The 57,436-nt window shown below is 40.4% G+C and carries 50 protein-coding genes; 38 read left to right on the forward strand and 12 right to left on the reverse strand.

Annotation, left to right across the window (positions count from 1 at the left end; all coding sequences use genetic code 11):
• The first annotated feature begins 182 nt into the window (after window positions 1-182).
• The 9 genes from ABMY41_RS11790 to ABMY41_RS11830 all read left to right on the forward strand — a co-directional run bounded on the left by ABMY41_RS11790 (window position 183) and on the right by ABMY41_RS11830 (window position 6,575).
• A complete protein-coding gene (locus tag ABMY41_RS11790) occupies window positions 183-641 on the forward strand; it encodes a hypothetical protein (protein ID WP_349274722.1) in 459 nt (152 codons plus the stop codon).
• 64 nt (window positions 642-705) lie between these two features.
• Complete coding sequence (locus ABMY41_RS11795) at window positions 706-873, forward strand: hypothetical protein (RefSeq protein WP_188729789.1); 168 nt, start codon at window positions 706-708, stop codon at window positions 871-873.
• A gap of 29 nt (window positions 874-902) precedes the next feature.
• On the forward strand, window positions 903-1,277 hold the full coding sequence (locus tag ABMY41_RS11800) for a hypothetical protein (protein WP_349274724.1): 375 nt from the start codon (window positions 903-905) through the stop codon (window positions 1,275-1,277).
• A gap of 112 nt (window positions 1,278-1,389) precedes the next feature.
• On the forward strand, window positions 1,390-2,118 hold the full coding sequence (locus ABMY41_RS11805) for a DUF1963 domain-containing protein (protein ID WP_349274726.1): 729 nt from the start codon (window positions 1,390-1,392) through the stop codon (window positions 2,116-2,118).
• Between the two features lie 721 nt (window positions 2,119-2,839).
• Entirely contained in the window at window positions 2,840-3,304 is a 465-nt protein-coding gene (locus ABMY41_RS11810) for a hypothetical protein (RefSeq protein ID WP_349274728.1), read from the forward strand.
• A 104-nt stretch (window positions 3,305-3,408) separates the two neighbouring features.
• Window positions 3,409-3,885 carry a DUF4265 domain-containing protein gene (locus ABMY41_RS11815; protein WP_209328356.1) on the forward strand — a complete coding sequence of 159 codons (477 nt, stop codon included), beginning with the start codon at window positions 3,409-3,411 and terminating at the stop codon, window positions 3,883-3,885.
• Window positions 3,886-3,985: 100 nt separating this feature from the next.
• Window positions 3,986-4,534, forward strand: a complete 549-nt coding sequence (locus ABMY41_RS11820; protein ID WP_349274730.1) for a hypothetical protein — start codon at window positions 3,986-3,988, stop codon at window positions 4,532-4,534.
• Window positions 4,535-4,655: 121 nt separating this feature from the next.
• Window positions 4,656-5,201, forward strand: coding sequence for a hypothetical protein (locus tag ABMY41_RS11825; protein WP_349274732.1), 546 nt, complete (start codon window positions 4,656-4,658; stop codon window positions 5,199-5,201).
• Window positions 5,202-5,672: 471 nt separating this feature from the next.
• On the forward strand, window positions 5,673-6,575 hold the full coding sequence (locus ABMY41_RS11830) for an alpha/beta fold hydrolase (RefSeq protein WP_058584258.1): 903 nt from the start codon (window positions 5,673-5,675) through the stop codon (window positions 6,573-6,575).
• On the opposite strand, the gene ABMY41_RS11835 is transcribed toward ABMY41_RS11830, so the two are convergent.
• The 3 genes from ABMY41_RS11835 to ABMY41_RS11845 all read right to left on the reverse strand — a co-directional run bounded on the left by ABMY41_RS11835 (window position 6,508) and on the right by ABMY41_RS11845 (window position 11,177).
• Window positions 6,508-7,992, reverse strand: a complete 1,485-nt coding sequence (locus tag ABMY41_RS11835) for a sulfotransferase (protein ID WP_349274733.1) — start codon at window positions 7,990-7,992, stop codon at window positions 6,508-6,510. The genes ABMY41_RS11830 and ABMY41_RS11835 overlap by 68 nt on opposite strands.
• 122 nt (window positions 7,993-8,114) lie before the next feature.
• Window positions 8,115-10,727, reverse strand: coding sequence for a TonB-dependent receptor (locus ABMY41_RS11840; RefSeq protein ID WP_349274734.1), 2,613 nt, complete (start codon window positions 10,725-10,727; stop codon window positions 8,115-8,117).
• A gap of 297 nt (window positions 10,728-11,024) precedes the next feature.
• A complete protein-coding gene (locus ABMY41_RS11845; protein WP_188731467.1) occupies window positions 11,025-11,177 on the reverse strand; it encodes an oxidoreductase-like domain-containing protein in 153 nt (50 codons plus the stop codon).
• A 106-nt stretch (window positions 11,178-11,283) separates the two neighbouring features.
• On the opposite strand from ABMY41_RS11845, the gene ABMY41_RS11850 reads away from it, so the two are divergent.
• Window positions 11,284-11,694, forward strand: a complete 411-nt coding sequence (locus tag ABMY41_RS11850; RefSeq protein WP_349274737.1) for a hypothetical protein — start codon at window positions 11,284-11,286, stop codon at window positions 11,692-11,694.
• A gap of 88 nt (window positions 11,695-11,782) precedes the next feature.
• Window positions 11,783-13,144, forward strand: coding sequence for a leucyl aminopeptidase family protein (locus tag ABMY41_RS11855; RefSeq protein ID WP_289096286.1), 1,362 nt, complete (start codon window positions 11,783-11,785; stop codon window positions 13,142-13,144).
• Window position 13,145: 1 nt separating this feature from the next.
• Here ABMY41_RS11855 and ABMY41_RS11860 read toward each other — a convergent pair whose 3' ends face one another.
• Together ABMY41_RS11860 and ABMY41_RS11865 are read right to left on the reverse strand one after the other, a co-directional pair.
• Window positions 13,146-13,532, reverse strand: coding sequence for a VOC family protein (locus tag ABMY41_RS11860; protein ID WP_287244911.1), 387 nt, complete (start codon window positions 13,530-13,532; stop codon window positions 13,146-13,148).
• Window positions 13,533-13,603: 71 nt separating this feature from the next.
• Entirely contained in the window at window positions 13,604-14,677 is a 1,074-nt protein-coding gene (locus ABMY41_RS11865; protein ID WP_175080106.1) for a ketoacyl-ACP synthase III, read from the reverse strand.
• Window positions 14,678-14,828: 151 nt separating this feature from the next.
• Here ABMY41_RS11865 and ABMY41_RS11870 point away from each other — a divergent pair, with 151 nt between their 5' ends.
• From ABMY41_RS11870 to ABMY41_RS11930, 13 genes are all read left to right on the forward strand, one after another.
• On the forward strand, window positions 14,829-16,139 hold the full coding sequence (locus tag ABMY41_RS11870; RefSeq protein ID WP_349274740.1) for an amidohydrolase family protein: 1,311 nt from the start codon (window positions 14,829-14,831) through the stop codon (window positions 16,137-16,139).
• Window positions 16,140-16,147: 8 nt separating this feature from the next.
• Entirely contained in the window at window positions 16,148-16,552 is a 405-nt protein-coding gene (locus tag ABMY41_RS11875; protein WP_054563972.1) for a DUF4440 domain-containing protein, read from the forward strand.
• Window positions 16,553-16,568: 16 nt separating this feature from the next.
• Complete coding sequence (locus tag ABMY41_RS11880) at window positions 16,569-17,780, forward strand: ATP-binding protein (RefSeq protein WP_289096282.1); 1,212 nt, start codon at window positions 16,569-16,571, stop codon at window positions 17,778-17,780.
• Entirely contained in the window at window positions 17,777-18,310 is a 534-nt protein-coding gene (locus ABMY41_RS11885; RefSeq protein WP_250660625.1) for a response regulator transcription factor, read from the forward strand. The genes ABMY41_RS11880 and ABMY41_RS11885 overlap by 4 nt, the downstream gene beginning before the upstream one ends.
• Before the next feature lie 152 nt (window positions 18,311-18,462).
• Window positions 18,463-18,867 (forward strand): DUF1761 domain-containing protein, encoded by a 405-nt coding sequence (locus ABMY41_RS11890; protein WP_175080102.1) that lies wholly within the window; start codon window positions 18,463-18,465, stop codon window positions 18,865-18,867.
• Window positions 18,868-18,906: 39 nt separating this feature from the next.
• The gene (locus tag ABMY41_RS11895; protein ID WP_054563976.1) at window positions 18,907-19,158 is read left to right on the forward strand and encodes a hypothetical protein; all 252 of its coding nucleotides are present in this window, start codon (window positions 18,907-18,909) and stop codon (window positions 19,156-19,158) included.
• A 148-nt stretch (window positions 19,159-19,306) separates the two neighbouring features.
• On the forward strand, window positions 19,307-19,576 hold the full coding sequence (locus ABMY41_RS11900; RefSeq protein WP_349274743.1) for a hypothetical protein: 270 nt from the start codon (window positions 19,307-19,309) through the stop codon (window positions 19,574-19,576).
• A gap of 183 nt (window positions 19,577-19,759) precedes the next feature.
• Entirely contained in the window at window positions 19,760-21,742 is a 1,983-nt protein-coding gene (locus tag ABMY41_RS11905) for a TonB-dependent receptor (protein WP_349274745.1), read from the forward strand.
• A gap of 23 nt (window positions 21,743-21,765) precedes the next feature.
• Window positions 21,766-23,505, forward strand: a complete 1,740-nt coding sequence (locus ABMY41_RS11910) for an ATP-binding protein (RefSeq protein WP_252949617.1) — start codon at window positions 21,766-21,768, stop codon at window positions 23,503-23,505.
• Entirely contained in the window at window positions 23,502-24,872 is a 1,371-nt protein-coding gene (locus ABMY41_RS11915) for a sigma-54 dependent transcriptional regulator (protein WP_130167551.1), read from the forward strand. The genes ABMY41_RS11910 and ABMY41_RS11915 overlap by 4 nt, the downstream gene beginning before the upstream one ends.
• Window positions 24,873-25,085: 213 nt before the next feature.
• On the forward strand, window positions 25,086-26,045 hold the full coding sequence (locus ABMY41_RS11920) for a porin (RefSeq protein WP_289096274.1): 960 nt from the start codon (window positions 25,086-25,088) through the stop codon (window positions 26,043-26,045).
• A 57-nt stretch (window positions 26,046-26,102) separates the two neighbouring features.
• Window positions 26,103-27,533, forward strand: coding sequence for an SLC13 family permease (locus ABMY41_RS11925; RefSeq protein ID WP_251604343.1), 1,431 nt, complete (start codon window positions 26,103-26,105; stop codon window positions 27,531-27,533).
• A gap of 191 nt (window positions 27,534-27,724) precedes the next feature.
• The gene (locus ABMY41_RS11930; protein WP_349274785.1) at window positions 27,725-29,077 is read left to right on the forward strand and encodes a coniferyl aldehyde dehydrogenase; all 1,353 of its coding nucleotides are present in this window, start codon (window positions 27,725-27,727) and stop codon (window positions 29,075-29,077) included.
• Between the two features lie 21 nt (window positions 29,078-29,098).
• Here ABMY41_RS11930 and ABMY41_RS11935 read toward each other — a convergent pair whose 3' ends face one another.
• Window positions 29,099-29,821 carry a tetratricopeptide repeat protein gene (locus ABMY41_RS11935; protein ID WP_289096272.1) on the reverse strand — a complete coding sequence of 241 codons (723 nt, stop codon included), beginning with the start codon at window positions 29,819-29,821 and terminating at the stop codon, window positions 29,099-29,101.
• A gap of 546 nt (window positions 29,822-30,367) precedes the next feature.
• Between ABMY41_RS11935 and ABMY41_RS11940 the strand changes: the two genes are divergently transcribed.
• Together ABMY41_RS11940 and ABMY41_RS11945 are read left to right on the forward strand one after the other, a co-directional pair.
• On the forward strand, window positions 30,368-31,216 hold the full coding sequence (locus ABMY41_RS11940) for a DUF6279 family lipoprotein (protein ID WP_349274749.1): 849 nt from the start codon (window positions 30,368-30,370) through the stop codon (window positions 31,214-31,216).
• A 223-nt stretch (window positions 31,217-31,439) separates the two neighbouring features.
• Window positions 31,440-32,471: a GGDEF domain-containing protein gene (locus ABMY41_RS11945; RefSeq protein WP_349274751.1), complete on the forward strand. Its 1,032-nt coding sequence runs from the start codon at window positions 31,440-31,442 to the stop codon at window positions 32,469-32,471.
• 21 nt (window positions 32,472-32,492) lie between these two features.
• On the opposite strand, the gene ABMY41_RS11950 is transcribed toward ABMY41_RS11945, so the two are convergent.
• Window positions 32,493-33,437: a LysR substrate-binding domain-containing protein gene (locus ABMY41_RS11950; protein WP_349274753.1), complete on the reverse strand. Its 945-nt coding sequence runs from the start codon at window positions 33,435-33,437 to the stop codon at window positions 32,493-32,495.
• Between the two features lie 118 nt (window positions 33,438-33,555).
• On the opposite strand from ABMY41_RS11950, the gene ABMY41_RS11955 reads away from it, so the two are divergent.
• From ABMY41_RS11955 to ABMY41_RS12000, 10 genes are all read left to right on the forward strand, one after another.
• A complete protein-coding gene (locus tag ABMY41_RS11955; RefSeq protein ID WP_287244950.1) occupies window positions 33,556-34,722 on the forward strand; it encodes an efflux RND transporter periplasmic adaptor subunit in 1,167 nt (388 codons plus the stop codon).
• Window positions 34,723-34,728: 6 nt separating this feature from the next.
• The gene (locus ABMY41_RS11960; protein ID WP_349274755.1) at window positions 34,729-37,875 is read left to right on the forward strand and encodes a multidrug efflux RND transporter permease subunit; all 3,147 of its coding nucleotides are present in this window, start codon (window positions 34,729-34,731) and stop codon (window positions 37,873-37,875) included.
• Complete coding sequence (locus ABMY41_RS11965; RefSeq protein WP_349274757.1) at window positions 37,868-39,274, forward strand: TolC family protein; 1,407 nt, start codon at window positions 37,868-37,870, stop codon at window positions 39,272-39,274. The genes ABMY41_RS11960 and ABMY41_RS11965 overlap by 8 nt, the downstream gene beginning before the upstream one ends.
• A 13-nt stretch (window positions 39,275-39,287) precedes the next feature.
• Entirely contained in the window at window positions 39,288-40,310 is a 1,023-nt protein-coding gene (locus tag ABMY41_RS11970; protein ID WP_349274759.1) for a zinc-binding dehydrogenase, read from the forward strand.
• Window positions 40,311-40,312: 2 nt separating this feature from the next.
• Window positions 40,313-40,711, forward strand: coding sequence for a DCC1-like thiol-disulfide oxidoreductase family protein (locus tag ABMY41_RS11975; RefSeq protein ID WP_349274761.1), 399 nt, complete (start codon window positions 40,313-40,315; stop codon window positions 40,709-40,711).
• Between the two features lie 136 nt (window positions 40,712-40,847).
• Complete coding sequence (locus tag ABMY41_RS11980; protein WP_349274763.1) at window positions 40,848-41,399, forward strand: lysoplasmalogenase; 552 nt, start codon at window positions 40,848-40,850, stop codon at window positions 41,397-41,399.
• A gap of 338 nt (window positions 41,400-41,737) precedes the next feature.
• Window positions 41,738-44,788: a S8 family serine peptidase gene (locus tag ABMY41_RS11985; RefSeq protein ID WP_349274765.1), complete on the forward strand. Its 3,051-nt coding sequence runs from the start codon at window positions 41,738-41,740 to the stop codon at window positions 44,786-44,788.
• A gap of 48 nt (window positions 44,789-44,836) precedes the next feature.
• On the forward strand, window positions 44,837-45,169 hold the full coding sequence (locus tag ABMY41_RS11990; RefSeq protein ID WP_349274767.1) for a hypothetical protein: 333 nt from the start codon (window positions 44,837-44,839) through the stop codon (window positions 45,167-45,169).
• Between the two features lie 70 nt (window positions 45,170-45,239).
• Window positions 45,240-45,518, forward strand: a complete 279-nt coding sequence (gene ppiC / locus ABMY41_RS11995; RefSeq protein WP_055021968.1) for a peptidylprolyl isomerase PpiC — start codon at window positions 45,240-45,242, stop codon at window positions 45,516-45,518.
• A 332-nt stretch (window positions 45,519-45,850) separates the two neighbouring features.
• Complete coding sequence (locus ABMY41_RS12000; protein ID WP_349274769.1) at window positions 45,851-46,612, forward strand: hypothetical protein; 762 nt, start codon at window positions 45,851-45,853, stop codon at window positions 46,610-46,612.
• Between the two features lie 75 nt (window positions 46,613-46,687).
• Here the strand turns inward: ABMY41_RS12000 and ABMY41_RS12005 are convergent, their stop codons facing one another.
• Both ABMY41_RS12005 and ABMY41_RS12010 read right to left on the reverse strand, forming a co-directional pair.
• Window positions 46,688-48,094 (reverse strand): TIGR00366 family protein, encoded by a 1,407-nt coding sequence (locus tag ABMY41_RS12005; RefSeq protein WP_349274771.1) that lies wholly within the window; start codon window positions 48,092-48,094, stop codon window positions 46,688-46,690.
• Between the two features lie 152 nt (window positions 48,095-48,246).
• Complete coding sequence (locus tag ABMY41_RS12010; protein ID WP_349274773.1) at window positions 48,247-49,467, reverse strand: Xaa-Pro peptidase family protein; 1,221 nt, start codon at window positions 49,465-49,467, stop codon at window positions 48,247-48,249.
• Window positions 49,468-49,596: 129 nt separating this feature from the next.
• Between ABMY41_RS12010 and ABMY41_RS12015 the strand changes: the two genes are divergently transcribed.
• Window positions 49,597-50,676 carry a Xaa-Pro peptidase family protein gene (locus tag ABMY41_RS12015; protein WP_349274775.1) on the forward strand — a complete coding sequence of 360 codons (1,080 nt, stop codon included), beginning with the start codon at window positions 49,597-49,599 and terminating at the stop codon, window positions 50,674-50,676.
• Between the two features lie 14 nt (window positions 50,677-50,690).
• Here ABMY41_RS12015 and ABMY41_RS12020 read toward each other — a convergent pair whose 3' ends face one another.
• Together ABMY41_RS12020 and ABMY41_RS12025 are read right to left on the reverse strand one after the other, a co-directional pair.
• The gene (locus ABMY41_RS12020) at window positions 50,691-51,299 is read right to left on the reverse strand and encodes a flavin reductase (protein ID WP_349274777.1); all 609 of its coding nucleotides are present in this window, start codon (window positions 51,297-51,299) and stop codon (window positions 50,691-50,693) included.
• Between the two features lie 10 nt (window positions 51,300-51,309).
• Complete coding sequence (locus ABMY41_RS12025) at window positions 51,310-52,056, reverse strand: SDR family NAD(P)-dependent oxidoreductase (protein ID WP_349274779.1); 747 nt, start codon at window positions 52,054-52,056, stop codon at window positions 51,310-51,312.
• Window positions 52,057-52,479: 423 nt separating this feature from the next.
• Here ABMY41_RS12025 and ppc point away from each other — a divergent pair, with 423 nt between their 5' ends.
• On the forward strand, window positions 52,480-55,125 hold the full coding sequence (ppc, locus tag ABMY41_RS12030; protein ID WP_349274780.1) for a phosphoenolpyruvate carboxylase: 2,646 nt from the start codon (window positions 52,480-52,482) through the stop codon (window positions 55,123-55,125).
• Here the strand turns inward: ppc and ABMY41_RS12035 are convergent.
• On the reverse strand, window positions 55,122-57,161 hold the full coding sequence (locus ABMY41_RS12035) for an ATP-binding protein (protein WP_349274782.1): 2,040 nt from the start codon (window positions 57,159-57,161) through the stop codon (window positions 55,122-55,124). The genes ppc and ABMY41_RS12035 overlap by 4 nt on opposite strands.
• Window positions 57,162-57,436 lie beyond the last annotated feature (275 nt).

Below are 57,436 nucleotides of genomic sequence, written 5' to 3' on the forward strand. Positions count from 1 at the left end.
GCTAAGCTAAATGCGCGTGATTACAATCGCCAACTGGTTGAAGCGATGATCAAAGTGAAGGCGCTAAATAAGATCAACACCCTTGGTCTGCCTAAATATCAGTAAGTTAAGTGAGTTTATTAGAGAGCTGCATTTGATCAACAAGGCCTAAGTGATTCAATCAAGGAAAAATAATAAAAATCATGGTTAAAAAGATACTTAAAGGAATTGGTATAACATTTTTAGTGTTAATTAGCTTATTTGTACTTTTAGCAATTTGGACTGCGAATAAATCCTCTGCTTACAAAGAAACTGCAATTCCTTACCTAAATTCAGCAATTACAGATATCTCTCAATGGGACCCTCAGACTCTCAAAAACTATATGACCCCATCATCAATTGAAAATGCCACAGATGAAGATATTTCTAAAATCATGCGTGCATTCTCAAAGTTGGGCGAATTAAAAGAACTAGGTGAATTTGAATTTATAAATGTTAGCTCTAAAGCTGTCACTGGAGGTGGTTCTGGTACTTATGTTACTTATTTAATTCCAGCTACATACACTAATGGAGACGCAAAAATAACCGTCACGTTAAAAGAAGAAGGTGAGTCATTCTCTATTTATAACTTCAATTTAAATTCGATGGCGCTTATTGATTAAGTTTTATCAAAAATAGCAAGCGCAACGGTTTGTATTTAAATAGTTTATTTTCAAAGGAATGTTTATGTCTAAAATTAAAAAAATAGTGATAGCTGTAGTAATTGTGCTAAGCCTTGGCGCAATTGCTAAACAATACAATGAGCACAATCACACAGAGATGGCAATTAAAGAGTGTGGCAATAAAGACAACGTCGCCAAAGTCGACTCTAAAGGTTTTGAGTGTAAAGACTAATTGAAAAATACACTGTTAGGTGAGCAAAGGTGAAGCTGTCATCGCTATCCAAATTATTAAATGAGTACATATCTCCAGAAGTGTTTCTAGGAGAGTTTATAATTGAATTTTCAGATTATGAAAATAAATTGGATATCAAAGGTTCTTCTATTACTCTCGATGTCATTGAAGATGAAGAGATTGCTATATCTTTTACTGATATAAAAAAGCTTTGTGAATTGTTCATTCAAGATAAACTAAATAAAAATCACTTATGCTTTATTGCGGATGCTCTTCAACTATGTGATTTAGTTGATTTTGAAGAGGAAGGAATTTTTGACTACGTAGCTGAATTAACAGATCCAGAAATTAATGGTGTTTTTACAAAACAACGAGCTATTGAAATAGTCGAAAAGTTCACCTAACAAGGCAATTATAAGTGGGACGTCTAAAGCTTGGCTGGTGGTCCTTTGTTGCTGATTTTAGCAAAGCTTAATACGCCCCATATTGCGTCGTTAGCCAATAGAAGGGAGTGAAATGAGTAAAGAAAAATTGGATGGTCTATTAAAATCTTTGGTTACAAAGGCACTAAAACTAGAACCTCAAAGTGATGACGCAGCTTTGGTTGCTTCCTGCCACTCCAAGTTTGGTGGGCCGCCTTACGCGGAGGTAGGAGATACTTGGCCCTCGTGCCCAACTTGTAAGAAAGAGCTGACTTTTATTAACCAAATTCACAATGAAATAGAACAGCAGCTCTTCGTTTTCTATTATTGCAATGAGTGTTTTCCGTGTGGCTTCGGTGATGAAGAAAAGGGACAATGGATAGTAAAGCTATACAATGAGCCTTCAAGGAGTAAAATTGTAGAAATAAATCGGATTTCGAATGACGAGTTTGCACCAACGCCTTGTATGGTAATAACCTCTACAGTTGAAGTTCTCCCTGATTGGGAAGGTATTGCTTCTGCCTCCGAGGAGGTAAGTGAGCTATGTTGCAAGATCAATGATTCTCCATGGGAAGAGTATGAAGAGGCTGTAGAGAGAGCTGGGTGCTTAAATGATTATGCGACGCTTTTAGGTGGTTATCCTCGTTTTGTTCAAAGTGAAGCCGGGCCTGCTTGCCCTGAATGCAATTCAGAAATGATATTTTACGCCCAGGTTGATTCCGAAGATGAAGCTAATATCATGTGGGGAGACGTTGGGCTGGTTTATTTCTTTCGTTGTCCAGTGCATAAAAACCAATTTCAACTCGAGTTACAGTGCCACTAATGGTTAACAAGCGCATATTGTCGGACTGCTTTTCCACTGCGCTCCAAATCAGCCGAAAATATGGGCGTTGGTATGACTCCCACAGTCAAGTTAAACGCACTGATCCTTGCCTAACTTTTTAAGCCATAATTTCTTCAGCTCGAATTAGAGCGAGTTAATACATAGGATGAAGCAAGTAATGTCGTCGGTTTTCATGCTGATATTCGTTGGTTATTACTATTTCTAGTAACAGAGCAGACCTTACTTAGTTCGTCGTGGCACCTGTCTTCAGTCTATGTTCGTGGTTCAATGCTGCGTTAGCTGCATTGCCATCCTAACGCCCTCGGTGGTTGTGCCACACCCGATGCTTGACCCAATGCATTAACTCTACGAATTACAGTTGTTAGCACACAACAGCCCTTCGTCTCAACTCGCCTTTGCCCCAAAGTGAGTTAAAGTAAATACTCTAAAGACGGCTTTGAGCGAAAGCGGGCATTTTTCTTTTAAAAATAACCTGTGTTTATATACATGCTTAATCAAATTGCTCGCATAGTCAAGAAAACGACCCAATCGCACTTTTTATCCTGAGGTAAAAGCGAGAACTCCTAAATTTTAATAACACTGGCAATTAGTTAACAAGTTTGTTAAAAATAATCTAATAAGAAAAGCGAGCGATGCTATAGAAGAAAAACGCGCGATTCGCTCGCTATAAACATGTTAGCATTCACTCAAGGAGAGAGTTGTGGAATATGCAGAAGAATACTCAAAACCTGAAAAGTACAAGAGAATCATTTTAGCGTTGTTGCTAGGGGTACTAAGCTTAATAATTAATGAGAAGTGGTATTTACCCTTTATCAGTTGGTATGCAGATACAGTTTATTGTCACACACCTTTTGGTTACTCTGGAATATCCGTTATGTGGTATTCTTTATTTGTCGGAATTCCAATTGTTTGCGCACTTATAATTGGTCCATTTACCTTTCCAGTGGGTTATAAAGGGCTTATAGATGAGCAATTTCCACCTAAAGGATATAAAGTGTTTGCCCCGACAAAAATTGTAAGAGGGTGGAAAAGTAAGTTTAAGTCTATTTTCCTTATGTCTGTGCCTATTTTTCTTATACTAGTCTCAGTTTGGGGGTATTTTCAGGTCAATAAAATGCCTCAAGATGTACCTAAAGATTTCGATTATAGTGTATGTGAAAGCTAACAAGGCGTTGAAAAAGTCGGACACTGTAATGCTTGCTCGGTTCCGCTCCGCTTCACATTTTAGCAAGCATTACTCAGCCGTTTAACGCGGCGTTAGGCATCTAAATGAGAAACGAAGGATTAGTTAAAGTTCACGTATCTTTACCCAATCACTGGATGATTGGTGGCGAGTCTATGTGGGCAGAACCGCTAGGGAATAATATTTATCGGCTTGAAAACGTTCCATTCTTTTCGTACTCGTTAAACTTCAAGGATGAAGTAAAAGCTTTTGAGGACGATAACGGCATATTGGAAATTGAAAATGTCATAGCAAGAAGCGGTAACCGCACTCTCAGAATAATTTTTGACAAATCAATTGATAGAGATAAACAAGATTTTTATATTGAAAAAATTCGCGATTTGGATTGTTCATTGGAAAGATGGGATGAAACATACTTAACTGTAAATGTTCGTAAATCTGCTTGCTATTTAGATGTAATCAAAAAGTTTGATATCTGGGATGCGGAAGAAATTTTTGCTTATGAAACATGTGACGAGCAAATTCCAGGATCCTTCGATGCTGAGCCGGATGACGATGCCTAACAAACTGTTTAAAGTGGACAAAATTACGTTGGCTTGGTTTCGCTCCGCTTCACAATTTAGCCAACATAATTTTGCCCATTAACAGGGCGTTAGAAAGCCTATGAAGAATTTGAGTTACCTTTTAGCTTTGTTGTTTTTATTTGGTTGTGGGAAGAAGGAGCCGGATCATGTTTGGGATTGGGGGTATTTACCTTCGTCAGAAATATCGAACTCTAAACGGGAGCAATGTGCTCACGAGTATTACCAGTCTTTTCCAATTTCGACAGATAGTGGAGAAAGCCTTAGGATTGGACAAAGCTCAATTTCTGGCCGTTCTCATAAACACTATATTGGTTCTGGCTGTATGGTTGCTAAGGTAAGCACAAGAGTCTATTTGGATGCTGATAAACAAGCTAATAACTTTTACTCGGTTTCTGTTTCAATGCCAACTTTAGATGATAGATGCAGGAGTAATTCTGACATACCAGCATGTAAGGAAAGCTCAGTTAGTCACACAGTCTTATTTTCTAGAGATATTTTAGCTAGTGAGATTGGTGACTATTTTAAAAGTAAGACTATGAATCAAATCGTAAGTTATGACGAATATAGCCGTGTTGTAACTTTTCAACTTAGAAATAAAAGTCTTGAGTATAGAATCCAGGCTTTCTAACAAAGCAAATTAAAAGTGCGGACAAAAAACAGTTGGCTTTGTTCGTACCTCACAAACTTTAGCCAACTATTTTTAGCCGTTTATTTGCGGCGTTATGCGGCAATCTAAGTAGGATAATTTGATGAATTTTGTTGAGTTTCAAAAAAATATGCGAGGGGCTTACGTGGGAGGTGCAACTGGTGTTTTAGCATCGGGCATTGTTTGGATCTTAGCTGGAGCAATTGGAACTTACTCTTCTTCTTTAACAGCTATGCTCGCTCTGTTCTTCGGTGGTATGTTTATATTTCCTCTTTCTATACTTTTTTCAAAACTGCTTTCTGCGTCAGGAAAACACGACTCTAAAAACAAACTAGGACCTCTAGCCTTAGAAACTCTTCCAACCCTTTTTGGTGGGCTGCTAGTGGCCTTTTATGTGGCTCAATTCAAACTGGAATTATTTTTCCCAATCATGTTGTTAGCAATTGGCGCTCGCTATTTTTCCTTCCAAACATTGTATGGCCTTAAAGAATACTGGATATTGGGTGCTGCATTGATATTTGCTGGCATCTCATGCACCGTACTAAGTTTGCCTTTTATATCAGGCGCTTTTATTGGTGGGGCTTTGGAATTAATATTTGCGTTAATTATATTCAGAAAAACACGAGCGGTTGTTTCGGCAGCCGCATAACAAAACGCTTAAAAGGGACAATTACACAATGCCGCTTCGCGATTATCGCATTGCGTAATTGCCCCTTAGCTTAAAGTTACTGATTAAATACTCTAAACACTTTTGTCCAGATAAAGTCAAAGTCATGCTCAACGTCTGCTCGCACTCAATGATGGCCTAATGACCGCAAATGGCAAAAGGCCGTCTCTCCAGAATATGTTAATTACGTAGCATTAAAATCATCAAACAAACTTTTTTAGCACCATTTCATAGCTTTTCATTAGTGCTCATTTAGCCAAAGGCTTATGTATCTCGAACTTCTAACTTCAATGAATAATGGCTCTGCATTGGTGTTACTATTTAATCAAAATCTCATCGTGCCTGAGATTCTCATTTTGAGTGGCAATCGCCACAGGCAAAACTTGCTTTGCTGAATAGACTGGCGTAACTTAACACTGGTACGATGAGTTTATAAAAATAAAAAGGTCAAACGTGACGATTAAACAAGAATCGGTGTTTATTAAACTTGCCGAAAGCCAAACCTTACATTTACGCCGTATCAGTAAGACTGATGCGAAAGGCCCTGCGGTGTTTTTTATGCATGGTGCCGTTGAAAATGGCAAAATCTTTTACACCCACAGCAATAAAGGTTTAGCGCCATTTTTAGCTGAGCATGGCTATGTTTGCTATGTGGCAGATTTACGAGGTCGTGGTGAGAGTAAACCTGCGATTTCAAAGCATGCAAAGTATGGTCAAACCGAGGCTATTTTAGAAGATATCCCCGCATTTCTAGATAAAATTAAGCAGCTTGAAGGCGAGCCTGCGCGTTATTGGGTAGCGCACTCATGGGGTGGGGTGTTAATGAACAGTGTGTTTGCCCGTTTTCCTGAGTTGATTGATGATGTTAAAGCCTGCGGCTATTTTGGTTCTAAACGGTCTTTATATAACCATCACCCAAGCAAGTATATTCAAGGTAATTTGATTTGGTATGGTTTGGCGCCATTAGTTGCCCGTAAGCATGGTTTTGTGCCGGCTAAAAAACTGAAATGGGGCAGTGATGATGAAACCCGTAAGTCACATTATCAAAGCATGCAATGGGCTAAGCGTAAACCTTGGGTCGATACTGACGATGGCTTTGATTACGCCAACGCATTAGCTGATAAGGCGCTGCCGCCCATTATGCATGTTGCAGGTGTTAAAGATAAAGCGCTATGCCAGCCGATTGATATTGAAAAGTTTATGGAAGAGTCAGGCATCGGTAAGCAAACGATGACCATTTATGGCCGTAAGTTTGGCCATAAGGTCGATTATGATCACATAAATATGCTTACTCACCCACAGGCGCGTTTTGATCAGTTTGTTGACTTGTTGAACTGGTTTGAGACTCACGCATAAGCGTGTGCATTGCGCTCTCGTAGCGTTTGTATTTCTCTAATGCTTTATCACTTAACGGCTGTCTTACAGCCGTTTTGCTGAGCGTTGCCACCGGTTTTTTTGACTTATAAAAATCTAAAAACTGTGTGCTGTATTCAATGTTTAAGAACTTACACAGGGCTGTTAGTGTTTGTTCGCTGTCACTTATAAGTGCCTCATAGCTTAAATCAAAAACCGCCTCTGGCATCACGTTTTGCCAATGCTCCATTAACTGCTGATACAAATCAAAATACTGTTTAAACTCTGGGAGTGAACAAAAATAAGGTTCGTTTTCAGCAAAATAGTTGCTAAAAACTGACCAAGCCATTGCATTATACTCGCGCTGCATATTAATGAACTTGGCGTTAGGAAAGAGTAAGTAAATCAATCCAAGTGACTGATAGTTAGCTGGTAGCTTATTGATCATAAAGGGGCGCACAACTGGCGCTTGCTTTATTCGTTCAATATAAATATTGCGGGCATTGTTAATTAGCCCTTGGTTCAGCTCTGCTAAGCAATCTGGGTAGGGGAGCTGTGTTTGTTGTTCAAGGTATGCAACAACCTGATTGCTGATACTGGCATCTTCGCCAAGGCTGGCAAAATCATCATGGCTTGCCAGCATTTGCTCTACCAGCGTTGAGCCACTTCTTGGCATGCCTATAATAAAAATGGGTGTAATTGTGCCTGTGAATGTTTTGTCTCTGGCATCAATTAGTTCAGCTGTATTTTGCTCTATGATGCGCTGATAAAACGGCACTAAGTCACGGGTTTTAAACTGCGTGAGTTTTGTTTGTAACTTATTAGCTAGGCTAAAGTAGTTAAAGGCTTGCTCGGTATCATTTAACTGATCATAGCTTTTACCAAGGGCATAATAACACACCATTTTTAAACGTAGATTATTGGTTAAAGTTAAAAACTGGTGTAGCTCATTTATGTAATTTTCTTCATTGCTAAAGCGCCCAAACTGCACAAGTTCAAATAAAATGTACGCCGTCACTGGATAATTTCCCATACCGAGTGCATGCTTTAAAATACTGTAGGCTTTGTCTAGCTCACCATAGGTTAAATAATGCTGGGCAAGATAGTAATGTGGCTCAGGGTTGTGGCTGGCAATTGATTTTGCATATTCGAGTACGGTTAAGGCATCTTGCGGTGAATGTACGCCATTAAAAGCATCGGCAAGGGCATGGAGCGGTTCAAGCATGTGAGGTAGTCGCTCACAGGCTCTTTGTAAAAGGTAAACTGCGGCATCATATCGCTCTAAACGCAATGCAATGCGGCCTAGTCCAAATAACGCTTCGCCGTTTTCAGGATCTGAATCGAGAATGGTTTTAAAATGAAATTCAGCCTCTTTCAGCTTGTTTTCATTCAGTAGTTGATTCGCTTTTTCCAGTAACATAAACTTTGAAACGCAAATTTGAGGTGTTAATTTAATGTATGTGGTGGATTGATGTTAAAGTATATAAGCCAATGAAGATAACTCCTCATTGGCTTACCATTACAAATTTTTACTACTAAATATTAAAATTTATAACTCGCTTTCACGTAGTAAAATCCACCATTGTAGTCAAATGGACCACTTTCGTAGTATTTACCACCGACGATACCTCGTGACCCATATGAGCCATCACTAGATACTTCTTGAAGCTTTTCAGCCTCAGTATCGAAGATATTATTTGCGCCTACAGACAGTGTAATTGCATCAGTTGCATAGTAGCTCAATTCAGCGTCGAAGGTAACTGCAGAACTCCCTGTTTTAGACCAACCATAGGTGTCACCAATATCTGGCTCATCTGCATGTGTTGCAAAATACTCACCAAAGTAGTTTGTTCGAACAAACATACTGAATGTTTCCCAGTCTTGTGCAAATGTAAATGTTGCACGATGTTCTGGCATGCCTTGTTCAAGACGTTTAACTTTGAAGTCAGAAGTATATAAGCCTGCATTGTCAACTTCAGTACTGTTGTAGTTGTATGCTAAAGAAAGTTTAGTGTCGCCACCGAACAGTTCCATTGTGTAGTTTGCTACAACATCAGCACCTTGTGTATGTGTGTCGAAATCATTTGCAAAGAAGGTGATTGAACCTCCAAGTAACAATTCAGGGTTTGGATACTGACCTTGTAATGCATCTACATCATTTTGGTCAATAAATAATTTATCTGTTTGTGCTATGCGATCTTCTACTTTAATGTCATATAAATCGACAGTTAGGAAAAAGTCGCCACTTTGATAAACACCACCAATAGCAAAACTTTTTGACTCTTCTGGAGTGAGCTCTACACCACCTTTTTGAGCTGATACTGGGTGCGTAGGTGGATATGTTGCTGATTGGATTAATTCACCATTAACAAGAGAAGTTTGGGTATTTACTACATTAGCTTGTCCAACTGTTGGAGCACGGAAACCTGTTGAATGAGATGCGCGAAGTGAAAACTCATCTGTTAGAGAATATTGAGCTGTTACTTTATAGTTTAAGGTATCTCCGAATGTTGAAAAGTCCTCATACCGAAGTGCAGCGCCAACTAAGAAATCTTCAGTTAAGTATGTTTCAACATCTAGATATGCAGCGATACTTTGACGTTTGCTTATACCTTGAGATTCAGGTGAAAATCCTGCGAAACCATGAGAACCTACACTAAAACCTTGTTCTGCTAAAGGTCCTTGTTGCCAAGAAACCTGTTCACCTGAAATAATTTCAAAGCTTTCTTGTCTCCATTCAGCACCAAAAGCGACGTTTAGCATATCGTCTAAACCAACATCATATGCTTTTGATATATCAAGATTGAATGCTTTTTCAAGCTGAATATACGAGCCAGCTTCAAAACTATTATCAGTAGGTTGGTTAGCTCCTAACGATGGGTTTACAGTGTTAACTAGGGTGTAGGTTGATTTGTTACGGCCAACCGAGCCACTGAAATCATAATAAGCGCCATCTAAAAAACCATTTTTAAACTCGCCTTTAGTACCCATTGTTAAAGAGGTATCATTTATCTCACCAGTGAAAAGAGGAGTATAGCCGCCCGGGAACAATTCGTTGAAAGCCCAGCAGTTATCATTATTAGCTACATTATCTATATAATCTTGTTGAGTTAAAACATTACCAGAAGTGATTGGAATGTTTGGGCAGGCGTCACTATTACCATCCATAGCACCTACTAACAGATTACCGTCACCATCGGTGTAAACACCGCCTCTATTTTGTGGGTTACGATAATAATAGCCTCCAGTTGCCGTCCTATCTGAATAGTTACCGAACATATAGAAGCTCTTTCCATCACCTAATTCTAATCCAACATTAGCAAACAATGTTAGATCATCATCAATCTCGGGATTACCCCAAGTTTGCGCAGGATCATTAACTGATGTATTACCTGCAGCGATTAATGCTGCTGCATCTGGGCGCTGTAAAGTTCGGCTTGTTGCATCTGCTGTTTTATATTGAAAAGATAAATTTGCAAAACCTTCGTCAGTAAATGGTAGGCCAACATTGCCATCGATTACTGTTTGATCGCCATCACCTTCGTAATATTCTCCTTGGCGCACAGAGAAAGAACCACCTTCAGAGGCATCTTTTAGTACAAAATTCATTACACCTGCGATTGCATCAGAGCCGTACTGCGCTGCAGCGCCATCTCTAAGAACCTCAACTTGCTTCAATGCAACTGAAGGGATCACTGAAATATCTGGACCTTGTGCACCATCGTTTACGCCGCCGCCTTGAAAAGCAATTACGGACGCTCGATGTCTTCGCTTGCCATTAAGTAGGATAAGAGTTGAATCAGAAGATAAACCCCTTAAGTTAACTGGACGAATAAACGATGCTGCATCTGAAATAGGCTGCTGACGAACATTAAATGATGGAACTGATGCTTGAAGCATATCTAACATATCAGTAGAACCATTCTTGCTAAGTTCATCGCCACTAACTATATCAATTGGTACTGGTGAATCACCGATTGAACGTGGCGCGGAGCGAGTACCTACAACGGCAATTTTTTCTACGTTTTTGTTAACTTTCGTTTCTTCTGCTGCTTGCTCTGCAGCAACAACTGAACCCGACACAAACAGGCCAGCTGTTGTTGTCGCTAAAGCAAATTTAATTGCTTGTTGTAGCGCATTATTTTTGAATTTCATTCTGACTTCCCCAGTTAGAATATTTATGATTATGTCACCGAAGTTAAATAATAAACTTGGTGTAAATCTCTTATACAGCCTGTAAATTTATTTTGCAAATTGTTAATGTAATGTTGTTTTTGGCGTTTTTATTTGCACGTTATTATTGTTTTTTTAATTATGTGCATGAAATCAAAGGGGATAATTTATTCTTATTTTTTCTTTTATGTGTAAGAAAGTATATAAAATATCTAAAAATATTTTAAAAAAGGAATTTTTTGATTGGTTTTTAAGCGTAATTGGATTTGGAACGGTCTATTAGGCTTGTTGCGGAATGTTGTTTAATTGCCATTGCTTTAATTTTTCTCGGTATTCATCCCATACACATGGGCAACAACTACCACCACCACAACATTCATCTGGGGCCGGCTTTTGGGGTTTAGGCTCAGTCTGTTGTATTGGCGTGTTCATTTTTAATACTGAAAAATAATTACGAATAGAGTATGAAGAATAAAACAAAAACTAATATAAGTAAATTATGCTTTGTGAACTTCGCATGCTGTGTGAAAATAGCCAAATGCGATTATACAAAGTTATTCATCGAGCCCCATTCAGAGTGGCCAAAATTACCAAAAAGCGTCAGACTCTACGCTTCAAGCGCGCTATGGTAGCACTTAAAATCGCACTTGCCCAAGAAAAGCAAGAAACAAAAGAGATGCTCCATATCTATAGGCGATACACCCAAGGCCAAGCTACTAAAGAAGAATTGCATACTGCCAATGAGCAATTTTTAGATATATTAAAAGGACTCGGTTTGGGCGTATTTGCTGTATTACCCTTTGCACCCGTGACAATTCCTTTGGTTGTAAAACTAGGTCAATGGGTTGGTGTTGATGTGCTACCTAGCTCATTCAATATCAATAAGTCGATTAAAGAGATTGATCAACTAGTAGAAAAAGAAGAAAAAGAGAAACAAAACAAAGACTGATTAGGTTTTGCTTATCTGATTTTGCCTATACCTTTTGTATCAAGATATTGGTATCCTTAATGACCTTTTCTTTATATCGAGTCGTTTAATGAGTTCATTAATTCGCCATTCTTCTACGGGAATTCCCCTGTCATTTATTGCTAAAGCTGACCTATCAACGTGGTTAACCGAGCAGCCGCAAGCCTTACAAAATTGGCTAACAAATTGTGATTTTAAAAACAAAGGCATGGCCTTAATAGCTGATAGTGAAACCGGTTCACTTGAGCATGTGTATTGTTTAGTTAATGATTTACAAGACTTTTGGTTAGCGGGTGACTTATCGACAAAACTGCCAGCGGGTTGCTACCAAATTCAAGGTGATAATAGTTTTGTCGAACAGGTTGCACTTGGTTTTGTACTAGGTGGTTATGAGTTTAGTGAATATAAAGAAAAACCATCGCCTCGTGCCACACTTGCCATTCAAGACGAATCTTTAGTTAAGCGTTTATCGCAGCATGCAAGTGCGATTAATTTAGTCCGTGATCTAGTTAATACGCCTGCTGCAGATATGATGCCGCAACATCTTTCTCAAGTGATGGCAGATTTAGCAGACACCTTTGATGGTGAGTTTAGCGAGTGGGTTGGTGATGAATTATTAGAGCAAAACTACCCTACAATTCATATGGTTGGTCGTGCGTCTGAGAATAAACCTCGCTTACTTGATTTACGCTGGGGCGCAAAAGATGCTCCACAGATTACCTTAGTCGGTAAAGGCGTGTGTTTTGATTCAGGTGGTTTAGATTTAAAACCAAGCTCAGGCATGCGTAATATGAAAAAAGACATGGGCGGTGCCGCGCATGTTATTGGTCTTGCCCAGTTAATTATGGCTGCCAACTTACCAATTCGCTTACGAGTACTGGTACCTGCAGTTGAAAATGCGGTTTCTCGTAATGCATTTAGACCGGGTGATGTGATTAAAACTCGCAAAGGGATCACAGTAGAAATTGATAACACGGACGCTGAAGGTCGTTTAGTGCTGTGTGATGCTCTTGCTGAAGCACAAAACGATAACCCCGATCTTATCGTTGACTTTGCAACCCTTACTGGTGCTTGTCGTGTAGCCCTCGGTACTGAATTACCTGGCTTTTTCGCAAATAACCGTGAAGTGGCTAACAAATTGATGGATGCAGGCGAAAGCTGCCATGATCCTGTATGGCAACTGCCGTTATTTGATCAATACAAGCCATTATTAAAAAGTGATGTAGCTGATATTGCTAACTGTGCTTCCACTCCTTTTGGTGGTGCGATCACTGCTGCTCTTTATTTAAAAGAGTTTATTGAGCCAAGTACTCCTTGGGTTCACTTTGATGTTATGGCTTGGAACTTACGTGCATTACCGGGTCGCCCTACAGGTGGTGAGGCATTGGGTATTCGCGCTGTGTTTAATTACCTACAAGATCGCTTCCAATAATCTAGAGTTGGTAAAGCTCTAAAGGTAAATCATCGGGATCGGCAAAAAACGTAAATTGCTTCCCGGTGATTTCATCCACTCTTATTTCTTCAACCGAAATGCCTTGTTGTTCTAAGTACTGCTTAGATTTTGCAATATCACCAACTTTAAACGCCAAATGGCGTAGCCCTTGTGCCTCTGGATAGCTGGGTCTTTGTGGCGCTCCAGGAAACGAAAACAATTCTAATTGGCTACCATCAGGAAGTGCTAAATCTAACTTATACGAGTCACGTTCAGCACGGTATAGTTCGTGGATAATCGGCAGTTTTAAAATTTCATTATAAAAATGCTTTGATTTTTCATAGTTGCTACAAATGATTGCAGCGTGATGTATGCCTAATAATTCCATTATATAGTCCATTTTTTGCTCATAAAAAAACGCGGACTAAGCCGCGCTTTTCTACTAAAGAGTTTCGAGGATTACTCTGCCGCTTTACATGCTGCAACAGCCGGTGCAACAAGTTCAAGGCCTGTTTTATCACACTTAGGTAAGGCTGCATCAGATACCGCAATTGGTGTCACGCGTTCGCCCCATTTAATGTAGCTTGCCGCCCAAGTTAAACCAGCCCCAAAGGCTGCTGACATAATGTTTGAGTTTGGTTTGATAAGGCCTTGCTCAACAGCTTCACAAATTGCAATCGCAATTGTTGCAGCAGACGTATTACCGTAGTCGGCAATGTTTACCATTACTTTTTCATCAGCTACTTTCAAACGTTGCTGAATAGCTTGGATAATACGTAAATTGGCTTGGTGAGGAACTAATACGTCAATGTCATCCAGCTCTAACTGTGCTTGGTTTAGCACGTCGTCACAAGCTTCACTCATACCTTTAACAGCACGCTTGAAGATCTCGCGACCTTCGAATAATAAGTTAGACGGGCCAATTGGCTCGTACTTATTTAAATCGCTACCAAAGTTTTCGATGTGCAAGATATCGCGGTCTTCACTGTCACACCCGGTTTTAGTCGCAAGTAAACCTGATGGTGTATCTGAAGCTTCTAATACAACGGCACCCGCACCATCACCGAATAATACAGCACTGTCGCGGCGCGCCCAGTTGATGTACCAAGTCATGCGCTCAGCAGCAATAACGACCGCTTTTTTGATCATGCCCGCACGAATTTGTGCCGTTGCTGCTTGTAATGCATATAAAAAGCCTGAACATGCAGCGTTAGTATCCATTGCTGCTGCGCCAACTGCACCAATATTTTTTTGCACTAAAGAGGCTGTATTTGCCACCATAGTTGATGGTGTACAAGTCGCAAGAAGTACAAGATCAATGTCTTTACCATCAACCCCAGCACAAGCAAGGGCTTGCTTTGCGGCAACAGTAGCTAAATCAGCAGTAGAAACATGGCTGACACGGCGAGATTTGATGCCTGTACGTGTTGTGATCCATTCATCGTTGGTATCAACAATATTGCTAATTTCATCATTGCTGATGCTTGCTGGTGGTATACATTTACCCCAGCCAGTAATTTGGGCATAAGACATAATGTGTTCTCTTTATGTGGTCAGACTTGTTAAATTTTTCCGAAGTTATATCAAAATTCACTTGTTAACACTAGTTCATTGCTGCGCTATGTCGTAAATAATGGCATTTACTCAGTATTTAAGTTAAACCTAGTATAAAAAAGAGGCGATTATGAAAAAAATAAACCTAAAAATAAGCACATTATCGGTACTGTCTTTATTATCTACGTTTGCTGTTAATGCACAAACCACCATTATTCATGCTGGAAAGATGCTGGTAGGCACTGATCAAGATGTCGAAGAGCAGCAAACGCTGGTTATTGAAGACAATAAAATTGCCGCAATAAAAGCTGGTTTTCTAACAAAGCAGCAATTAAACCTTAGTGATGCAGATGTTATTGATTTAAAAAATCAGATGGTATTGCCGGGTCTGATTGATATGCACGTTCATGTTACCTTTGAGCGAGATGCAAAACGTAACCCACACCAATGGGCAACTGAATACGAAGCCGATTACGCTCTTCGTTCTTTAAAGTACTTACAACGTACGGTTGATGCAGGTTTTACCTCGGTGCGCGACCTAGGTAGCAGTTATCAAGTTATCTTCCCATTAAAGCGAGCAGTTGAACGTGGCGACATTGTTGGCCCGCGCATTTTTGCAGCAGGGGATATGATCACACCGACCGGTGGTCACGGTGATATGCATGGCTATCGCCGTGATATCACCAAAGCGACAGAAGGGGGTGGCTTAGGGGTGTGTGATGGCGCTGCCGATTGCACTCGTGCAGTGCGTGATGTAATTAAAAGCGGTGCCGATGTAATTAAAATTACCGCGACAGGTGGTGTATTAAGTAATACAGCGGCAGGGGTTAATCAGCAATTTACTGATGAAGAACTCAGTGCCATTGTAAACACAGCCCATCATTTAGGCCGCAAAGTGACCGCTCATGCTCATGGCACAGAAGGTATAAAAGCAGCACTTAGAGCGGGTGTTGATTCAATCGAGCATGGCTCTTTTTTAGATAAAGACACGGTTAAGCTTTTTAAAAAGCAAGACGCGTATTTAGTTCCAACGTTACTCGCTGGCGCGACAGTAAAAGAAGAAGTGCTAAATAACCCAAATATGCCAAAAGCAATTGCTGATAAAGTAGAAGTAGTCGCGCCAAAAATGGAAGCATCGTTTAAATTAGCATTAAAAAACAAGGTTAAAATAGCCTTTGGTACAGATTCAGGCGTATCTAAGCATGGTGATAATGCTAAAGAGTTTGAGTTATTAGTTAAATATGGCATGACACCAAAACAAGCTATTAAATCTGCCACCGTTGAAGCTGCTAAACTATTAGGTCAAACTGATAACCTCGGTGACTTGAGTGTTGGTAAACAAGCAGATATTATCAGCGTGAATATGAATGTACTTGATAACATTAGCGAACTTAGTCAGGTTCAGTTTGTTATGAAGGGCGGTAAAGTGCTCAAACAGTAAGGGTTACTATGGGCGGTAAAATTAAAGAGACGTTATTTAATCATTTAATTGATGCAGAGCGACAGCTCCTTGAGCCAGAGGTACGGCAATCTGCTGAAGCGCTTGATGCATTACTTGATGATGATTTTATTGAAATAGCCGCTGATGGCACGTCATTTAATAAGTTCCAAGTTTTAACCCGCCTGCCAACTGAGGTGGTACCTCAGTTTTATAATCAACATTTTAAAGGCCGAATGCTTAGTGATGATATTGCACAGCTAAGCTATCAAGCGGCCTTTAGACGTTCAGCTCGCTCAGAGTTTAACTACTCAGTGCGTATGTCACTGTGGCGTTTTAATGGTAAACAATGGCAAATGGTGTTTCATCAAGGAACGCCTTGTGCTGTTTTTACAATTTCAATGGACGATGATTAAGCTTAAAGAGTCCGTTATGCAAACCGATCCGGCGATCAGTCGCCTACTAATTTTAAGAAGCGCCGCAATCGCCGTGCAGTTTGTAGCTGTGATTGCGGTGTATTTTCTGTTTGAATACCAAATTCCATTATTACCTTTACTTGCTGTAATTTGTATTGAAGCAATCTTTCAGCTGTTAAGTATATTCGCTTACCGAAATGTCACGAAAGCCAAGCCAGCAGCTGTGTTAATGCAGTTGACAGCCGACTTATTGTTTTTAACTATTTTGCTCTCCTTAAGTGGTGGAGCAACAAATGCATTTGTTTCGTTATTACTGTTACCGATAATGATAGCGGCGGTGACTGTTAATGCGAAAGGGCTTGCTTACACAGCTGTGCTGGCAATCGCCGCTTATAGTTTTTTACTGATAAAAATGCCCGAACACACCATGCACCAAATGCAGATGACTCATCATTTTATTGGTATGTGGATTAACTTTGTTATAAGCGCCATCGTTATTGCCTTTGTAATTGGCACATTAAATAGTACGTTAAGAGCCAGAGAAGCTACTATTTCCCGTACCCGCGAGCAACAATTAAGGCATGAGCAATTATTAACGCTTGATGGCGCTGCCGCACAAGTAACGCATCAACTTGCAACGCCGATAGCAAACTTACAGCTATTATTTGAAGAGCTACAAGAGCAACAAGCTGATGACCCCATTGTGCAAGAAATGGCCAAGCCATTAGCTCAGTGTAAAGAGCAACTTGCTCATTTTAGGTCACTTTCAAATGCACTAAGAACCGGTGAAACACAACAAGTGATTAGTGCTAAAACACTACAAAACACCATTCAAGATGCGATGACTCTGCATTTTCCTGAGCAAAGCTTACAGTGGCTAAATGACGCTCCTGATTGTTCGATTTTAAGTGATGCTATGCTGTTACCGGCTATTTTAAACTTGTTGCAAAACGCCGTATCGGCAAATAACCATAATCAGCAACACAACATCGAAGCTAAATGGCAAATCGATGAGCAAATACTTTCATTGTCGTTACGTGATTTCGGTCAAGGATTTAGCGAGCAACAAATGGCATCATTAGGCGGTCAGCTCATGCCAAGTAGCGATGGAATGGGAATGGCAGTTATGCTTTCTAATGTAACCTTAGAGCGCTTAAATGGCTCATTAACACTAAGTAATCACCCACAGCAAGGCGCGATTGCGATGGTTAGTTTAAAAATTGTATGAAACTTTTAATTATTGAAGACGATGTAAACCTAGCCAGTACGCTTGCGAGGCGCTTTACAAAACAAGGCTTCACATGTTCACTTGCTCATAACGCTGAGCAAGCTTTACAAAAAATAACCACTTTTGAGGCAAGCCACTTTCTGGTGGATTTAAAACTTGGGGATGATAACGGCCTTGCGCTAATTAAACCTTTAAGAGAACAATTTCCTTCAGCTCGTATCGTATTGCTCACGGGGTTTGCCAGTATTGCCAGTGCAGTAGAAGCGATACGTTTAGGTGCTGATGACTACTTACCAAAGCCTGTCGATTTCAATTCATTATTAAAAACAATCTTGGGTGATGTTGAAGCTGGTGCCTCATCGGTAAACCCAGAGCCAAGCCAAATAATGTCGCCAGAGCGTCTTGAGTGGGAGCATATTCAACATGTATTGCATAGCAACAATGGTAATATCTCTGAAACTGCGCGCCAACTGAATATGCACAGAAGAACCCTACAACGTAAATTACAGAAAAAACCCGTACAACACTAAATTGATTGTTTATTAAACTGAAATAATGCAAGGTTTAATGCAAAAGTATGGTTTAAGTATAAATGGGTACAAATCTCAGCCTTTTTGATTTGCTGCATCGCTGATCCTTAACTAAAGTCAAATTAACCCTGTTAGTTGTATGAGTCTGGTGTATGCATTTTTCTGAACTTAATTTCTTCGCGATTTTTTTTGCTGCCCTTGCATCTTTTCTATTAGGGGCTGTGTGGTATTCTCCTTGGCTTTTTAAACGTATTTGGATGGAAAGCTGTGGTTTAACTGAACTTGACCTACAGAGTATTAACCCTGTTATGGTGTTTGGCGGCAGCTTTGTTTTATGTTGTTTAATTGCATTTAGTTTATCGTTATTTATTGGCGCAAATGTCAATGTGGGAGTAGCTGTTGGCACAGGGTTTATTATTGGCCTGTGCTGGGTTAGCTGTGCCTTAGGTATTGGCTATATTTTTGAACAACGCCCATTAAAATTGTTCTTAGTTAATGCAAGTTATTCAATATTACAGTTTTCTGTTATCGGCTTAGTTTTGGGGCTCTGGCCCTAACATGTTAAGGTAAGGTTTTATTTTAGCAATGTAGTTGTAATGGCAAAACCAAACAAAAAAGGCCCGACCAAAACAGTCGATATTTTTTGCTCACAATGTAAAACCCAATTATTTAAATACCGCAAAGGTGGAAAAGGAGCGTTGGTTAAATGTTTTGTTGAACGTATTAGCCAAGACTTTACCAATGAAACAGGTATCTGCCCTGACTGCCAACGTCAATTCGCCCGCGAAACCATGATCCGCGGCGCACCTGCTCTAAAAATCATCGGTGGTAAGGTAACGCATAAGTAGAATTAAAAAAACGGACATTTATCCTCGTTTATCCCTCATGCTCTGATACTATTGACCGGTTTGCTGTTTCAATGAATGAAAACAACCCTCCCCATGGATTGGGCCAGTTGTATGGGTATAAACACATGAACAAAATGGACTCACGCACGTGATAGCACTTTTATTTGATATTATTGGCATGACAGGCACATTCTTAGTGGTTGGTGCTTTCTTTTTATTACAACTGAATAAAGCATCGCCAACCGGCCTTGTGTATAACATGATGAACTTAACAGGTGCAATTCTGTTACTGATTAGTCTTTGTTATAACTTTAACCTTGCTAGTTTTGTTATCGAAATATTTTGGATAGCGGCGTCACTTATTGGTTTATATAAGTACATCAAGGCAAAGCGTAGTGGTAATGTTGAAACAGCTTAATTAAGCTTGGCTCAATAAAATTAAAACCCATTTTTAGCTGAAAGTGGGTTTTTTTGTATCTACTTCCGAGAACTCATCAACTAAAACTATAAAAACATTGCAAGCTTGCCAATCTTTTGTATTAATAGTGTAAACAAGGTGTTGCTTTTGCAGCATGGGCTATTAGTACAGGTATCTCGCAGCGTGAAGCTTTTAAGATGTTCAGCACTTTTTTCAATTGCAGTTGCCTCAACCATTCCAATGGTTGCAAATGCGACTGACGAGCAAGACTTATTCTCTTTAAGTTTTGAAGACTTGCTTAATGTGCAAGTCGATATTGCTAGTAAAACCAGCGAAACCCTGTCTTCTGTTCCCTCGACAATGAGTGTCTTTAGTCGTAAACAAATTCAAGCGCTTGGTGTTGATAACGCCTATGAGGTAATGAATTTTGTGCCAGGTATGCAATCAACCCGTGGCGATTGGGTTGGTGCTGTGCCTAAAGATCATGCTCGAGGTGTATACCTTGATAGTGGCAATGTACTGGTGATGATCAATGGTGAGCGTGTCAATGAATCATCATTTGGTAAAGCCTCTGTTTACATGCCTTATATTCCTATTGAAATCATTGAAAAAATAGAGTTTATTCGCGGTCCAGGCTCGGCGCTGTATGGCAGTAATGCGTTTTTAGGGGTGATGAATATTGTTACCTCTAAAGAGCGAAATGCATTGCAACTTGTGGTTGGCAACAATGGTCGCTATGGGGCAACAGGGCAGTTCAATACCTCTTTAAGTGATGATACCGCACTCTTTGCGAGTTTTTCTTATGATCAAAAAGACGGCGAAAGCTACCCGCAAGGAGTAAAAGATCCTCTTGAAGCGCTTTACCTAGAAGCAGGTGTTGATTACAAAAAGCTGCAATTACGTGCTCGTTACAACGAAACCTCTCTTGATGAATTTTTAAACCTTGCCGGCTATTCAACGCAAAACCAACACACCAGTGATAACACTTTTGTTGGCGTTAAATATAACTGGATTAATAACGATAAGTTAAAGCTAGATTCTAGTTACTCGTACACTAAACATAATATCTCAAGTGCTGGTTTAATCGCTGCGTTTGACGATATACCTGACTTTTTACTTGGTCCAGCTTGGCAAACGACCGATAGCAAATTTGAAACTGAACTGAGTTATCAATTTGAAAATCAATGGCAGCTTGCAGCGGGTATAGAATACGCAGAGGCGAAACAGGTCGAAGCTGGGGTGCGTACTAATTACTATGATGATGAGTCGATGTTAGTGATTATTGACCCCGCTTATTATCAGCAAGGTATTGTGACGGTGATGGACTTTCCTGAATTTGCATCACTTAAATACACCTTCGAAACATATAGCGCCTACGGGCAGTTAAAAATACCTTATTCAGATGCACTTACTTTATTTGTAGGGGCACGCTATGACGATGTGAAAGACATCGACAGTAAACTTTCGCCTCGCCTTGCCGGCGTTTATGTAATAAACCCAGAGCATACCGTTAAACTGCAATATGGCGAATCGTTCAGAACCCCGGTTACGAATGAGCTTTTTTCAAATGATGATGTCACAGTAGGTAACCCATCGCTTCGCTCTGAGTCGGTCAAAACCACTGAGCTTGTTTGGCATTATCAAACCTCAGAGTTACAGGCTAATGCGGTGCTTTTTTATAATGAACTCAACGACTTTATAAATATTGAGCCAACGCAATCTAATGATGCCTTGTTTACTTTTACAAACTCATTTAATACTCAAAACAGTGGTATTGAGCTTGATGGTACTTGGCAATCAAGTAAAGAGTTCTCTGTAACAGGTACCTATACGCAGTACTTTGAAGACCCAATTAATGCGAGCTTTAAGCGTTTTGCAAGCTTAGTGAGTAGTTATAATTTATCTGACAGCTGGCAAGTGAGTTTAAACCTACTATGGCGTGATAAAGTAGAAGTAAGTTCAGTTACCGGTGCTCACTTTAAACAGTCTGCCTATAGCTTATTAGGTGGCAGCTTGAAATGGCAGTTAAACGCAAACAGTCAACTAATGCTTAAAGCAGAAAACCTGTTAGGCAAAAAATATAATGTGTTTGATCCACGAATGGACAATGGCGCTGTCGCTGGTACAACAGAAGATTTATCGTTACACTACCAGTTCAATTTCTAGTTGCGCTGCTCGCAAAGGTTTGAATGTCGTCATTAAGTAAAAAGTTAGTTATTGCAGGTGCAATGCTTTTATTGTTGCTTGTATTAGTTTTTTACGTCGGACGCGCTCACGACTATCAACAAGCAGAGCAACAAAGCCGTGTTCAAGCTACTCAGTTAAGTCATTATTTTTCAAGCGAATTAGCCCGATTTAAAACAATTCCGACCTTAGTCAGTGCCAATGATTTAGTTAAATCTTTTGTGGTTAAGCAAGGAATAGGCGAGCAGGCTGTTAATTATTATTTAGAAGATATCCAACGTGCCAGTGGTGCATCAGATGTCTATTTAATGGATTTAACAGGCTCGGTGGTGGCAAGTAGTAACTGGCAGGTTGATTACACCTTTTTAGGCAGTAACTTTGCTTTTCGGCCTTATTTTTATTTAGCCAAGCAAGGTGAAAAAGTAGCTTATTTTGCTTTAGGCATGCGCTCAAGTGAGCGGGGCATTTACTTTTCAGAGCCGGTTATTGATAAAGGCAAAGTTATTGCCGTTGTCACTTTAAAAGTGAATGCTAAAAAGTTTGAACAAGACCGACAGCTACTTAATGCATCAGACAGCACCCACTTTTATATCGCACTAGAAGATAGCGTTATTGTGATGTCAGACGTTGAGGACTGGCGATTAAAGTCACTTGAATCGCTTAACGACGAACAAATGGCTGCCTTGGTTAATTCGCGCCGCTACTTGTCTCATAAACCGAGTTTACTTAATCATAATCATAAGTCTTTAAGTGAACAAACCGCACAGCAAAATATTCAGCTTAATGGCAAGCAAGCGCGTTTTATTAGTGCCACAGAAACAATAGACATTATAAACGCCAAAGCCAGTGTGCTGGTGGATGTAACTAATGTGGAGCTTGCGCAAATACCTCGACTGCTTTGGTTTAGTGTGTTTTATGCTATTGCTGTTGTGCTTATTCATATGGCGATGGTGCGCTTTGCGGGCTACAAAAAGCTCTTGTTTTCAAGACATAGCCTTGAGCAAGAAGTAATTGAACGAACCCAAGCGCTCGAAAAAGCGCAAAAAGCACTGATCCAAACAGCTAAGCTTGCAACGATAGGTCAATTAAGTGCGGGCATTAACCATGAAATCAATCAGCCCTTAAGTGCCATGAACACTTATTTAGTAAGTGCAAAGAGGCTGCTTATTAAAGGCAATATTGAGCAAGCCAGCGAAAATTTAGTGCTGGTGCAATCCCTAATAGAGCGTGTTCACAAAATTGTCGCTCAGCTTAAGCATTTTAGTAAACCCGCACAAACCCAACTTAGGCAGCAAAGCTTAGCGAGCATGTTAAAAAATGCGTTAATGATCGCCAGCGCCCAGTTAAAGCAAGACGATATCGAGGTAAAAGCTGCTGATATTGATGCAAACATAACGGTGTGGGTCGATAGCGTTAAGTTTGAACAAGTCTTGGTCAACGTGATCACCAATGCTAGCCAAGCAATGAGTGAATCTGAAAAGCGTGTATTAAGTTTCGACCTTGAACTATTCGACGACCGAGTGAAGCTATCAATTCTTGATACAGGCCCAGGTATTGATCAACATGCATTGGGTAATATCTTTGAGCCATTTTACAGTACTAAAACCAGCAACGGTTTGGGTTTAGGTTTATCTATTTCACGACAAATTATCGACTCATTTAACGGTCGATTATCTGCGCATAACCGCCCTGAAGGCGGCGCACAATTTATAATAACCTTACAAACAAATAAGGAACCATCATGAGTGTAGTTGCAGCGACCTGTAACCAGGTAATCGTTATTGATGACGAAGCGGTGATCCGCGATTCATTAAAGCAACTCCTTGAGATTGAAGGTTATCAAGTTCAGTGTTTTAGTGAGCCAACGGCGGCACTTTCAAAATTGAGTCGTCGTTTTGAAGGGATTGTTTTAAGTGACATAAACATGCCAAAAATGGACGGTTTGGCATTTTTAGAACAAGTTAAGGCCTTTGATAGTGAGCTACCGGTTATTTTTCTTACCGGCTTTGCCGATGTATCTGTTGCCGTTAAAGCCATGCAGCTTGGTGCATATGATTTATTCGAAAAGCCACTGACAGAGCAATTGTTAGACTGTATTGCGCGCGCTTCAGAAAAACGTGCTTTAGTGATGGAAAACCGCGCCTTAAAAATCGCAGTAGAAAAAACCTCTGCGCCGGGTGTGCGAATTTTAGGTGAAACCGAGCAAATGCAACAAATGATGCATTTACTCAATGCGGTTATCGATACTCCCGCTGATGTTTTAATTGAAGGTGAAACTGGCACAGGTAAAGAATTAGTTGCCCGTTACTTACATGATCAAAGTAACAGATCAGCGGCTAATTTTGTTGCCATAAACTGCGGCGCAATCCCCGAGCAACTGATTGAAAGTGAGCTATTTGGTGCAGCCAGTGGCGCATATACAGGTGCTACGCAATCTCGCCAAGGTAAATTTGAATTTGCTAAAGGCGGTACTGTCTTTTTAGATGAGATAGAGTCAACGCCTGCAAGTTTACAAGTAAAGTTATTAAGGGTGCTTGAAGAGCGTAAAGTAACGCCTGTAGGTGATAACCACGCTATTGATTTAGATGTGCGTATTGTTGCTGCCACCAAAGTAGACTTAATGACACTAGTCGAAGCGGGGGAGTTTAGAGCCGATTTATATTACCGATTAAACTTAGTTAAAGTGAGTATTCCGGCATTACGAGACAGAAAGGCCGATATTCCACTGTTGTTTAAACATTTTAGCTCGATAGCGGCGACACGTTTTCATAAACCACCTGCACCACTAAGTAGTGAAGCAAAACAACGACTTCTTGCCTACGATTGGCCGGGTAATGTGCGAGAGCTTAGAAATCAGGCTGAACGTGCGGTATTGCTAGGCTCTGATCTGGCCTTTGCCTCGTACAGTGATGCAAACAGTGACAACGAGCTTGCTCAAGACTTAAGCCTTGCCGAGAAAATTAGCTTTTATGAGCAGTCACTTATCGAAGAAGCGCTAGAACGAAACAACGGCAGCATAAAAGACACCATGGTCACATTACAAATTGCACGTAAAACCCTCTACGACAAGATGACCAAATACGGTATTAATCGCGAAATGTTCAAAGACTAAGCAACCCTCTCATATTAAGCTCTTCCCAATGGGTGGAACTGGTGACAGCACATTTTTAAAAATGTGTGGATATCCACCCATAAAATACAGCCACTTTTACATCAATAAAGTTAATTTACTGTTATTTAACAGCTTTTTTAAAATTAACTAAGTTGGCAACCAACTTGCCTTAATAGTTAGGAACAACAATTTGAACCTAATAAGGGGCGCATAATGACAACAATATTCACTCATACAAAAACACGCGTAGCAGCGGCCGTGATTTTAGCGAGCACAGCTGGCTCAGCAATGGCAGCAGACTACGCGGTATACGGTAAAGCAGAAGTTCAAATAGCAAACACAGATACAGGCGTTATGCGCTATGCAGATGAAGGTACGCAAATCGAGGCACCTTTTTCTCGTATTGGTATTAAAGGTAGCCACAAACTAACTGAGTCGCTTAAAGCAGTATTCAAATACGAAGTACAAGTAAAAGGTTTTGAGCATGACGATACCAGTGAGCCATTTTCAGCTCGTAATACATACTTAGGCCTTGCAGGCGATTTTGGTGAAGTGGTTGTCGGTCGTAACGACACTCGTTTTAAATACTCAGAAGGTAAAGTAGACGGTTTTAACGAAACCCAAGCAGATATTGCACAGCTGATCCCAGGTCAAGACCGTATCGGCGATACCATTACCTATAGCTCAAAAACATACGGTGGCGCATCACTTGCATTAACTTATGCACCAAAAGATGACAGTAGCAACGATGAATCTGGTTATGCTGCAACGGTTATTTATGGTGACCGTGCATTAAAATCTAAAGACTACTATGTCGCTATCAGCCATGTTGATGCACTAAATAAGTTAACAGCAAGCCGTGTGGTTGCCGCATGGAAACATGAAAACCTACAGTTAGCAGGTTTATTCCAACGCAGTGAATCTACCGACGGTACGAAAGAAGGCAATGGCTATGCAATTAGTGCAAGCTACACAATCGATAAATGGGTACCGAAACTGCAATACGTTAAAGATGACTCAAAGATTCGCCATGCTGAAGAAGGTAAACAATGGACAGCAGGTGTTGACTATGTTTTTGATAAACAAACCACAGCATACTTATTCTATACTGATTTAGATTTAGAACTTGAATCAGACAACAGCGTTGCAATTGGCCTTAAATACAAGTTCTAAGGAGTCGGTATGTCATTAGTAAACCAAACAAAAGATGGCTCACAGCCACGCCCATTAATGAGCACAGTAATGCTACTGCTGGGCCCATTAGTAATGTTATTAACTTGCTTAATCGATCCACCAGCGGGTATGAGTGTATCAGCACTACGTACCGCAGGCCTTGCATTTTGGATGGCTTCTTGGTGGGTAAGCGAAGTTGTGCCAATTCCTGCTACTTCATTATTGCCACTGGTTATATCACCTCTTGCTGGCATTGCAGCAATCAAAGGGGTCGCGTCACCTTATGCACACCCTTTGATCTTTTTATTCTTAGGCGGCTTTTTGATCTCAATCGCAATGGAGCGTTGGGGTTTACATAAGCGTATTGCGCTTAATACCATGCTTCGTGCTGGTACTAAGCCAAGCCTACAAATTTTAGCCATGATGTTAGTAACGGCATTTTTATCAATGTGGATGTCAAATACAGCAACTGCTGTGATGATGCTACCAATTGCTATGTCAATTACTATGTTGGTTAAACAGTCTAACCCTGAAAATGATCAATTTGGTAAAGCGTTATTATTATCAATCGCTTACGGTGCAAGTATCGGTGGTATTGCTACTTTAATTGGTACCCCACCTAATGCACTTATGGCTGCGTATTTATCAGACAGCTACAAAATTGATATTGGCTTTGCTGAGTGGATGAAAGTAGGTGTACCACTTGCAACTGTTATGCTGGCTTTATGTTGGGTTTGGTTAACTAAGTTTGCTTATAAAGTAGATACCGATTGTGCCAAAGCAGCAAGTAAAGATACTAAATCGTTATTCTTATCGCAGTTACAAGAGCTTGGTGCAATGCAACGCGCTGAAAAAGGCGTAGCAGCCGTGTTTGTTTTAGCGGCAGTATGCTGGATCTTCAGACCTCTACTGGCTGATTTTTCAGGCTTGAAAATCTCTGATACCGGCATTGCTATAGCGGCAGCATTATTATTGTTCGTGTTACCAGCAAACAAAGGTGATGGTGAGCGTATTCTTGATTGGGAAAGTGCCGCTAAAGTACCGTGGGGCGTGTTGCTATTATTCGGAGGTGGTTTAACACTGGCTGCGCAAATTAAATCATCTGGTCTTGCTGAATACATTGCTCACATGATTGAAGGGGCGAGTGCAATTCCATTGGTATTAAGTGTTCTAGCAGTGGCAACCTTAATCACTTTCTTAACTGAGATCACCAGTAACACAGCTACAGCGGCAGGTTTCTTACCACTATTAGGCCCAGTTGCTGAGTCAGTATTTGGTACACCGCTGGTATGGGTAATTCCTGCGGCTATTGCGTGTAGCTGTGCGTTTATGATGCCAGTTGCGACACCGCCTAATGCAATAGTGTTCGGCTCTGGGCAAATTCAAATGCGCGATATGATCCGCTCTGGCTTTGCACTGAACATAATTGCTATTGCGATGATCACGGTAGTTACTATGACTATTGCCGCAGTGGTATTTGGTTTTTAGTTAAGCCTTTAAGTTTTCAACCTATTCCAACCAATAACAGCGCTCACTATGAGCGCTGTTTTTACATTTATTAAGTTGCTCAGATAAATATAGCTAGTTATAGTGGCTAAAATCGTTTATCAAGAGATGATGTTTTGACTGATATACACGCACAATTACAGAGTGAATTTATAAAACTCAACGATGCTTTTATGGCCGAGCCTTATTTAGCTATTGATAAGCGTATAAAGCTTTTAAAAACGATTAAATCCCGCCTAATTGAAAATGAGCAAGCCTTAGTTGCAGTAACAAGTAAAGACTTTGGTTACCGTACCGAGTTCGATACGGTACTGGGTGACTTATTGCCAACGGTAAAATCATTAACCGACACCATAAAGCGCTTACCTAAATGGTCACGAAACGAATCACGCAGTGTGGGTATCAGTTTATGGCCTTCATCGGCACATATTCATTACCAACCTAAAGGGGTCGTGGGTGTTATCGCGCCGTGGAATTACCCCATTCAATTAGCATTAGTACCGGCTCTTAGCGCATTAGCGGCGGGTAACCGCGTGATGTTAAAACTAAGCGAATTTACCCCACATACTAATGCTGTTATTAAGCAAATAATGGACAGTGACGTTGCTGAGCACTGCATTATTGTTGAAGGCGAAGCCGACACTGCCGCCTCTTTTTGTGATTTACCTTTTGCTCATTTACTATTTACTGGCTCAACTTCAGTAGGGCGTAAAGTGATGCAAGCGGCCAGTAAAAACCTCACCCCAGTGACCCTTGAGTTAGGCGGTAAATCACCGGTTGTGATTCTTGACGATATGAATATCAAAGAGGCTGCAAAAACTCTGTTATTTGGCAAGTTAAACAACGCAGGGCAAATATGTGTTGCGCCTGATTATGTGTTTGTGCCCAAAAAGCTTGAGCATCAGTTAGTTCTGCAACTCAGTGAGCTGTATAAAAAGCACTTTAAACAAGGTGTTGAAGGTAAGAACCTCACGTCTATTGTCTCTGATAGGCAATATCAACGCTTAATTGCGACACTAAATGATGCAAAAGACAAAGGGGCTCAAGTATTCGAGCCAATAGAAGGGCATCAAGTTGATGAACTCAAACATCGCATGGGTTTGCATATTTTAACGCAACTAAATGACGATATGCGGGTAATGCAAGAAGAGATCTTTGGCCCTTTACTGCCAATTATGAGTTATGAATCACTGCAGAAGGTGATTGACACGATCAATGCCGATTCATCACCTCTTGCCTTGTATATTTTGGGTCATGACAAAGACAAAATAAGTAAGTTAAGTTCATCAATCAGAAGTGGAACATTGGCAATTAACGATGTACTGATGCAGGTAACAGCAGATCAACTACCATTTGGTGGTATTGGTGAGTCAGGGATGGGGCACTATCATGGTATTGAGGGCTTTAAAACCTTTAGCCATGCAAGAAATACCTTAGTATCAGGTAAGTTTAATCCACGTACCAGCTTGTTGCTAAAGCAAAATAAGTTGCTGATCAAACTATTAAAATGGATGTACTTGCGCTGATAAGCGCAAGTACACTGCTTGTTATAGACGCCCGTCAGGTGCGTATAAACCTGCCTGTATTTTTGCATAAATTGCGTCAGCTTTTTCTTTCGCTGATTCAATTTCTGCTGGCATCATATTACGCTCATCAAGCTTACGACTATGGCTTGCATCCATGTTGCCGTTGTATTCCGCAATGGTATTCCAAATGTATGATTTCTCAAGGTTCTTAGGAACTCCCAAACCTTCGTAATACATCAAGGCCATATTGAATTGTGCAAGAGTAAAGTTATTCGCTGCCGCCTTTTGGTACCAGCTGAGTGCTGTGCGGTAATCTTGAATTACCCCTTCGCCATTGGCGTACATAACCCCTAAATTAAACTGAGCTGCCGGGTGATTTTTTTGTGATGCCATTTCATATAATGAAATGGCTTTTTCTTTATCAAGTTTGACACCTTTGCCTTCTTGATAAAGCACACCCAATGCAAACATTGAATCAGCATGTACTTTTTTTACTGCCTTTTCGTACAACTCTGCCGCTTTTTGGTAGTTGCGTTGTACACCAAAACCACCTTCGTACATTTTAGCAAGCTCATACATTGCAGGGGCATAACCTCTGTCTGCAAGGTAATTAAATTCATGAAGTGCTTCTTCAAAACGACCTTCATTCGCCGCTAATTGGGCATCTTCAAGACTGGCATTTGCTAAAGGTGACAAGATTAACGTGCTAGCGAGCAATAGTGTTTTAAAATTAGGCTTGATCATAGTCTGCCTCCAAATGTGTGTTAGGTATCAACAGCAAAGCATTGAGCTATTGATAAAATGCATTGCCAAACAGCCACTGAGCAAAACATCACTTTTAGTTTAGCCCTAACAGCTGCAAATGCCCAATTTATAGACAGCGGCAAGCTTTGCAATTAACAAGTAGGCTTAAGATACAGATTTTACAGAAAAATTAAAGAAATAAAAAAAGCCCGTAGCGGGCTTTTTCGTGTCATATCTACCGTCACCGATATGAGCAATGTAGCAAGTAAAGTGTAACGTTTTATGTCTATGTTTGGGTCGAGGAAACAGACGACAATCAAGAGTTACGTCTTGAACTAACTTGGTTAAACAGCATCAAAGCCTTTAACAGCATGATGTTGCTGTGAGAATAGTTTAGCGAACCAAGTTATTGATAACGATTATTACTTAGGTTTAGCTGTTCGTCAATACTTAAATGATAATTAATTTCATTTAATTGCTGTTGCTGAATATTTGTTCTCGGTGGTATGTTTAATTTGTTTTGAAACAGGATTTGAAAAAACTACAATGAAAAAGCTATCAAAGTATCTAATCGTATTTAGTTTATTGTTTACAGTAGCGGGGTGTTCTCCTAGCTTCACTTACAATAACTTAGGTTGGTTATCAGGGTTTTGGATTGATGATTATGTTGACCTCAACAGCGACCAAGCTGATAAATTTAAGCATATCGTCAAAACCAGCCGCGATTGGCATCGAGAAACACAACTTCCTTTATACAAACGTGATCTTGAAAGCTTAAAGGCCATGTTAGATAAGCAAGTTGATCATAACGAACTTAAAGCACACTTCGTACAAGCAAAGCAGCATTGGCAAACGCTGGTTGATAAAATCGAGCCTGAACTTATTGATTTAGCAAACTCTCTTTCATATGAACAGCGAGTTGAGTTTGTTGCTGCGCTGCAAGAAAACATTAATGATGAGTACAAAGAACACGAAGAGAAATCGCCTGAGCAACATAGAAAAGAACGTTTAGAAGAAAACCTTGAGAACTATAAAGAGTGGTTCGGTACCAAGCTATCTGCACAGCAACAAACACTGATAGAGAACTCATCAAATACGCGAGTCAGTACATTTTTACTGTGGATGCAGTACAAGCAAAAGCGTTTAGATGCATTAAAAGCGCTATTTATGCAAAAGCAAAAACCAGCAGATTTTGATAGTCAACTCGCTGTTATCATTAATGACCGTTTTGCATTTATGAGCGATGAGTTAGTTGCCGCCGATGATAAAAATCTCGATAACTACGTTAACCTACTATTGGAGCTAAAACCTACATTAACCGATAAACAGCGTCGTAACGTACGCGATGAGTTTGATGAGTTAATTGAAGAGGTCAGTGACTTGATTAATGATTAGCTGCTAGGTGCTCGTTGTGCTTGGACGCACAGTAAAATCGCTGCTTCTTAGCATCGTGTACCTCATTGCATATTTTATTATTTGAAAATAAAAGTTAAAAAGTATTAGTTTTTCTAGCGTTTATGTAAACGTTGCATTTTTATGCAAGTTTACTTAATAACTTGTTCCTAAATTTGTTGTTTCGCGTTAAAATTAGGCAACTTAAACAATAACGAGAAACTGGATGGATATTGGGGCGCTAAGAGGCACTCAAGCTTTACGAAATAACGTTCTTAAATGGATGGGCTTTTGTCTTGGTGTACTTGCAGGAATATTCGCTGGTTTTAATCTTTTTATTAATGACTTTTTTGTTCTTGGGGCATTAGAAGTCGTTTTTGCATCGTTTTGTTTTTATATCTTTTTTTATACTCGAAAACGCAATGGTCATCTTTGGCAATCACTCACATTGTGCGTTTTCTTATCGCTACTCATCACGTTAGGCACGTATCTCAGCGACATTAAAAGTTTGTTGTTTATTTGGACTTGCTCACTACCGGTCTTGTTTTATCTGTTATTAGGTAAACAATACGGCAAAGTTTTGTCGCTGACAGTGGCTGTGCTACAAGGTGTTATTCTATTAACCAAATCAAGTCTTGAACCTCTCAATAGTGTTAACTTTTTACTTAATTTTTCGTTTACCTACATCAGTATATGGGCGGTATCGCATACTTTTGAGAATAGTCGTGCACAATACGGTAAGCGGCTCGAAAACTTAGCCTTACTTGATCCTTTAACCGGGGCAGGTAACCGCTTAGCGATGACCCATTATTTTGAAGTTGAGCTAAAAAACAAAAATGGTTTGTTTATTTTAATGCTAGACCTTGATTACTTTAAGAATATTAATGATCAATACGGCCACGATGTGGGCGACCGCATTTTAATTGAAGTAACCAGTTTCTTCAGGCAGCGCATTAACAGAGGCTATGTATTTCGTATCGGCGGTGAGGAGTTTGCTATCTTCTTACCTGACAGCGACCCGCAAAGTGCATATGAATTTGCAGATATGCTGCGCGAGCACTTAGCAACAACCATCCACAACATAGATGAGCAAGCTATTAATTTGACCATTAGTATTGGTGTGGCTTGCTACATGCCAAATCAAACCCTAAAAAACTTTATTAAGCGTGCTGACGATGCACTATACCAAGCAAAACAGCAAGGCCGAAATAGAGTGGTAACGGCTTATGAATTAAGCAAACAAAATAAAGCGAGTTAGTGGCTATTCAAGCTTAGCAACTTAGCCTTTGTACATAGTGTCAAAGTCAGGAATGTTTGCTTCCCATACTGGAATATCTTTGCCTATGTATTCACGCATAGCATCAAAGAATAAACGTGTTCTTACTGGTAAGTCTCTGTGTGGGTAAACCGCATACACCGCACTGTAATCGAGTAATTCCATATCGGTTAAAATAGGTACGAGATCGCCACGTTTAACTTCATCGTCAAGAATAAATGCCGGTGCTAGCACATAAGCATTGCCTGAAATGGCTTTCATCAAAAGTACTTCGGCATCGTTCGCACGAAAGACGCTTTTGATATTTTGCTCAATAATATCGCCATCGGCATTACGATAACGAATACCGCCAATGCGTTTACTTGGGCTTGAATAGCTAGCTGCAGGTAATTCTTTTAAGTCTTCAACTTGCTTTGGCATACCGTAAGTTTCGATGAACTCAGGTGAAGCCAACAGTAACATGCGGTTGCGGGCTATTTTACGGGCAATAAATGATGAGTCTTTTGGCTCTCCAACACGAAAAGCTAAATCATAGCCCTCTGATACTAAATCAATAAGTCTGTCGTCTAAACGAAGCTCTACTTCAACTTGCGGGAAACGTTTTTGAAAGTCGTTAATGACTGGCTGAATATAACGCTTACCGATAATACTTGATGAGGTAATTTTTAACGTACCACGGGGTTCTTGGTGGTAATTCTCTGCAAGTCTTACGGTATCTGATAGCAAATCTCTGAGTTCAGATGCTTTTTTTACCATTTCAGCGCCAGCGGCAGTCAACGAAAAAGAGCGCGTAGTTCGATTAAGTAAACGCACTCCTAATTCATCTTCAAGACGGCTAATTTGTTTTGAAATGACTGAGCGGTCTATATTTCTAGACTCTGCGGCCTTGGCAAATGAGCCTCGTTCAATCACTTCAAGCAACATTAATAAGCGGCTGGTGGTATCCATAGCAGTTCCTCAAACTTTATTGGTGCCATTTTGGCATTAATGAATTTAAAAATCCATTATTTTTATCCGCTAATTAGTTCCGTAACATTGTCTCCAATCTATTAACAGGAGAGTCGTGATGAACAAATCTATTCTTGCAGTGGCAGTGACCATTGCGAGCTTAACGCTTGCAGGATGTGGCACAGAAGCCAATCAAGCAGCGCAGCAACAACATTTACAACCAATCGATGTAGCACAAGTGCTTGTTAAGCAAGTACAAAATTGGCACACCTATACAACGCGCTTAGAAGCGCCACAAGAAGTTGCACTTATGCCGCGAGTTTCGGGTGTTATCGATAAAATTAACTTTAAAGAAGGTGACAGCGTTAAAGAAGGTGATTTGCTTTTCACCCTTGATGCTCGTCCATTTGCTGCCGTAGTAGATAGCTTAAAGGCACAAATCGAAAGTGCTAAGGCAGCACTTGAGCAAGCTAAAAGTGAAGCAAAACGCGCAGATCGCTTAACAGAGCGAAAAGCGATTTCAACGGAGCAAGCTGAGTCTCGTAAATCAACACTAAGACAACGCGAAGCACAATTGCTAGCACTACAAGCTGAGCTTACTGCCGCTGAGCTTGATTTAGCATTTACGCAAGTGCGTTCGCCAATTGATGGCGTTGTATCTCGCGCGAATATCACCAAAGGTAACAATGTTCTTGCAGGTCAAAGCGTATTAACAAGCATTGTTTCAAACCAGCAAATGTATGCTTATTTTGATATTGATGAGCGTACGTGGAATCGGTCATTTGCTGATGTGACAGCGCAAAGTGAACAAGCTGTTGTGATGCAAAAAGTGGGTCAAACCAGCTTTAACTACAATGGCAAAATCAACTTCATTGATAACCAAATCAACGAAACCACCGGCACTCTTCGTGTACGTGCAGTGTTTGAAAACGATGAACAACAATTACGTGCAGGTTCATTTGCTCGTATCAAACTTGCTGCCAATAAAGTGAGCGAAAAAGTCATCGTGCCAGAACGTGCAATTGGTACTGATTTAAAGAATCGCTTTGTACTTACCGTAGGTGAAGGCAATGTTCTTGAATATAAATTAGTGACTGTTGGTGAGCGTTACGGCAGCTTACGAGCGATTACATCGGGTCTAAACGAAAATGATGTGATTGCTGTAAATGGCCCGGCGCGTGTTGGTCCTGGTATGCCTATTTCACCAAACACAGTCACTATTAATAGCGATGGAATTGCATTCACTCTTTCAAATAATCACTCAGATTTGGTTGCTAAACAGTAGGTCAAAATGAAATTTTCACACTTTTTTATCCAGCGACCCATCTTTGCAGCGATGCTGTCGCTTATCTTTCTCATTGCAGGGGCAATCTCGTTATTTCAATTGCCAGTGAGTGAGTACCCAGAGGTAGTGCCACCAACTGTTGTTGTGACGGCAAGTTACCCGGGTGCAAACCCAACGGTGATTGCCGAAACGGTAGCGACGCCGCTTGAACAAGAAATCAATGGTACTGAAAACATGTTGTATATGTTTTCGCAAGCGACCAGTGATGGCCGTATGACTTTAACAGTTACCTTTGCATTAGGAACTGATTTAGACCGTGCGCAAGTACAAGTGCAAAACCGTGTTAACAGTGCGCTTCCACGCTTACCGCAAGAAGTTCAGCGTTTAGGTGTTGTCGCCGAAAAATCATCACCAGATTTAACCATGGTGGTGCATTTATATTCGCCAGAAAAAACGCATGATACAACTTACTTAGCGAACTATGCTGATTTGTATATCAAAGACCAAATTGCCCGTCTTCCTGGTGTGGGTGATGTTCGTATGTTTGGCGGTGGTCAGTACTCAATGCGTGTTTGGCTTAACCCTGATGCACTCTCTGCACGTGACTTAACAGCCATGGACGTAGTAAATGCATTACGCGCGCAAAACCAGCAGGTTGCTGCGGGTAGTTTAGGTGCACAACCAACTTCGAAAAGTAATCAATTTCAAATTCTGATGAATGTAAAAGGGCGCTTAAGCTCAAAAGAAGAATTTGAAAATGTGATCATCAAAGTAGGTGAGCAAGGTCAGCTTACACGTTTAAGTGATGTTGCACGCCTTGAATTAGGCCAAGACACTTATGCACTAAGAGCGATGTTAGATGGTCAACCAGCCCTTGCAATGCCAGTATTCCAGCGCCCGGGTTCAAATGCGATTGAGCTGTCTGATCAAGTGCGTGAAACCATGAAAGTATTATCAAAAGACTTTCCGGCAGGAGTTGAATACGACATTGTTTATGACCCAACTGTATTCGTACGCGGCTCAATTGATGCTGTAATTAAAACGCTACTAGAGGCAATTGCGTTAGTGGTTATTGTTGTCGTGGTGTTCTTACAAACATGGCGTGCATCGGTAATCCCGCTTATTGCGGTACCGGTGTCATTGATTGGTACGTTTGCGGTTATGCAATGGCTTGGTGTATCTATTAATACCTTATCGTTATTCGGCTTGGTTCTTGCCATTGGTATTGTTGTTGATGATGCCATTGTTGTAGTTGAAAACGTTGAGCGTAATATCGAGCAGGGCTTATCACCGCTTGAAGCAACCCGTGTTGCGATGACCGAAGTAACAGGGCCAATTATCGCCATTGCACTTGTCCTATGTGCGGTATTTATTCCTACTGCTTTCATTACAGGTTTATCTGGTCAATTTTATAAGCAATTTGCATTAACCATTACTATTTCTACGGTTATCTCAGCGTTTAACTCGTTAACACTATCACCTGCATTATCAGCGCTGTTACTAAAAGGCCATGATGCAAAACCAGATCGCTTAACTAAGTTATTAAACCGTGTATTCGGTAACTGGTTATTTAAACCTTTTAACCGCTTGTTTGATAAAGGCGCCAATGGCTACGAAAAGCTCGTGCAAAAGCTAATTCGTATGAGTGTAATTGTATTAGTTGCTTATGTTGCGCTTGTTGGTGGCACAGTTAAATTGTTCGATGCTGTACCAGGCGGTTTTATCCCACAGCAAGATAAGCAATATTTAGTGGCTGTGGCACAGCTACCAGATGCGGCAAGCTTAGATAGAACTCAAGAAGTCGTGCAAGAAATGGAACAAATTGCATTACAAGTACCGGGTGTTGCAAACACAGTGTCGTTTCCTGGTTTATCTGTGAATGGTTTCACAAATAGCCCTAACAGTGGCATTATGTTTACTCCACTAGCACCTTTTGAAGAACGCCAAGATCCGAGTATGTCAGCAATGGCAATTGCGGCTCAGTTAAATCAAAGGTTTGCGACTATTGATGAAGCGTTTGTTGCGGTATTCCCACCACCACCAATTCAAGGTTTAGGGACAACAGGTGGCTTTAAACTACAAATTGAAGACCGTGCTAACAAAGGCTTTGAGGCACTCTTTAATAGCTTACAAGCAACCATTGCTAAAGCACAGCAAGACCCTGCGTTAATGGGCCTTTACTCAACCTTTAGAATTCAAGTACCACAAATGGATATCGACATTGACCGTGAGCAAGCGCTTATTCAAGGTATTCCACTTGATGAAGTATTTAATGCCTTACAAGTGTACTTAGGTTCTGTGTACGTCAATGACTTTAACTTGTTTGGTCGTACTTATCAGGTCAATGCGCAAGCTGATGCAGATTACCGTCAAGATCCAGATCAAATCTTGAATCTTAAAGTACGTAACCGTATGGGTGAGATGGTGCCATTAGGCTCTGTATTAACTGTCACACCAACAACAGGCCCAGATCGTGTAATGCACTATAACGGTTATCCAACAGCTGAACTAAATGGTAGCCCTGCGCCAGGTTATAGTTCAGACCAAGCACAACATGCGATTGAAGTAATCCTTGCGGATACATTACCAAATGGTATCGAGTTTGAGTGGACAGAAGTAACTTATCAGCAGATATTAGCGGGCAACACCATGGTGTATGTTTTCCCACTGGTTGTATTACTTGTGTTCATGGTACTTGCTGCGCAATACGAGAGCTTAAGATTACCACTGGCTATTATTCTGATTGTACCTATGACGATTTTCTCGGCCTTGTTAGGTGTGTGGCTTGTTGGTGATGACAACAACATCTTCACGCAAATCGCATTAATAGTATTGGTTGCACTGGCAAGCAAAAACGCCATCTTGATGGTTGAGTTTGCACGAGATCAGCATAAAACGGGGCTGTCTCACCTTGAAGCCATTATTAAAGCGTGTCGCTTAAGACTTCGCCCAATTTTAATGACGTCAATTGCCTTTACGGCAGGCGTTGTACCTCTTGTTTTAGCAACAGGTGCTGGTGCAGAGATGCGTCATGCCATGGGGAACGCAGTGTTCTCAGGTATGATTGGTGTAACTGTGTTCGGCTTATTGTTCACCCCGGTGTTTTATATGTTAGTCACTAAAAAATCGCAGAAGGAGCAACACGATGCATAAGCCTCTTAATGCAATCTTTAAACACGGCAAACTAGTTAGTGCAATGCTGTTAGCCGGAGCACTGGCAGGCTGCGCACAAAGCGTCGATATGCAAGAGCAGCAAGTGAGCCTGACACAATTTGTTAGCGATACACAAATTGGTGAACAAAACGAAGGTGCGAGCGAAAATAATTGGTGGCGCCGTTTAGATTCGCCGCAGTTAAACAATTTAGTGACTGATGCATTAGCAATGAATCACGACCTAAAAAACAGTCAACTTCAACTTGATGCAGCCATTGCCCGTTTAGGTGCAGCCCGCGCGGATTATTATCCGCAGGGCAGCCTAAGCGTGGGTGCAGAGCGCAGCAGCTTAGATGGCGCTATTACGCGCCAGTCAAACGCTAGTGTTAATGTTAATTGGCAGTTTGATTTGTTTGGTCGTATTACCGCGCTTGTCGATGCTGCTAATGCAGGTGCATTAAACCAAGCGGAGCAGCTAAGAGCATTACAGGTTGAAGTGGTTTCAGCCGTAGTGCAAGGCTATGTGAGCTATCAAGGTAATGTACAAAAGCAAGCTATCATTGAGATGCAAATCGAGGCGCTCGAGCAAAGTATAGATGTGCTCAAAGCGCGAGTAGAAGAGGGGGTTGCGAATGAGCTTGATCTTAACCGTACTCTTGCGCAGTTAAAGCAGCAACAAGCGCTTATTCCTGAGCTTAGTTATTTGCAATATCGTGACCTCGCAACCCTTGCGGTACTAACTGGTCGACTTGCAAGCGACATAACCTTGATAGAAGAGCCTGAGTTATTAAGCCACGAATTTAGCGTGTCGTTTAATAAAGCCAGTGAAGCAATGGCACTCAGACCAGATATTACCAGTGCTTTGTATCAGTTTAGTCAGGCTTATTCGCTAAATGTTGCCGCCTCAAAAGCATTACTGCCAGATATTAGTTTGGCAGGGTTTGCAGGTGTGGTGAGCTTAACCAGTAATGGCTTAGAAGATACCGTGCAACAATGGCAAGTAACGCCAAAAGTTGAATGGTCATTACTCAGCTATCCTGCATTATTAGCTCAGCGTGATGCACAGCAGTTTTTAAGTGAAGCCGCTTACAGTGACTATCAAAGTAAAGTATTAAAAGCCATTAGCGATAGTGAACTTACTTTACAAAGGCTAGTCAAACAGCAGCAACAGTTAAGTTATGCTGATCAGCGTTTTAATTATGCGAATAAAGCATTTGGTCAAGCTCAAGCAATGTATCAAGAAGGACAAATTCCTTACTTAGAGTTGTTAGATGCGAGACAGGATGTTTTAATAGCGCAAGAGAACGCTGTTGATTCAACAATTGCTTCATTACAGGCCAAAGTAAGTGCTTATCAAGCGTTTAATGGTCGCTGGAGCTTTGAACTAAACAACCTTTAACCCAGAGTATTCAATGTCACATATTCAACAAACTACAGAACTTCCGTCAACAATGCGCGCGCTTGCACTGCTTGAGCCAAATGACGCGATTGCGTTATCTGAGCTTTCTGTGCCAGTACCGAGCCCTGAAGGCAATGAGCTCTTGATTAAAGTTGAATATGTGGGCTTAAATCATGGTGATGCCAACTTTGCGAAACAAGGTTTTTGCAAATGGCATTACCCCCATGTATTAGGCCATGATGCTGTTGGGGTGGTTGTTCAAGCAAATAAAGGTGTATTCCCTGGTGTGGGTGCACGTGTTGTATGGCATGCCAGTCTTGGTGACCAAGGTGTTTTATCTGAATACACAACGGTACCAAACTATGCGGTATCGGTTGTGCCAGATAACGTATCACCGGCAGATGCTGCAACTTTACCTTGTTCAGGTATGACGGCATTAATTGCCCTTGATAAGTTGCAGCTGAGCGAAGGGGATTCACTGTTTATTGATGCAGGTGCAGGCGGCGTTGGCCAATTCGCTATTCAATTTGCTAAGCAGCGTGGTGCAACCGTGTTTACCACTGCCAGCAAACACAATCATAAGTTACTTAAGCAATTAGGTGCTGATGTGGTGTTTGATTACAAAGACCCAAAACTTGAAGATAAAATTCGCCGTGAATTAGGTCCGCAAGGTTTTGATGCGGTGCTTGATTGTATTGGTGGCGATACCACCATTCGCAATGTTGAGCTAATGCGCTTTTGTGGCCGTATTGCTTGTTTAAATGAATTACCTAAATTTGAACAAGAGCTTATGTTTAGGCGCGCACCAAATATTGGCATTGTTTCGTTAGGCGGAGCGTGGCTTGCAAATAGCTTATGTGCGCAACAAAAGCTGAGTTTTATGGGTAATTTATTACTCGATAATGCAGCCCGTGGTGAGATCAAACTGCCACAAATCCATGTCGTTGATTTTACCGCTGAGGCTGTTTCAGCCGCTTTAAATAAACAGCTTGCAGGTGGCTTTACCGGAAAACAAGTCGTGCAAGTAAGCGGTTAATTTTGCAAACTCACTGCCCAGTCATACTGTTTGATGGTCAGTGCAATCTGTGCCATTTTTGTGTGGAGTTCATTATTCGCTTTGATAAGCAAATCACTTTTAAGTTATGCCCAATGCAAAGCGATAAAGGTGAGCGTTTATTAAAGGCTTACAAAGTTAAAGATCCACTTTCCTCCATGTTAGTCATTGATAAAAACCAGCTATATAAACAAAGTGACGCTGTGTTATTTATCGCAACACAATTAGGTTTCCCATTCTCTTTGGCTAAGGTGTTCAAGCTACTGCCAAAAGGCTTTCGCAATGGTATGTATGATTGGATTGGTCGTAATCGTTATCGTTTTTTTGGCAAACAGACACAGTGTAAGTTACTGACTGAAAGACAAAAGCAGCACTTTTTATAAACATTTTAAGTAAAGCTTGCTATTCTCGTTATTGGGAACAAGTCACAATAATAAGAATATGAACATCCTCTTTCTAATCCTAAGTTCGGTTTACATTGCTTTACTGCTATTACAGCCAGCATTGCCACAGCCTTTTATGGCGCTATTTAAAATATCACCAATCTGCTTTTTGATTGTGATGGTGCTAAAAGGGCGCAGTCAGTTACAAAATCGCACTTTTATCACTTTATTATTCGCCCTTAGTTTTTCAGCACTAGGTGATGTGTTGCTAGCCCTTGATACGGGGCAACTGTTTATAGGCGGTTTAGCGGCATTTTTTGTAAGCCACGCTTTTTATATCATTACCATGTTGCCAATTAAAAACTGGCGGCTAGACGTTGTACTTCTTTATCTATTTTTGGCCATCATTGTTTTTTGCTTATTCTATCCAAACTTAAATGACATGCTCATCCCTGTGCTTTTCTATATGTTGGTGCTTATCATAATGGCAAGCCTTACTTGGATGACGGATAAATCGAACGGCTTTTTAGTGTTAGGTGGGGCAGTGTTTGTAATATCAGACTCTATTCTTGGCCTTAACCGTTTTTATTTAGAAATAGCGCATGCAGATATCGCAATAATGATAACGTATTACATTTCGCAGCTTTTCTTAATTACTGGTTTTTTAAGTTATTATTCAAATAAGTAACTGTAAGACTTTACTAGCTATATAGTAAGCTTTTAGCGGACAAAATGATCTTAGTTCGTCTTTTTGTATTGTTGCCATTAGTAGGTTTTAATGGGCTTTATTTGTTAAAATACTGTATTTAAATGAAAAAGTTGTTTGGTGATTGTTGCATTCTAGTTCCTTTGTATTAAACTTTTCCACCTAGAGCGCACTGACAAGATGTTAGCGTGCTTATGTTTTGGATATATAGCCCATTGTTATATTTCCTAGCATTTCTAGTTAATAAACCATGGAAAGGCTTATATCTCCAAAGTGTTCTTTTATTCGTAATAACGATTAAATTATTTAAGGATTAAATAATGAAACACCCTCGCAATTTTGCGCTTACCTTAATTGCTACTTCATTGTTAGCAGCATGTGGTAGCGATAATGACAGTAATGATGAAAAACAAAATATTGCACCTGTTATAAGCGCAGAGAGTCAAGTTAGCTTTGATGAACTTACAACTTTAACTCTTGAACCTGAAGTAACGGATTCTGATGGCACTATCAGCAGTTATCAATGGGCACAACTTTCAGGACCAGAAATAGATTTATCAAATACGACTGACGCTACTTTTTCAATTACCGCCCCCGAGGTAGATGAGGATACGACTGTTGAAATTGAATTAACAGCAACAGATAACCAAGGTGCTTCGACTAAACATACAACAACATTGACTATTAAGAATGTATTAATTGCTCCTGTAATTGATGCTAAAGATCCTCAAGAAATCAATGAAAATACAGCGGCCACCTTAAATCTTGAGGCATCTGATCCAAATGGCGAAATTATCTCTTATGCTTGGTCGCAAGTAAGTGGCGTTGAGGTAGAAATAGCTGATAGTTCAACCACTAACCTTGAGTTCTCAGCCCCAGATGTAGACTTTGATGAAGAGCTTCAATTTGAGCTTCTTGTTACTGACAACGATGGTCAAACATTTACTCAAACGCTTGATGTAATTGTTGTCAATGTACCTACAGATGCGCTTGGTTCACCTAAAGGCTTAGAAACCATTGAGGTTAACGGAAGAAGCGTCGAAGCAGCTCAAGATGAACTACTAGTACATTTAAAAGAAGATATTACTCTTGAAGAGCAACAGGCAGTGCTCGATAAAATTGATTCATTGGGTGGCTCATTAAATAGCTACGACAAAAAATTAAAATTAATGCAAGTAAGGGTAAGAGATACAGCTGAAGAGTCTGTATTAATTAATGACCTAGCAAACCTTGAAGGGGTTCGTCACTCTGGATTAAATGAAATTGTAGCGCCAGATAGCCTTCGTGAAAATCCGATAAAATTTAAAAAGCCAAAATCGAATAAATCGATGCAGCTGACAATGGCTAAGAAAGTTGCAAGTGTTGAAGATGAAGCGACTTACACAGGAGATTATTGGCACAGTATCATTTCTGCAGATAAAGCATGGCAAGCTATTGAAGAAGACAGTTTAGAATCAGTAAAAGTAGGGGTTGTTGATACAGGTATCTCAGATATTCAAACTAGTTTAGATGAGTCACGACTATCTCGATTACAGATATTAGCAGACGGGGGTTATGTAACCACCGATACTGACGATACTGATTCAGAGCATGGCTTGTGGGTTACTAGCTTTGTTGCAGCGCACAATATGACAGAGGGTAAAAGTTATTCGGGGGTTAACCCGTATGCAAATGTTATTCATGCCGATGTGTACTTTAGACGTTGTGATGGAATTTTAAGTGCGGCTGATTGCCCATTTGGCATAGGCGAGAAAACATTTGTAACTGACTTAATTGCTGGTGCTAAAGCAACAATCGATAATGGCGCAAGTATTGTTAACTTATCTTGGGGTGATACAAGTAAGTGCTCAGATCCAACTGAAGAAAGGTTACAAAGCCGTCGTAGCTGGCGATTAAATCAAACCAACCTTGTCGAATATGCAAAATCAAAAGATGCGTTACTTGTGTATTCTGCAGGTAACAACTGCGAAAAAGCTGATCACCAACTTTTACTATCTGAAGATGATATCGGCGCTGATGCATGGAAAACAAACGCGATAATTGTTGCTGCGACTGATAGTAGCAATATGGATGCTACTTTTTCACGTATGGGAGAAGTGGTAAATATAGCTGCGCCTGGTGTGGATTTAGGTTGGGGTAATGGTGAAGTTGGAAGCGGGACATCATATGCTGCGCCTTTAGTCACAGGTTCTGCTGGTTTGATCAAAGGTATCAATTCATCGTTAAAGGCAGCTGAAGTTCGTGATATTTTACTTTCAACAGCAAGTAATACAGTTGTTTTATCTGATGAGTCTAAAGATGTAGGCACTACATCACCTACGAAATTACTAAACCTTAATTCGGCAGTTAAAACAGCACAATTAACTGTGGACTCTGATCTTGAAGTTATGGCTGCTACTTCATTGAGCAAAGGCACCGAAATTAATAAAACCATCGAATTTTCTTTACCAGAAACAACAGTAAATGCATTAGATATTATGTTTTTAATTGATGTTAGCGGTAGCTATGACGATGATATTAGTAATTTAAAAATACAAGCTGATGCAATTCTTGATAACTTAAATGGTCGGGGTATTAACGTAGCCTTTGGTGTATCGGCATTTTCTGATTTTCCAATTGATGGCTATGGTAGTGCAGGAAGTGGTGATGAAGCCTTTTATTTACTTCAAGAAGTCACGACTAATGTTGATGATGTGAAATCAGGTATTACTAGTTTAGAGACCTTTTATGGCGGTGATTATCAAGAGTCACAACTTGAAGGCCTTTATCAAGTAGCAACAGGTGCGGGACGCGATATCAACGACGACGGTCAATACACAGACGCGGGTGAAATATCGCCTTCTAGCATTGGTTGGCGTGAAGGGGCATTAAAAGTTGTGCTACTTGCGACCGATGCCGCTTTCCATGATTCTGATCTCGAAACTGACTATCCAGGTGCAGGTTTCACACAAGTTATTAGTGAACTTCAAGATAACGGCATCACGGTGTTTGGACTTCAAAGTGGTAGTAACAGTGATACAACAGAAGATATCAACCGAGTTGTAAGCGCAACGGGCGGTGTATCATTTATGCTATCAACAGACAGTAATGAAATCGCGGATAGAATCTCTGAAGCATTAGATGAAGCGCTGAAAGAGATTGATATTTCGATTGAACATATCTCTGGAGAAGAGTGGGTAGCTAATATCACACCAGAAGTCATCCAGGCGGCTAAACCAGGTGACACAGTAACTTTTGATGTAACATTGCAAGGTGTTAAAAGTGCATCAATAGAACCACTAAACTATGAAGTTATTTTATGGGTTAGAGGTGATGAAAGTGCTGTTCTAAGAAGGGTTGTTCTACCTATTACAGTTCCTGTAGCAGAGTAAAGTAATAGCGGGTATTTTTAGTAAATACCCGCTTTTTTAGGGGCATTAATGTTTAAGCGTTTTTTTATTTTCCACATACTTATGTTTACGAGCTTTATAACTGCTTGTAAGCAAAATGAGTGCGTTTACGAAGGTTTAAAGTATGAATGTGGTGTACTCGTTTTGTCTGTAGCAAAAGAATATGCAAGGTCTGCTGAGTTAGCTGATTTTTCAAAAGTGAATAGTGGCTATTTAAGATTAGTAGACCCTGAGCTTGGGCGTGTAATCATTGAGTTCGATAAAAACATAGAGCCAACCTTATTAAAGTCTCACATTCAAACACTTAACAGTCTCAAAGGTGTGAAAAGAGTTCATTACTTACCTGTAAGCCAGGTTGATTAACTAGATAACATATCAGTGATTATGCGTTTTTTATGTTATTATACGCGCGTTTTAATTTTCGAGATTTTCCATGGCAAATACAGCGCACGCACTGCACATTCTTGTTAAACATAAAGAACAAGCTGAAGACATTATCAAGCAACTTAAAAAGGGTGCTAAATTTCAGACTCTAGCTAAAAAACATTCAACTTGTCCGTCGGGTAAAAAAGGCGGCGACTTAGGTGAATTCAGACGCGGGCAAATGGTGCCCCAGTTTGACAAAGTAGCATTCAGCGGCGAAATCTTAGAGCCACATCTAGTGAAAACGCGCTTTGGTTGGCATGTAATTAAAGTGCTGTACAGAACTTAATTCCTAATAAGAATGCCTCCTGATGTGAGGCATACTAATTTATATTCAATTTTTAGGCATTACTTTATAGTAATTGAACTTTCATTTTCTGGAACTAGTTATAAAGTAAACTTTTTTAATATTTAAGTTTACATTTTTTTTTTGGTCAGACTTCTTTAAATACACCACTAAATAGTGTTTTTGGGTTAACAATGACTAACGTTAATTCGTTGGTAGAGATAAATCCATACCTACAATGTTGTGTATTTTAAACCACTAGAGTGTGGCTTATGAAGTTTTATGTAATTGGATATACCTCTAGCACGATAGTGATCATTAAATGGAGGTATATTATGAATACTCAATCAAGATTAAAACTAGCCGTTTTGGCTGCGAGTACTTTACTCGTTACTCAATTACATGCAGAACCATCTGGAAAAGGCAATGGAGAAACACCAAATGGTGTTCCTTTTAAGCATCTTCAAGAGCAAATAGATCAAAATAAAGCTGACTTAGACGCCTTAGCAGCAAGCACGGGCGCATCTATTGCTAGCATTGAAGCTGATGTAATGCTCATTCAACAAGATATCAGTGATTTAGCTGCGCGTATAACAGCGAATGAAAATGATATTGCGGTTTTACAAAGTGATGTTGATGCGAATGCTTCACAAATATCAGCTTTAGAAGCGGAAACTGCAGCTCTTCAATCTGACTTAGATAACTTAGAAGCAAGCTTAGCATCTAAACAAGATGTCTTAGATGGCTCTTGCCCTGTTAATTCATCGCTTAGGGTGATTTATCCTGACGGAAGCTTTATTTGCGAAGTAGATACGAGCGATACGTACCAAAGCATACTGGTTAGAGTGGGCGGATATGTGCCAGTTAGCTCGTCTTATAGTGTGATGAGGCGAGCGGTTTCAGGTAACTGCCCTTCAGGTTATTTTGCAGTGAGTGGTGGTCCTGAATTAAGGCTTTTAGGCACGGGACGTAATGTTAATATTTCAAGCAGTAAGGTGTTATCAACATCAAGTTGGGAAGTCAATTTTTCAAGGGCTTATGGTAATGGTTTTAACTATGTACGTGTTAAAGCAATGTGTTTGAGAAGGTTTAATTAATCCATAGTTAACATAATAAACAGTTTAATAGGATTATAAAAAAGCGTCAATTGACGCTTTTTTTAACCAAACAAGTTAGTTTATCTGTGGCTGCACATCTAAGCCATAGCCAAACATTACAGCTAATACCAATACAACCGATGCTGCGACCATTAGTTTAATTAGTAGTGGTAAACAGAATCTAAACCAATGGCCGTAAGGCACACCTGCCATGCCTAAAATACCCATAAGCACAGCATTGGTCGGAATGATCATATTTGAAAAGCCATCACCAAATTGATATGCAAGCACGGCAACTTGTCTTGGTACACCCACTAAATCACCTAGTGGCGCCATCAGTGGCATGGTGACATAAGCCTGCCCTGAACCTGAAGGAATAAAGGTATTAAGTAGGGTTTGAATAACCAACATACCAATTGCAGATATTTCAGCTGATACATAAGAAAGCGGTAACGACATGCCATGTACAAGGCTATGCAGGATTTGGCCGTCTTCTAAAATAAGTGCAATACCACGTGCAACACCAATTAACACTGCAGTAGTAACAAGATCAGACACGCCTTCTATAAATTTGTTAGCTGCTTCATCAGCAGACAGTTTGCCTAAAATGGCTACAACTACACCCCAAGCAATAAAAACACCACCTAGCTCGTATAAGTACCAGCCCTTCGTTGCGATGCCCCATACTGCAATTGCAAGGGTAATAATAAAGCTGCCTAAAACTAGTTTATGGCGCAGGGCAAGTGCTGGGTAACTTGTTGCTGTTTGATTTTCCAGTGGGCAAGGCACGCCAATCATCATTGATTTAGACGGATCGTTCGCTACTTTTTTGGTGTATTGCCAAACATGATGAAAACCAATGAGCACAAATGGAATAAATATCGCTAAACGTAACCATAGGCCAGAGTAAACAGGAATACCTGCAATTTGTTGTGCGATTAATACAGTAAATGGGTTAAATGCCGAAACACCATAACCAATACCATAACCTGCGACTATCATACCTACGGCAGTCATTGCATCTAGGCGCATTGCCTTACAAAGCGCTACAAGAATAATAACAAAAGGAATATATTCGCCGGCGGTACCAATACTGCTTGATGCTAAGGCAAAGCAAAACACCACCATAAAGATTAATCGTTGTGGTTTATTACCGTGTCGCTCTAAAAGCCTACCAATGAGAGCATCAACAGTGCCTGTGGCACGTGCAACAGCTAATACACCGCCAACAATTAACACAAAGAAAATAACATCTTGAGCAGCAGCAAAAGCGCGAGGTATGGCTTGTAATAAATCCCATGGAGTTAAGTAATGGCGCTCAGCAACTGTTTGATAGGTGCCCGCAACAACCATTTCTCGGCCTGATTCACTTAATGTAGTAGTGAAAAAACCTTGTGGTACTAACCAGGTAGCAATAAGCGCAACAACCATCATACCCAGCAGCAGTATCAGGGTATGTGGAACTTTAAAACGTAAACCCATTTATTCTCCGTAATTATGTTAGGTTAAATTCTTGAAATCATAACATGATAAAAGCGGATTGGTTGTCTCTAAAATGTCCACACTATTAATAATTGTAATAATTTCGATACAAAAAAGGCCAGAAAACTGGCCTTATAAAGTTTATTTGAATTTTATTTAGCTAAACCAAATGGGTCATCAATGCTATGAGCAGGCTCGGTAAACCAACGCGGACCTTCGTCTGTCATATAAAAGTGATCTTCTAAGCGAATACCAAACTCATCCGGTATTACTAACATGGGTTCGTTACTAAAACACATACCTGGTGCGAGTGGGGTAGGGTTACCACCAACAAGGTATGGCCATTCATGAATATCTAAACCAATGCCATGGCCTGTTCTGTGTGGACAGCCTGGTGTTTGATACTCTGGACCCATGCCATTTTCGGCGAGGTACTGCCTTGCAGCATCATCTACTTTGCCACATGGCTCACCATTTTTTGCGGCAGCAAAAGCAGCAAGTTGGGCATTTTTCTCGTGTTGCCAAAACATACGTTGGCGATCGGTTGCTTCACCAAATACATAAGTACGGGTAATGTCAGAGAGGTAATCATGTACTTTACAGCCAGTATCAATCAGTACCACATCACCTTTTTTAAGGGTTTGCGGGTTTTTAACGCCATGCGGGAAAGACGACGCAACACCAAATAACACAATACAAAAATAGTTACCCGGTGCGCCGACTTTTTGGTGCGCTTTTTTAATAAAGGCTTCAACCTCAGTGGTGGTGATACCTTCATAAAGCATACTTGCCGTTGCTTTATGTACTTCTAAAGTCATGTCCATAGCACGTTGCATTAAGGCAAGTTCACTGGCTGATTTATGCATGCGGCAGTGAGCTGTTACGCACTGTGCGTTAACAATATTGTAATTGCCGTTAGCTTTATTAATGCCGTCGTAGATAAAAAATTGTGCGCTTTCATCAATACCAAGGGTGCCATTTTTGCTAATGCCCATTTCTGTAAGAACATCTACACACAGTTGATAAGGGTTTTCGTGCTCTTGCCAGCCACGAATTGGGCCATCAATCACCATAAAATCGTTTAAGCTGCCGATTTCAAAAAACGGTGCTATGTATTGCACATCACCTTTAGCAGGTAAAATTGCGCCAACTAAACGCTCACTTGCGTACCAACGCATACCCGTAAAGTAGGCTAGGTTAGTGCCTGCATTTAAGTAAATTGCGTCAATATTGTTTGCTTGCATATACGCTTGTGCTTTTGCAATACGCGCCTGAAATTCGTCATTTTGAATAGGGGTTAAATCTGTTGTCATATCTGACAAAGAGTCAAGCGCCTGATCTGGCGTTTGTGTGCCAATACCATATGTTGTCATTGTGTACTCCTTGGTTTTTTGTGCATTGTGGCTTGAGTAAACACCCGATGCAAACTCACTGCGACTAATCGCATAATATTCGTATTTATGGCTATAACTGTTAGCATGCGCAAAAAATAAGGAGCGACAATGCAAGTTAATTACTTAAAAAGACAAGCTGAATTTAAAGCCTTGCTAGAGCAACAGGGTTACAGCGCCATGTTAGTACTTGGTCATGAAAATATTCGTTACTTAAGTGGTTTTAGCGGTAATGCTGCTTATGCATTAATTACTCAAAATGCGTGTGTGTTGATCACTGATTACCGATACCACCAACGTGCAATTGCTGAAACAACAGGATTTGAAGTTGTTTGTCGAGACAGAGACAACGAAACCCTTGGCCATTGTATAAATAGGCACCTTAGCCCGAACAGCCATGTCGCATTTGATGCAAGCTATGTCACGGTAGCCATTTGGCAAGGTGTGGCAGATGAGCTAAGCGGCCACACTCTAACAGCGGTAAACGGTTTAATTGAAAAACTAAGACGCGTTAAAGATAGCTGGGAAGTTGCACAAATTAAAGCTGCTGCGGCCATCGCTGATGAAGCATTAGCACAAACGCTACCTTATTTTAAACCGGGTGTAACTGAGCGAGACCTTGCTTTAGAGCTTGAATTTAGAATGCAAAAGCTTGGTTCAGAAGGTATGTCGTTTGCCACCATCATGCTGTTTGCAGAGCGCTCAGCCTTGCCGCATGGTAACCCGTCAGATCAGGTTTTAAAGCAAGGTGACTTTGTAACCCTTGACTTTGGTGCTGTTGTAAATGGCTATCGCTCTGATATGACTCGCAGTTACATCATTGGCGAAGCGTCAGAAAAACAAACCCGTATTTATAATACTGTACTTGATGCACAAAATGCGGCACTTGAAATGGTTAAACCAGGTGTTAACTGTTTAGATTTAAATGCCATGTCAAACAAGGTGATTGCTGAGGCGGGCTTTGGTGAGTACGCAGGTAAAGGCCTGGGCCATGGTTTAGGGCTATTTTTACATGAAGTGCCATTTATTAACACATTGACAGACTACAACCTTGAAGTTGGTAATGTGATCACTATTGAGCCTGGCATTTATATACCAGGCTACGGTGGTGTGCGCCTAGAAGATGACATAGTTGTCACCGAATCTGGTTTTGAGGTGTTAACCCATGCGCCTAAGCCATTTATAATCTAGTGCTGAATTAAAGGTTATTTTTTAGCATACGCTAAGCGGGCTAAACGTTCAGTTACATGGTAACTATCAAGCCCGCTCACTGCGACTGTGTCAATGGCTTCAATATCGACAAAGCCATCTTCTTGCAAGCAAGCCTCATCTAAGTAAATGTCGGTTATTTCACCTATGATCAGCTCAGTGCCATTGATGGCAAGGTGGTGGTGTTCTCTCAGCTCAAGCGCATATTTAAGCTTACTTTCTTTAACAAAAGGCGCTGTAAATTCATTTAGGTATTCAGTACTGAGCCCTGTTGCATCAAATTCAGACTCGTCCTTGTCGTAGCGTGCCGATGTTTGATGTGCTTTGTTATAAATGTCTTTGTTTACGTGGTTAATCGTGTACTGTTTAGTGGCTAATAAGTTCTCTAGGGTATGACGAGGCACTGAATGGGGCCTAATTATCATACCCACTAAAGGGGGATGTGCGCCAAGATGAAATACTGAACTGACAATCGCTAAATTAGTTTGGCCGTTGCTATCTTGAGTGCCGACTAAGTTGGCACTTTTAAACCCCGACAAACTATTAATTAAATGAGCGCGGTAGCGGTTTTCTAAATCAGCAATGGCTTGTTTTGTAAAATGCATAAATTTCCTGTTACCAGTCTATGGGTTTTCCTTGCCAGTCAAAGTAGGCAGGGTTTTGTGATTGTTGTAAATAGTCAGCATCACTTATCAATGAATGCAGCTGCTCGGCTACAAACTCAGGGGTAAATAGCTTTCCTTCGGGCACATTATCTTGAAAGGGCTTTGATAATGGCGTATCAGTTGTACCTGGGTGAAATAACACGCAGTGGCATTTTTTATAGCGTCTGCTAAGTTCAATTGCTGCAGATTTAAATAAAATATTTAATGCCGCCTTCGATGCCCGATAGCTATACCAACCGCCTAACTTGTTATCACTAATGCTACCAACACGTGCACTAAGGGCACACACCACAGTTGAAACTTGTGGCTTTAAAAGCGTTGAGAATAAACTCACACAGCGAATTGGTAATAGAGCATTTGTGGTCATGCTATTTATAAAGTGCTGCTCAGATATTTGTTCAAGTTTACGTTCAGGGGCATTATCTGGATCATGCAATAGGCCGTTAAATATCATCAACTGGGCCAAATCATAGTTGCCACCAGCAAGTTCTTTAGCAATGCCACTTAAGCTTTGCTCTGAGTAGTCAGTAATAAAATGCTGGTGGCTTATCTCATTGCTTGATGACTCATTTAAACTTGCCTTAAATTCACCTCGACTGATGGTTACGATATGACCCGTGTTGATTTGTTTATGAAGAGTAGTGAAATAGGCATTTGCAATTTCACTGCTTGCACCGCACAAAATATAGAGTTGCATTTTTGACCTGTTCTAAAAATATTTGAAAATTTTTTCGCTCAATCTATCACCAATTAATAAAATGATAGCAGCTCTGTTTGTCTTGATCTAACCCTACAAACACATAAAAAAGGCGGGTAAAGATTTGACCATGCAAACATTAAGGATGCCTTAATTTACGGGGATTTTACCTTTTAAATTGGTAAGTCCATTTTACCAATTGAGCTGGCTTTAACGCTTTGCAGCTGACTAAGCTGCGTATTTATTACACTTTTATGTTTATAGATTGGTTATTCTTTTTTACGAGTATGTTAGAAAATTCGATCTATTAAATTAACGCTGACAATGATATTAATAAAAGGGATCAGTATTTAGCTGCGTTCGTGCTTGGCTAAATACTGTGCAGTAAGTACTTTCAACTTAGTTAAAGAAAGGAGTATGAGAATGAGTGAACAATACGCTGCACTTCGCGGTAATGTTAGTATGCTTGGACAAATGCTGGGTCAAACCATTAAAGATGCACAAGGACAAGCCATTTTAGATAAGGTAGAAGAGATTCGCGCTTTATCTAAATCGTCACGTAGTGGTAACGAAGTCGACAGACAAGCGCTTATCGAAGTACTACACGCTCTCACAGATGAAGAACTATTACCGGTTGCACGCTCATTTAATCATTTTTTGAATCTTGCTAATGTTGCTGAACAATTCCATACCGTATCTCGCTTTAATGATGTTGGTTTTTGCCAACTAAACCCTCTCACTCAAACATTAAAAGCGTTAGCAACAGCATCAAAGCAAGGTCAAGTTGATCCTAATCACTTGGCACAAACACTCTCAAAACTCCACATCAATTTAGTACTGACGGCTCACCCAACTGAGGTGACACGCCGTACAATGATTAATAAACACGTTGAATTAAGTGATTGTCTTGCCTCTTTAGAGCGTAAAGATAACCTACCTAGTGAACGTGCAGATTTATTAAATCGTATTGCCCAACTTATTAGCCAAGCGTGGCATACCGACGATATTCGTCGTTCACGCCCAACGCCAATTGATGAAGCTAAATGGGGTTTTGCGGTTATTGAAAATAGCTTATGGCACGCTGTTCCGCGTTTCTTACGTGAGTTTGGCGAAGACGTAAAAGCAGAGCTTGATCTAGAGCTACCTATTGATTTCAGCCCAATTGAATTTACTTCATGGATGGGCGGCGACCGTGATGGTAACCCGTTTGTAACTGCTGAAGTCACACAGCAAGTACTTGATCATGGCCGCTGGATGGCACTTGATTTGTATTCGCGTGATATCGAAACGCTAAGCAATGAGCTATCTATGTCGGATGCAAGTGATGAGCTTATTGAGCTTGCCGGCCAAGACTTTGAACCTTATCGTGCGGTACTTAAAAAATTAAAGAATCAAATTGCTGAAACCGTGACGCATTTGGGCGCTAAAATAAAGAAAAAGCGCACTGATTCTGAAGATTTAATTACCGATATCACGCAAATTAAGCACCCAATCGAAGTGTGTTATCGCTCGCTTATTAAGACTAACATGAAAGTAGTTGCCGATGGCTTGCTGCTTGATGTTCTGCGCCGTATTAATAGCTTTGGTCTACGCCTTGCAAAACTCGATGTACGTCAGGATTCATCGCGTCATGGCGATGTTTTCTCGGAGCTAACACGTTATTTAGGTTTAGGTGATTACCATCAATGGCAAGAAGAAGACAAACAAGCGTTTTTACTTGCTGAGCTAAACTCTCGACGTCCGTTAATTCCAAAACATTGGCAACCAAGCCCAGAAGTACAAGAGGTGCTAGATACATTCGATGTAATTGCAGCGCAAGATGCACAAACATTTGGTTTGTATATTATTTCGATGGCACGCACTGCATCTGATGTGCTGGCAGTACAGTTACTGCTTAAAGAAAGTGGTTGTAAGTTTAACTTACCAGTTGCGCCATTATTTGAAACGTTAGACGACTTAAATAATGGTAAAGAGGTTATCGAATGTTTACTTGATAACACTTGGTACCGTGGTCATATTCAAAACCAACAAAATGTCATGATCGGCTACTCTGACTCAGCAAAAGATGCAGGTATGATGGCTGCCGGTTGGGCACAATATGAAGCTATGGATAAGCTGGTTCAATTAGCCGAAAATCGCGGTATTGAACTTATTTTATTTCACGGCCGTGGAGGTACTGTTGGTCGCGGTGGCGCGCCAGCTGCCCAAGCACTTCGCTCACAGCCTCCAGGTTCATTAAAAGGTGGCCTACGTGTAACAGAGCAAGGTGAAATGATCCGCTTTAAGTTTGGTTTGCCTGCTGTTGCTCTACAAAGCTTAAATATTTATGCCGGTGCTGTTCTTGAAAGTAACCTGCTGCCACCGCCAGAGCCTAAGAGCGAATGGCGTGATGTTATGGAGCTTATTAGTGCAGATTCTTGTGAGCATTACCGTCAAGTTGTGCGCCATGATGAAAACTTTGTGCCTTATTTTAGAATGGCAACCCCAGAGCAAGAGCTTTCTAAACTGCCACTTGGTTCTCGCCCTGCGAAGCGTAACCCAAACGGTGGAGTAGAAAGCCTTCGTGCTATTCCATGGATTTTTGCATGGAGCCAAAACCGTTTAATGCTGCCAGCTTGGTTGGGTGCATTAACAGGCCTTAAAGCTGCGTTAGATAAGTATGGCATCGAGACACTTCATGAAATGAGCTTAAAATGGCCATTCTTTCGTGCTCGTTTAGAGATGCTAGAAATGGTATTTAGTAAAGCAGATATATGGTTAAGTGCGCATTACGATGATGCACTGGTAACTGAGCAATATAAGCCATTAGGCGTGAAGCTACGTCAAGAATTGAGCGAGGCTATTGAGCTTGTGCAATCGCTTAGTCCACAAAAGAGCCTGCTTGCAGACCAACCTTGGATCAAAGAGTCAATCGCACTTCGTAACCCGTACACAGATCCACTTAACTTATTACAAGTTGAGTTATTGCGTCGTTCACGCGAAGCTGACGAGGGATCTGAAGGCGATATTGATAATGCCTTGATGATCACTATGACAGGTATCGCTGCAGGTATGCGTAATACCGGTTAATAGCTAGTGTCATCAACCAATCGAGCATCGATTGGTAGGCTAATAACAAATCGTGCGCCGTGTTTACATGACTCGGCGCTTATTTTCCCTCTAAGATTATATTTTACCGCATTAAATACTACGTTTAAGCCAAGCCCTAGATGGTTTCCACCTAAATTAGTGGTGTAAAATGGCGTAAATATTTCATGAAGTATTTCGTCTTTTATTCCCACGCCGTTATCTTGATAGGTAATTTCAACCACATGTGTATAGGCTTTAACTATTACTTCGACAACACCTTGATCAGAATTAACAAAGCCATGCTCGCAGGAATTTATAACCAAGGTTTTTAATACATCACTTAAGATAGTTGGATATGACGTAATAACTGCCTCATCACCATGAATTTTAAACTCAATTTGTTTACCAAGATGTTTGCTCAAAGGGCATAAACGATGACCAATAAAGCTTGGTAGCTGTATTTTGCTCATTGGTTTATCAAGGTGAATAGACACATTGAGCGCTTTAAATTCTTCTACGATGCCGGCAAGTCGATTAATGCTACTGATCACCAGCTCTTTAGCGCTATTGGTATCGGTAATAAACTTATGAAAATGCTTGCTAGAGAGCTCTCGGGCTTTAAATTTTTCTTCTAAACCTTCCATGTAATCATCGATTAATGAACTGGCTGTCACTATGGTGCCAATAGGGGTATTAAGTTGATGCGCCATACCAGATACCAGTGCTGTTAAAGAGGCTATTTTTTCGATTTCAATCAGATGATCTTGCGTATCTTTTAACAGCTCTAATGCTTTAGCTAATTTTTGTTTTTGTTTGTCTATGCTGTTGATTGCGATAAATGAGCCAAATAAAATAACGACTAAACAAATGCTTACTACAATCGTGAGATCTTTAAATGCATTCGCTTTAGTGGCTTTTATTTGTTCTGCACGAGTCAGGTTAGAAATTCTTACTTCTTTTGCGGCAACATCAGCTTCTGCAAGTGCTTTTGCTAAATTCACTTTGGCTTGTCTGGTTAAAATAGCGGCGTTAATGAACGAATATTGTTTATAAGCACTGAGTGCATTTACATAATTTTTTTGTTTCTCGTAAAGCTCTGCAGTTAATTTTGCAATCGATAACAGGGCTTCAAAATTAGTATGGCTAACAGTGTGTGTATCAACGGATGCAAGTGTATTGAGTGCTTTGTCAGTGTGTCCTTGTGCTTCATACGTTTCTGCTAAACATAAAATAATATTAAGTTGCTCATTCTCAAGCTGTTTATTTTCAATGAGTGTTGAGGCCTCGTTGAGTACCTTTTCTGAGTCTTCTAAAAAACCTTGAAAACGTAATACTTTGGCTTTTAGAACAAGGCTTGAAGCAAGGTGAGTGGTGTAGTTGTGTTGGCTTTGGAGCCCAATAGCTTCATTGATAACCTTGAGTGCATTTGAGTACTGTTTTAATCCAATTAAAGCAAGCGCTAAGTTATTGCTAGCAAATGATTCGTTGAGAGTTTGATTTTTTCTGTGGGCATAATCTCGATAGTATGTGAACGAGTCGGCAGCTTCTTTATAACGGTTCAAACGTAGCTTTACCAAAGCGATATTATTTTCGGTTTGATAAATTAAACGCTCATCTCGAGATTGTGCAAATGGCATGGCATCGCGATAGTACACTAAGGCTTCTTCATATAGACCTAAGCGCGCATAAATCCCACCAGAAATATTGAAATAGCCATACATGAGGTCTTTTTCATCAGATTGAGAAACCATATTCATGTACTTAACAATGGTTTCCATGGCTTGTTCTAGCTTGTCAGTCTCAAGCAAAAACCAAGCTTTATAATTAGTGACTATAATCTTTTGTTCTAGTGTTAGTTCGGTAGTTTCAATTAGCGCATTGACAAACTCAAGCCCTTCTTGAGGTGAACTGGCGTAGCTTTGCCTTATTGAGGTTCTAAGCTTTTCAAATTCTTTAATGGGCATCGCTTTAGGTGTTGTTGAAACTAATAAAATCAACAAGGTAAAGCCAAATAATATAACCAATCGCGCTTTCATGACACACCAATCCATTTAAAAGTGAGCTTAAAAAATGCTCACCCATTTTGCTGTCTAAATAACGCTAAATATTATAAATTTTAACTAAATATAGGTTTATCTGAAAAAGCTGATTCTATGAAAGGAAAACTCATACTTGTGTCTAAAGCGCGAATTCAAGTCCGAAGTGCACCACTCGCTAAATTAGGCTGCTTTGCGTAATTCATCGAATATTACCGCTGGTTGCCTAAACCCTAGACATTTTCTCGGCCTCGCATTGAGCGCCTTTTCTATGT

Origin of the sequence: Pseudoalteromonas sp. BZA4 (assembly GCF_040104395.1) — a bacterium.
Lineage (GTDB): Bacteria > Pseudomonadota > Gammaproteobacteria > Enterobacterales > Alteromonadaceae > Pseudoalteromonas.

Bases quoted from the DNA above. Each gene is read 5' to 3' on its own strand.
- ABMY41_RS11790 (WP_349274722.1), top strand. From the start codon at position 183: ATGGTTAAAAAGATACTTAAAGGAATTGGTATAACATTTTTAGTGTTA.
- ABMY41_RS11795 (WP_188729789.1), top strand. From the start codon at position 706: ATGTCTAAAATTAAAAAAATAGTGATAGCTGTAGTAATTGTGCTAAGC.
- ABMY41_RS11805 (WP_349274726.1), top strand. From the start codon at position 1,390: ATGAGTAAAGAAAAATTGGATGGTCTATTAAAATCTTTGGTTACAAAG.
- ABMY41_RS11815 (WP_209328356.1), top strand. From the start codon at position 3,409: ATGAGAAACGAAGGATTAGTTAAAGTTCACGTATCTTTACCCAATCAC.
- ABMY41_RS11820 (WP_349274730.1), top strand. From the start codon at position 3,986: ATGAAGAATTTGAGTTACCTTTTAGCTTTGTTGTTTTTATTTGGTTGT.
- ABMY41_RS11825 (WP_349274732.1), top strand. From the start codon at position 4,656: ATGAATTTTGTTGAGTTTCAAAAAAATATGCGAGGGGCTTACGTGGGA.
- ABMY41_RS11835 (WP_349274733.1), bottom strand. From the start codon at position 7,992: ATGTTACTGGAAAAAGCGAATCAACTACTGAATGAAAACAAGCTGAAA.
- ABMY41_RS11840 (WP_349274734.1), bottom strand. From the start codon at position 10,727: ATGAAATTCAAAAATAATGCGCTACAACAAGCAATTAAATTTGCTTTA.
- ABMY41_RS11845 (WP_188731467.1), bottom strand. From the start codon at position 11,177: ATGAACACGCCAATACAACAGACTGAGCCTAAACCCCAAAAGCCGGCC.
- ABMY41_RS11850 (WP_349274737.1), top strand. From the start codon at position 11,284: ATGCGATTATACAAAGTTATTCATCGAGCCCCATTCAGAGTGGCCAAA.
- ABMY41_RS11855 (WP_289096286.1), top strand. From the start codon at position 11,783: ATGAGTTCATTAATTCGCCATTCTTCTACGGGAATTCCCCTGTCATTT.
- ABMY41_RS11860 (WP_287244911.1), bottom strand. From the start codon at position 13,532: ATGGAATTATTAGGCATACATCACGCTGCAATCATTTGTAGCAACTAT.
- ABMY41_RS11865 (WP_175080106.1), bottom strand. From the start codon at position 14,677: ATGTCTTATGCCCAAATTACTGGCTGGGGTAAATGTATACCACCAGCA.
- ABMY41_RS11870 (WP_349274740.1), top strand. From the start codon at position 14,829: ATGAAAAAAATAAACCTAAAAATAAGCACATTATCGGTACTGTCTTTA.
- ABMY41_RS11875 (WP_054563972.1), top strand. From the start codon at position 16,148: ATGGGCGGTAAAATTAAAGAGACGTTATTTAATCATTTAATTGATGCA.
- ABMY41_RS11880 (WP_289096282.1), top strand. From the start codon at position 16,569: ATGCAAACCGATCCGGCGATCAGTCGCCTACTAATTTTAAGAAGCGCC.
- ABMY41_RS11885 (WP_250660625.1), top strand. From the start codon at position 17,777: ATGAAACTTTTAATTATTGAAGACGATGTAAACCTAGCCAGTACGCTT.
- ABMY41_RS11890 (WP_175080102.1), top strand. From the start codon at position 18,463: ATGCATTTTTCTGAACTTAATTTCTTCGCGATTTTTTTTGCTGCCCTT.
- ABMY41_RS11895 (WP_054563976.1), top strand. From the start codon at position 18,907: ATGGCAAAACCAAACAAAAAAGGCCCGACCAAAACAGTCGATATTTTT.
- ABMY41_RS11910 (WP_252949617.1), top strand. From the start codon at position 21,766: ATGTCGTCATTAAGTAAAAAGTTAGTTATTGCAGGTGCAATGCTTTTA.
- ABMY41_RS11915 (WP_130167551.1), top strand. From the start codon at position 23,502: ATGAGTGTAGTTGCAGCGACCTGTAACCAGGTAATCGTTATTGATGAC.
- ABMY41_RS11920 (WP_289096274.1), top strand. From the start codon at position 25,086: ATGACAACAATATTCACTCATACAAAAACACGCGTAGCAGCGGCCGTG.
- ABMY41_RS11925 (WP_251604343.1), top strand. From the start codon at position 26,103: ATGAGCACAGTAATGCTACTGCTGGGCCCATTAGTAATGTTATTAACT.
- ABMY41_RS11930 (WP_349274785.1), top strand. From the start codon at position 27,725: ATGGCCGAGCCTTATTTAGCTATTGATAAGCGTATAAAGCTTTTAAAA.
- ABMY41_RS11935 (WP_289096272.1), bottom strand. From the start codon at position 29,821: ATGATCAAGCCTAATTTTAAAACACTATTGCTCGCTAGCACGTTAATC.
- ABMY41_RS11940 (WP_349274749.1), top strand. From the start codon at position 30,368: ATGAAAAAGCTATCAAAGTATCTAATCGTATTTAGTTTATTGTTTACA.
- ABMY41_RS11945 (WP_349274751.1), top strand. From the start codon at position 31,440: ATGGATATTGGGGCGCTAAGAGGCACTCAAGCTTTACGAAATAACGTT.
- ABMY41_RS11950 (WP_349274753.1), bottom strand. From the start codon at position 33,437: ATGGATACCACCAGCCGCTTATTAATGTTGCTTGAAGTGATTGAACGA.
- ABMY41_RS11955 (WP_287244950.1), top strand. From the start codon at position 33,556: ATGAACAAATCTATTCTTGCAGTGGCAGTGACCATTGCGAGCTTAACG.
- ABMY41_RS11960 (WP_349274755.1), top strand. From the start codon at position 34,729: ATGAAATTTTCACACTTTTTTATCCAGCGACCCATCTTTGCAGCGATG.
- ABMY41_RS11965 (WP_349274757.1), top strand. From the start codon at position 37,868: ATGCATAAGCCTCTTAATGCAATCTTTAAACACGGCAAACTAGTTAGT.
- ABMY41_RS11970 (WP_349274759.1), top strand. From the start codon at position 39,288: ATGTCACATATTCAACAAACTACAGAACTTCCGTCAACAATGCGCGCG.
- ABMY41_RS11980 (WP_349274763.1), top strand. From the start codon at position 40,848: ATGGCGCTATTTAAAATATCACCAATCTGCTTTTTGATTGTGATGGTG.
- ABMY41_RS11985 (WP_349274765.1), top strand. From the start codon at position 41,738: ATGAAACACCCTCGCAATTTTGCGCTTACCTTAATTGCTACTTCATTG.
- ABMY41_RS11990 (WP_349274767.1), top strand. From the start codon at position 44,837: ATGTTTAAGCGTTTTTTTATTTTCCACATACTTATGTTTACGAGCTTT.
- ppiC (WP_055021968.1), top strand. From the start codon at position 45,240: ATGGCAAATACAGCGCACGCACTGCACATTCTTGTTAAACATAAAGAA.
- ABMY41_RS12000 (WP_349274769.1), top strand. From the start codon at position 45,851: ATGAATACTCAATCAAGATTAAAACTAGCCGTTTTGGCTGCGAGTACT.
- ABMY41_RS12005 (WP_349274771.1), bottom strand. From the start codon at position 48,094: ATGGGTTTACGTTTTAAAGTTCCACATACCCTGATACTGCTGCTGGGT.
- ABMY41_RS12010 (WP_349274773.1), bottom strand. From the start codon at position 49,467: ATGACAACATATGGTATTGGCACACAAACGCCAGATCAGGCGCTTGAC.
- ABMY41_RS12015 (WP_349274775.1), top strand. From the start codon at position 49,597: ATGCAAGTTAATTACTTAAAAAGACAAGCTGAATTTAAAGCCTTGCTA.
- ABMY41_RS12020 (WP_349274777.1), bottom strand. From the start codon at position 51,299: ATGCATTTTACAAAACAAGCCATTGCTGATTTAGAAAACCGCTACCGC.
- ABMY41_RS12025 (WP_349274779.1), bottom strand. From the start codon at position 52,056: ATGCAACTCTATATTTTGTGCGGTGCAAGCAGTGAAATTGCAAATGCC.
- ppc (WP_349274780.1), top strand. From the start codon at position 52,480: ATGAGTGAACAATACGCTGCACTTCGCGGTAATGTTAGTATGCTTGGA.
- ABMY41_RS12035 (WP_349274782.1), bottom strand. From the start codon at position 57,161: ATGAAAGCGCGATTGGTTATATTATTTGGCTTTACCTTGTTGATTTTA.